The sequence below is a fragment of the Lentisphaera araneosa HTCC2155 genome (genome assembly GCF_000170755.1).
Lineage (GTDB): Bacteria > Verrucomicrobiota > Lentisphaeria > Lentisphaerales > Lentisphaeraceae > Lentisphaera > Lentisphaera araneosa.
In genome coordinates, this window is sequence record NZ_ABCK01000002.1 from 173,015 (window position 1) to 230,685 (window position 57,671).

The window sequence follows — 57,671 nt, forward strand, 5'->3', positions numbered from 1 at the left end:
CGGGTTTTATATCCAAGTGTAAAACGCCCCTAGAATGGGCATAGGCAATCGCATCACATACTTTAATAAAAACGTCGAGGCGATCACTCAAATCGCTGTGTTGAAAAGATTTTCCTTCCTGAATTTCTTTGAGAATTTGTTCGAGGGAGGACCCCGAAATAAATTTCATCGTAAACCACGGGTGGCGACCCTTGAGGCCTAAATCATGCATGGGAATAATATTTGGATGCTGAAGTGTCGCAGTTAAACGCGCTTCGCGCAAAAAGGCTTCTTTTTCTAGATCACTGGCATCATTCTTTAAACTCGCCATGGCCACAATTCGACCGGTTTTTAAATCTCGGCAAGTTTTGATGGCTTTGATTCCGCCTTCATCCACATACTCGAAATCTGTGTAGCGATTTTTGATCGTTTCCAACATATCGAGCAAGGGCATTTCGTCAGAGTCTTCCACCTCATCATAAAAATCGGCAAACTTCTTATCAAATCCTTCTTCAAGTCGGCTCATATCAAATTCGGAATTAGCCGCCCAGTTCGGTATTCAGACGCGCAATCTCACGTAGAAGAACTTTTTTAACTCGGGATTTATAAACTCGAATCGCGCCGGGGCTCGCATCAAATTTCTCTGCGAGTGATTGATTACTTTCTTCGTGAATTGAGGCTTCAAATATCGCGCGGGATTTTTTGGGAAACTCATCTTTCACATTCTCCCAAGCCATATTCGAAATGTAGCTCTTCCACTCAATTTCAGCTATCTTATTGATCTCGGGTTCTGTAATTGTGTTGAGTGCATGCAAGGTCGAATCATAATCCACATTCTTCGTATCATTGCGTGTCGACTTCTTTTTAAAAAAGTTGTATACCGTACTGCGGATTACGAGGCAAAGCCAAGTTCGGAAGGTGCATTCACCCTCACGGTATTCATAATTGGGAAGAGATTTCCAAACTTTGATCAGCACATCTTGCAACAAATCTTCGGCCACATGCTGATTAACTCCGAGGCTACGGATCACCACATAAATATATCCTTCATAGTAACGGACAAATTCATCCCAAGATTTTTCATCACTGGAATCAATAAGTTTATACAGAAGAGTCTGTCGAGTATGGTACTCTTTAGCCATTCATATCCTTAGGTTATTTATGTCATAATATACTAACTATAGGATCTCTGAATTGCCATCGCAGATACAAACTATGCTAGGAAAAAATAAGGATTCCAAAAGCAGAACAAAAAATTCGATTATCCATTTAACGATATAGTTCTTTATTTTGAGGGGAATTCTAACCGTGCCGAAGGCTCGAAGCATCAGTCAGCCTATGGTTTTTAACCATAGGACCTTAATTTACGCTACATCCCGTTCTGAAGAAACGGCGCATAGGTCATGACACATCGTTAACTGGGTCGCCATAAAAAATTGAGAATTTTACTGAAGACTTGTCACAGTTTCTTCACTCATCTTGTTTAATAAAGTATTCCTACCTTCGACCTGTAATCAATCTAACTCTCTATACAGGTCGTGGGTAGAGAATGTCCTTGGAAACAGTCTTCCATTTACAATTCAATAAGCTTAAATCCTTTAAAGCTTAGGCTTTACAGGATTTTGAATATTGTAAAACGAGTTCTGTGACGAGGTGATCCATCTCTTTTAAAACAACTGTATTGAGTTCGACAACATCATCGAGTTCATGAGTTTCGAAAGCAGCAATGAACTTCATCCAGGCCTCATTCACCACCGAGATCGCTTTTTGAACTCGCAAGTTATTGTCGGGCTTAGCACCCAACATAACTTGCGTTGAATTAAAACTTTCAACACACTCCAATATATCCTGATTCACATGCCCTCTGTAGGGAATATTATATGACTTGATGAGATGTAATTTCATCAGTTCCTGTGTCAGCATACGTTGCCGTCCTGCTCGATTGATTAGAGTAAGTAAATCCATTTTATTATTCCGAGATTGATGCATTTAAATTTATGCCAATAGAACATAGAATTCAAACATGAAATTACTTTTTATGTAATTTTTATATAAATAATTACAATATGGTAAATTTATGAATTGTTTTGAGCGCAAAAAAAACTTCACACTTACTTAAAAAAGTATCAACTAAAAAGTTATAAGTAAAGAAAATGCACGACTTAAGGAAGTACGAACTTCACTAACATTCATTGTGCATCCCATTGAGTATCAGTAATATTTGAAGTACTTGCTAATGAACCGTCTGATTTGCTTATAGTTTTATAAAAACTAGTTTTTGCTACATGACCGTCAGTATATAAGTAGTTGGAACCAGTTAAACCATCATGGGGGATTAGTTCAGGGGTACTATTAATGGTGTCGGCATTTACACCACTTCCCCAGTATCTACCTACCATTTGACCTGTTCTCATTATCTCCGCTAGAGATATAGTATTACTCGGGTCACTAATTTCATTTAACTTGATCGCGTAAGGCATTCTGCCAACCCAGGTGACTCCAATAATACCTCTGCTTTTATTATCTATTCCATTATTGTCAAAAAATGCAGATGCACTATATGTCAAAGGAAGACAATCTGGATCAGTCCCAAATAATCTTTCTATGTCATCTGTAGGACATTGATATATACCTGCATCGTTATTAAAATCACTCCCATTAAGCTTACCTGCATTTTTTTGAGTAGTAGATAAATCTCGTCCATCGTAAGCACTTAAATTATCATCCCAAGATACAGGTCCATAACCCGGCCATTGATGACTGGTAGACTCAGGGAAACGCCCTTCATTATCGTCGGCATTCAGGGCAAACAAAATAGCAATTTGTTTCATATTATTTTTACAGACAGCTTGCTTCGCTTTGTCTCGCGATTGTGCTAATGAAGGTAGTAAGAAGGAACTCAGAATTCCAATTATAGCCACTACAACCAAAAGCTCTATTAAACTAAATTTTTTCATACAAACACCTTATCTTTCACTTATAAGACGATAAACAGATATAATTAGAAACCAGTCTTTTGATGATCTGAAACAAAAACCCAAAATTATTTTTTTATTATACAATATTGTATTTATTTATAAGCGCTTAACTATATTAAATTTATAATGTTTTTAGCTCAAAAACAAGACTTATGAAAAATAAAGTTAACTTTAAATTAATTTAACCCACGATCCTTCGTCTAGTTTAAATATAAGAAATTCAGCTTTCTGAGCTGCATAATTCTTTATTTTGGAAACGGCAAATTATATAATAAAATCGGAATCTTTGATGTTTCATGTTACAAACGGTCTTTCACACAGTTTAGAATCTAAATAATCAACGTCATTAAAATTAGGATCACATTATGTTTTTAAGCCCATCCCTGTCTATAAGTAAATCTTCAGCATTTTTTATACTAATTAGTATTTTAACAATTAATTTATCCGCTGTTGAAGATTGCTGTGGAGGCCAATTAAACGAAGGTGTGGTGAATACTTTAGATGAAAAAGCTTTTCTCAAAGAAGATTCCGCACCTGTTTTAGCTAGTCCGATTTCAAGCGAAAGCAAAACTCTCAAAGCCCTACTGATTGCGGGTGGTTGCTGTCACGATTATGCCACCCAGACAAAAATCCTCTCCAAAGGCATTCAAGAACGCGCGAATATCCGCGTCGATGTGGCTTGGACACGTGATCAGGATCACAACACTTCCTTACCTATTTTCAAAAACCCCGATTGGGCGAAAGGCTATGATCTCATCATTCACGACGAATGTGCGGCCGTGAACAAAGATGAAACAATCCTCAACAATATCCTTAAGGCTCACCAAACCGTCCCTGCCGTTCACCTTCATTGCGCCATTCATTCTTTTCGCGGCTCAGATAACCAATGGCACGAACACATTGGACTCTCCTCAACTAAACATGGCCCCCATGTTCCTATTGCGGTAGAAGTTCTTGAACCCAAGCACCCGATTACAAAAACTCTTGATAACTGGGTAACCGATAAAGAAGAACTCTACAATAACGCCGAAGTCTATGGCGCGACTCCCATTGCCATGGGAACTCAAAAGTACAAAAGAAACGGCAAAGACATCACCGATAAAGCGATTGTGGCTTGGGTCAACACCAAGTATGGCGCCCCATCATTCTCAACTTCCATGGGGCACTTCACTCACAATGTGGAAGCTCCTCGCTACCTTGAGCTGGTTACACGTGGTGCTCTTTGGGCCTGTGGTAAACTCAGCTCTCCCTCCTATCACCAGCCTTACACAGGAGATAATACTGTTATCGAAATGCCTTTCGATACGGTTCTGAAAACTTCAGCTACAACAAGTCAAGAGGGAAAAATGGCGGCCTTTGCCATTGATGGTGATAGTGAGACTCGCTGGTGTGCGAGCTCCGCAAAAAAGCCGACTTGGTTTCAATTAGAATTTCTGCGTATGACTTCTCTTTCGGCCATCGAGATTGAATGGGAGATTCAAAATCAATGGACGCAATACTCCATCGAAACTTCCCGCGATGGGAAAAATTGGAAACTCTTATTTGACGCTTCAAAAAATACGACTGCAGGAACCCGTAAGGATCTCGCCAAAATCCAATACATGCGTTACATGCGCATCAATATTCTCGGCCAGGAAAAAGACATGTGGCCCAGCATCCGTGAAATCCGCCTCTATGATTACACCGGCACAGAACTCACCCTAAAAAACAAGTAAACTCTAATGAAATTTCTAACTTATTCCCTACTCATATTTCTTTCTACTGAGCTATTCGCTCAGAGCTCAGGCTTAGCTCAAGTTAAGGAAACTGATCAGCGCCCCATCAAAGCCTTGCTAATTGCGGGTGGCTGCTGCCACGATTATGAAGCTCAGCATAAAATTTTATCCGAAGGCATTCAATCGCGTGCCAATATTCGCGTCGATGCCTATGTCAGCTTGAGCAAATCCCCCAATCCACCTTTGCCCCTCTTTGATGACCCCAATTGGGCCGAGGGCTACGACCTCATTATTCACGACGAATGTGCCGCCACTAATAAAGACAACAAGCATGTGGATAACATTCTCAAAGCTCATGAAAGCATTCCTGCCGTTCACCTTCACTGCGCCATGCACTCATTTCGCGGAGAAAAAAACGAAGCCTGGAATAAACACATTGGTCTCAAATCTACTCGCCATGGTCCCCATCTTCCCGTTGCAGTAGAAGTCACGGATAAAAGTCACCCCATCACCAAGGGTTTTCAGAACTGGGTAACTGGCAAAGAAGAACTCTACAACAATGAGGAAATCTATACTGCAGAGCCTCTTCTACAAGGAACTCAAAAATACAATAAAAAAGGAAAAGACATTGTCGACACCGCCATAGTTGCTTGGGTCAATACCCAACATGGCGCACGTTCTTTTTCCACTTCCCTCGGTCACTACAACGAGGTTGTAGCGAGTGACAAATACCTCGAGCTCGTCACGCGTGGCTCGCTCTGGGCTTGCGATAAACTGGATCAAAAATTTTATCATCAAGCCTACACGGGCAGCAACTTAGTCACCATCCTGAATAAAGATTTTAAAGCGGACCCAAAAAAGCCCCTTAGCACTGCTCCTCCCGCCGATGCAATTTTTGTTAAATTGTCTGCTAGTTCTACTCAAACGAGCAATAAAAACTTCATGGCTAATGTGATTGATGGCAATCCGAAAACTCGTTGGTGTGCAAATTCAGGCTCAGCTCCAGCTTGGTTACAAGTAAATTTTGAAACGCCTCAATCCATTCAAGCTGCGCAAATCGAATGGGAAATGCGTGATCAATGGACACAGTATAGAATTGAAACTTCCGCAGATGGAAAAAATTGGGAAACTCTTTTTGATGCCTCAAAAAATACTCAAGGCGGTCTTCGCAAAGATCAATTTAAAGCCACCAATACCTCATATTTACGCGTCACCTTTTTACGCCAAGAACGCGGTATGTGGCCCAGCTTATGGGAACTCAACTTATTCGATCAAGCAGGCAAAAAACTCAAACTTCATGAGAGAACTCAAAAAGTAAGTGTCCCGGTTAGTTTAGATCAATTTAAAAAAAGCGGTAACTACAAGCCCCATCCTCATCGTTTGTCCCCCGTCGAAGAAAAGGAACTTCTCAAAGACATTTCAGTTCCCGAGGGTTTTGAGAAATCAATTTTTGCTCCTTGGCAAATGGCCAATTATCCCACCTATGTCGCAGCTGCCCCTAGTGGTGATCTCTATGTCTCCTCCGATGGTAATGCGTCTGGTAACCGCAATCCCGGTCGTGGACGTATCCTGCGCTTGCGAGATAATGATGCTGATGGCCGTGCCGATGAAGTCACGGAATTTGTGCGTGACATTGATTCACCTCGCGGCATTGTATGGGATCACGACCGCCTTTATGTTTTGCACCCTCCGCATATCACCGTTTTCCACGATCAGGATGGCGATGGCATGGCCGATTCCTCCAAACGCCTCATTTCCAATATTGCTTTTGGCTTTAAAGATCGTTCTGCTGACCACACCACCAATGGTTTGGAAATGGGGATTGATGGCTGGATCTATATTGCCGTGGGTGACTTCGGCTTTATGAAGGCTACAGGTACAGATGGACGCGAGATGCAATTGCGCGGTGGGGGCGTCGTACGCTTTCGCCCTGATGGTACCGGTATGGAACTCTTTTCCGGCGGAACCCGAAATATTTACGGTATCGCTATCACACCCAAGCTCGATATGATCTCCAGGGATAATACCAATGATGGTGGTGGATGGGATGTTCGCATGCATCAGCACAGCGGTTTAGAGGATCACGGTTACCCGCGCCTCTACATGAATTTCCAAGATGAAATCATTCAGCCCTTAGCCGATTATGGCGGTGGTTCTGGTGTGGGAGCTTTTTATCTCGGCGAGCCTGGAATTCCCTCCGAGTGGAATCAACGCCCCTACACCTGCGACTGGGGAAGACAGGGCTCTTACCGTCACATATTAACTCAGCAAGGAAGTCTTCTTAAGGAAGAAAAAAAGCCAGATATCTTCATTAAAATGACGCGTCCAACTGATGCTGATGTGGATGGTCTAAGCAACATCTATCAAGCTTCATGGAAGGGACCCGCTAATTATTTTTGGAAGGGAGTTGATCAAGGCTATATTGCAAAAGTACGCCCTAAGAATTTCCAAGCCGAGGCACTGCCACCATTTGAAAAACTCAGTGAAGATCAACTGATTGCGCTCATCGCAAACTCAAGGAGTCACGTTCGTCGCCTCAATGCTCAGCGCATGATTCTACGCAAGCCTTTTAAAAAGGAAACTCAAGAGAAGCTTTTGCGGGAAACGCAAAATCAACAGCTCAACTTAGATAATAGAATCGCCCTACTCTATACTTTTTCTCAGCGCGGTGTCGATAGCACGTTCAGTGAAGCCGTCATCAAGGCTCTCACGCAAGCTTTTGACAATGAGCAAGAACTCATGCCCTTCGTCGTACGCGCTCTGGGTGACATGGCGATTGACAAAAGAACCACTCAACAAGCGAGTCCCGTACCTTCTGAATTCTTAAAGGCTGCACTTAAATCAAATCAGCCGAAACTGGTCCTCGAAGCTATCATTGCTGCCACTCGTCAAGAAAAAATGGATTTGGCCTATGTCATTGCCGATCAACTTGCTAGTCAAGACAAGCTCATTTTTCACACTGCTTTCCAGGCTCTTGCCAAGCTCAATGCTTATCAAGCCGCCCTTTTTAAACTCGGGTCACCCACTACACGCCAAGGCGCCAGTTTTGCCCTCATGCGCATGCACGACCCCAAGCTCGTTCAAAAACTCATCACCCAAGTACAAAAAGAAAAAAATGGGCAAATTCAGCAAGCCATCATTGCTGTCCTTGCACGCCTTTATCATCGCGAAGCGCAGTGGCAAGGAGATAGCTGGTCGACTCGTCCCGATACCCGTGGCCCTTACTACCAGTTAGCCACTTGGGAAGCCTCTGAATCAATCCTCGAAACTCTGAACCAATTCCTTGAAGCACCTCAAACTCCTAAAGCACTCAATGCTGCTATAGTGGGAGAAATCGGTAAAAATCGCATCCAAAATGATCGTGGCCTCGTGCAAATCATTAAATTAGCCGAAAGCGATGCGAGCCTCTTGCCCACAGTTTTGAGCCAACTTGCTGATAAAGATAACATCCCACCCAATGCTGTCCCCCTCATCATCAGTGCTGCACATAACTCAAAATCCAGCGCCTCAAGTTTAGCTCAAGCCGTTCAGCTACTGATAAAAATTGATCACCCCAAAGTTTACCCCGCAATGATGGCTGCATTGAGCTCAATCCTGCGCGATAATAAAGCGGTAAAAGTCCGTAGCGAAGTACGCAAAAAACTTTTCAACTCCCCAAAACTCGAGAATTATACCGATCAATTTGTTAAAAGTTTAAGTCAGCCCACAATTCCTTTTGAAGATCAATGGGCGGCCCAAGCCTTGCTCCATTTGGCTAATGCTAAAGGTATCGGTAAGGAAGCTCAACACAAAAGCCGTCTCGCCATTGATAAAACTTGGCAAGACGACAATAAAAAAGCCAACCTCATACAAGCGGCTCACCGTTCTAGTAATCCCTACCTCAACAATCGCATTCGTCTTGTAATCAATCACCCGAATGAAGGGGTCAAAGCTTGGGCAAAAGCCGCTATGCGCAGCCTACGCATTCAAGCGCCTGGCGAAGATAAAACGCCCAAGATCGCCAGTCTCAAAGTGGAAGATGCCATGACACAAGTGATCAACTATAAAAAAGGTGATGCCGCCTTAGGTGAAGCCATTTATACTCGCGCCAGTTGCTCCGCTTGCCATACTGTATCGCCTGATGAGGCTCCCAAAGGCCCCTACCTCGGCAATATCGCCAGCATCCTCCGTCGTCAAGATTTGGTGGAATCTATCTTGCTTCCCAACAAATCCATTTCTCAAGGTTTTGCGACCCAAATGATCAGCCTAAAAAGTGGCCAGAGCATCATGGGCTTTGTTACTGACGAGAGTGGTGATAGCGTCTCCATGCGCGATATCTCGAGTGAGGAGCATAGCTTCAAGAAAAGCGAAATCTCCAGCCGTCAAAAGCTGCCCACTTCACTCATGCCACCTGCCCTCATGAATAACTTCACGGTCCATGAATTCGCTAGCTTGATTGACTACCTCAACAAACTCGCAAAAAAGGATGAGTAGCACTTTTAAAATCCAAATACTACAAGGAAACTAAACGCCTCCTAGTCCACAATTATTTATGCAAAATATACTTTAATTCTCAATAGGTCTTTGTTATGCCCTCCCTTAAAACTTTACTACTAGTTATTGTAATGTTATCCTCGGCACTTTTTGCCAGCTCACCAGATCGCTACAATGTAGTTTGGGATAGCCCCAGTAAGGATCAGCATGGTTCGATGCCACTCGGCAATGGCTCCACCGGCATCAATGCGTGGATTGAACCCAACGGCGACCTCGTCTTCTATATTTCTAGAACTGATTCTTGGGGGGATAATGGACGTCTACTAAAAGTGGGCAAAGTACGAATCAAACTAGCTCCAGCTCCAGCTAGCAATGATTTTTTACAAACACTTAGTTTAGTCGACGGGACTCTGAAGGCCCGTTATGGCGACACCGACATCCGCCTCTGGGTCGATGCGAATAATCCAGTGATTCATGCCGAATTTAATGGCCCACAGAAAACAGCAGCGACTGCGTCGATTGAGCTATGGCGTACAAAGCAGTTCTCTATACCAAGTTCTTGGGAATGTAGCGATGTTCACCTCTTTCGACCCAGACCTGGAGAAAAATGGGGCAATCTCGGCCCCACGGTAATGGAACCAGACAATCTTCTCAACAATAAAAAAGACCGTATCGGATGGTATCATCGCAATATCAAATCCGTGGGCCCCGCAATGCATGCTAAAATCCAGGGCATGGCCGATTTCAAACGTACAGATCCGCTACTGCACCGAACTTTTGGAGCTATTATCACGACGAAAAACGGCAAAAAAATTGATAACACCCATCTACTCTCGCCGCAATCGAAGAATCATCGCTTCGATATTTACGTACATACCGAACACCCCGCGACAGAACACCAATGGCTAAATGCCTTGGAACAACTTATTGCGCAGACCGAGTCAATCCCTTTCGAAAAACGTCGCTCCGCACACGCTGCATGGTGGAAGGCTTTTTGGCAACGAAGTTGGATTCACGCCACTCAAAGCTCAAAAAATGAGATTAGCAAAAGCCTTATCCCCGCAAACAAACTCAATTTCAGCTTCGGAATCGATTCGAATGGCAATAGCCGCTTTGCAGGCAAGATGGGACGCACTTCCTTGCTGAATGTGGCATTGGATGAAAACGCGATTCGCCAGCTCGCTCAAGATCAAGAGAGCCTAAGCGGTTTTAATCCGAAAGAACTTCTTTTTTCTGCGACGCCGAACTTGCATACGGAGCTACCCAACTCGGATCAATGGACCAATTCTCCTGCACTAACAGCAGAGGCCTGGATTCTCCCAGATACCCATGCGGGCAGCGTTCGTATTTTAAATAAAACTTTGGTGGGTAGTAATGAGGGCTTTCTTCTCGATACATACCCAGGAAATAGCTTGCGCCTCATCGTAGGCGAAAAGGTCTTAATGGTAAAGGACTGCCTCGTCCCCGAAGAATGGAACCACCTTGCAGTTGTCATAGATTCCCAGGCGGGAACTATTGCCCTCTATCACAATGGGGAAAAAATCGCTGAAGAAAAACCTGAGCGCTCGCTGACAGATGCCTATATCGTGAGTCGTGCCTATGCATTGCAGCGCTACATCAACGCCTGTGCTGGACGTGGCGCCTATCCGATTAAATTTAATGGCTCGATCTTTACCGTAGAGGGCTTTGCAGACGGAAAAAGTCGCGGGCCAGATTACCGTCGCTGGGGTTCTGGCTACTGGTGGCAAAACACCCGCCTCCCCTATATCAGCATGCTAACTTCCGGTGATGTGGAAATGACCAAGCCCCTCTACAAAATGTACTGTCAGGATTTATTTGAATACCACAAGCAGCGCACACGACGCCATACGGGCCACGGTGGCATCTATGTCCCCGAATGTATGTATTTTTGGGGAGAAATGTTTGCAGAGACCTATGGAAAAAAACCTTTTGAAGAACGAAAAGACAAACTCCAAGATAATCGCTATCACAAGTGGGAGTGGGTCTCTGGACTCGAAATGACTTTTATGATGCTCGATCGCTACGAGCACACCCTCGACGAAAAATTCCTCAAAGAAACCACCCTCCCCTTTGCCACAGAAGTTCTTAAATTCTTTGTCGAACATTACCAAACCGATAAAAATGGCAAGCTGGTAATGAACCCAGCTCAGGCCTTGGAAACTTGGTGGGAATGTACCAACCCCATGGATCCCGTATCGGGCATGCGCGCGGTCACCAATCGTTTACTTGACTTACCTGAACACCTGAGTAGCCCTAAATTACGCCAATACTGGGCGCAAGTACAGGCAAAAGTCCCACCGCTTCCGACCCGTGAATATCAAGGTGAGACGATTTTTGCGCCAGCTGAAAAATTTGCTGTCTGTAAAAATGGTGAAGTTCCTGAACTTTACTGTGTTTTTCCCTTCCGCTTGGCCTCTTTCGAGAAAGCAAATGCGGAAATGGCAAGGCGCACTCTGCACCACCGCAAAGCACGCGGCAACAGCGGCTGGCGTCAGGATGAAATTTTCATGGCCTACCTAGGGCTTGCCGACGAGGCTCAAAAAAACTTGGTAGGACGAGCAAAAAACAAGCATAAAGGCTCGCGTTTTCCGGCCTTCTGGGGCCCCAATATGGATTGGATTCCCGATCAAGACCATGGTGGTATTTTGACCAAAGCTTTCCAGTCAATGATCCTACAGAGCGATGGCAAAAAAATCTTTCTGCAACCCGCTTGGCCCAAAGATTGGAACGCCACCTTTAAACTGCACGCACCTTATAAAACCGTCATTGAGGGACAGGTCGTAAATGGTAAAATCACAAAGCTAAAAGTTACGCCAAAATCACGCACCAAGGACGTGGTCATGGCATCAGATTTCAAACAGCCATAATAAATCATCACTAAAAACGGATACAAAGAAGATGCAATCGACAATGAGAACAAGAATTATAATCGCCATAGTCTGCCTATTGAATGGCATTGTTCACGCAGCTCCACCGACCTATCCCGAATCGGTGCCCACACCAACGCAGATAAATGTTGCCTACGGAACACACGAACGGCAGGTACTCGATTTCTGGATGGCCCCCTCAGCATCGGCCACTCAACCCGCGCCCTTAGTCTTCTATATTCACGGGGGCTCTTGGCAGATGGGTAGTAAGGAGATCATTCGAGGATGTGTAGATGTCAAGGCCTTGCTAGAGGCAGGCATTTCAGTGGTCGGAATTAACTACCGTTATGTCAGTCAGGCAAAGGCAGCGGGAATTACACCACCGGTCAAAGCACCTTTAAACGATGCCGCTCGCGCTCTACAATTTGTACGTAGCAAGGCTTTGCAATGGAATATCGATAGCACTCGCATCGCAGCAACGGGTGCCTCGGCAGGCGGATGCTCATCGCTTTGGTTGGCGTATCACGACGATATGGCCGATCCCTCTAATATTGATCCTATTGCGCGTCAATCGACCCGCCTTTTTTGTGCAGCTGTGCGAGTTCCGCAAACCTCACTTGATCCCCAACAAATGAAAGATTGGCTCACCCGCATTGGCTACGGCGGCCATGCCTTCAACGTGAGCAATAATGAGTTTTTGAGCTCGCGCCATAAACTTCTTCCTTGGATCAAAGCATATTCCCCCTATGCTCATGTGAGTGCAGACGATCCACCAGTCGCCATCTATTACGATAAGAACCTTAAAGATGACCTCGGCGCCCACAGCCCTCAATTTGCCTTCCACCTCCAGAAACGATGCCAAGAATTGGACCTATTTTGCGAGGTTCGCTATGCTGAATTCAATGGCTATCGACAATATGAGGCAACGCGTTATTTGATCAAAACCTTAAAGGGCCCTGCGCTTAAAAACGCTCCCAAAAAATATGATGTTAGCGCTAAAAATCACCGCCTGCCCGCCTTTAAAAAAGGCAGCCGAGTGCTCTTCATCGGCGACTCCATCACAGATATGAACCGGGGCCGTAATGAGCGTGATCGCAATCACTATCTAGGCCATAGTTTTGTATTTCTGATCGCTGGAAAATTGGGTGTGGACCTCCCCAAGGCACAATTAGATTTTTATAACCGAGGTATCAGTGGCAATACGATTGCACAGCTCAAAGCCCGTTGGCAAAAAGATGTCATCGCTATGCGTCCGGATCTTTTGACCATTCTGATCGGAACTAATGATGTGGGTAAAAAAGTTAAACCCCATGATTTTGAAAATGACTACCGTACGATTTTAAGTGCCAGTCGCAAAATGAACCCAAAGCTCAAAATCGTCCTCTTGGACCCATTTGTTTTACAATCAGGCAGTTTAAAAAACGAAAGATCTTGGAATTCACGGCGCTCCGCGACCGACCAATTGCGCCCCATTGTCGCCAAACTAGCCAAGGACTTCGACGCCGTTCACATCAAGACCCAAGACCTTTTCGATACAGCGGCTCAATCATCATCTCCAGACTACTGGTTGTGGGATGGCATCCACCCCTTACCGCAAGGGCATGAACTCATCACTCGCCACTGGCTAAGAGCGGTAAGTGCGCGCTGGCCACAGGAGACTCTGGCTACTCAAACTCACCAGCCTACTCAAGCCATCTTGACTTGCCCCAGCGGTCATTTACCTTGGAAAAACCTCTCTGAGGCACATATCGATAAGTCCGTAGATGGCGATCTAAAAACAAAATGGTGTTACGTTCATCATAGACGTCCCATGCAGTGGCAAGTGCAACTAGCCGCGCCTCGGGTGGTCAGTGGCTACTCCTTCACCTCCGCAAATGACGTACCGAAGCGCGATCCTAAAGAATGGAAATGGCAAGGCTCCAGCGACGGTGTAAACTGGACGCTGCTGGATCACCGCAAAAATCAGCTCCCCTTCCCAACCCGGCTCTCAAAGAGAAGCTACACCTTTGAGAATACCAAAGCCTATACCTTTTATCGCCTCACCCTGCTTGCTAATCAAGGCGATGGGCACTATCAGTTCGCAGAAATAGAGCTGGAGGGAATAAATAATATCACAAAACCATGAGTCCCTAAAAGGGCATTGATCTTCCAGTCAGAAGAGGTCCCCATGGCTCCTATTATACGATTCTTCCTAAGCCAAGCTCTATATGCTCCCGCGAAGTTCTAAGCTGCCCAAATTTACACGATTAAGCACTTAAGAGTGTCACGAAATGGCCAGCGTCTTGGATTACCTCACTCACCTCGCGAAAACAGAATAATAGCGCAAAGTTACCTAATCATCTAAAACAAAATAATTTCATTCTCTATAATACTTAGAGGACGCCCCTTCGACCAAAAGGGGTGACGTTTTAGCACTAAATTTATCAGGCTCTGATCTAGACTACGACAATCACCAAAGAGTTCTATGGCTTGATTTATCAGCTTAAGTTCACCAGCATAATTAACGAGCTCTATCCCAAACGGTTTCGTAAACATCGTTGGTGGCAGCTAGAGAACCATCATTTTTTATAAGTGATTGAATGAAATTCATTTTTTCAATGTGACCATCAACCATCAGAAAGTTATACTTTAAGTTTGAGTGCTGATCACCGTTAAATTCAAAATGTCGTGCCTGAACGCCGCCGTCACCCCAAGCACCTCCCATGGCAATGCGGCTACCATTATTGGAATAGCTTGTAGGGTGTAAGTTTTCAGTATAAGCAGCCACTTGCGATGTATTGTTAATTTCGTTAATCTTTATGGTAAGCATTGCCCATGTACCGTGGAAATCCTGACCAAAGATGCCATTTCCTTGCCCATTATGGCCAGCTTGTGTTGGTCCATAGGTTCTTACAATCTTATTGCCATTCGTACGGTCATCTAGTGGGCATCTATACAAGGCCCCGTGATCGGCTCCGCCAGGTAAATTTCCTATGACATATCCGCCCCAGTGAGGTTTTGTTGCGATATCTGCATCAGTGATATTACGACCGTCGTAAGAACCCAAGATATCATCCCAACTAGCAAGCGTAGGAATTTGAGGGGCCATATCGATTGATTTTGGGAAAGCCCCATCGTGATCATCCATAGACTGAACGGTGGCGATTCCAATTTGCTTGAGGTTACTTGTACACACAGCAATTTGTGCCTTTTCACGAGCCTTGCCTAAAGCGGGCAGAAGCAGTGAGACGAGTATGCCAATGATTGCCACGACGACGAGTAATTCTATGAGAGTGAATATGTGCTTTTTCATGATGCATCCTTGTCTAATTTTTTTCTACATCTAAGTATTCGTGTAGGGCCCTTTTATCTTGTGATGAAAATGTACAGTTTTTTTTGATAAAATATATTTTTGACGGAATCATTATACAATTTGATTATTTAATACAAAATATTACAAATAAAGGAGATAGGTATTTGTTTTCGTAGTATTTTTTGACTTGTCTGGGATTTTTCAAAAAGGCGCTCTTTACTTATGTTTTTGCGAAGCTAGTCCGTCCGCCGGAGGGTGCTGCCACACAGGCAATCAAAAAATTGGGGCTCCGCCCAAGACCCCGCTCAAGGATACTTGTACCCTTAAGAATCCCTACGCTTGAAGCTACGCGCCCAAGCTTACCGGAAACAGGCAGGCATACGCTTATTGAGTGTGGATTTTATCTTAAAAACCCTTAAGTTCTCACTCCTTAAGGGCTCCTCGACCGCCGGAGGGTGCTGCCACACAGGCAATTAAAACATTGGGGCTCCCCCCAGCCTAGATCAGTAAATAACAATATAAAAAAATCAGCTAACTCAAATGACTTTATCAAAATTTTCACTTAAAAAAACATTCCTGTCTCTTTGTTTCCTACTCGTCACGACAACTTATTCCGAGCCCATTCGCGTCGCCTGTGTTGGCGATAGTATCACTTTTGGTTATGGCATTAAAGACCGCGATAAAATGAGCTATCCCGCTCAACTTGGCAAACGACTTGGAAACCAGTATGAGGTACGCAACTTTGGCGTCAATGGCCACACTCTGCTGAACAAGGGTAACGCACCTTATATTAAATCAAATGCCTACCGAGATGCCCTCGCTTTCGAACCGCAAATTGTCATCATCAAATTGGGCACCAATGATTCCAAGCCGATGAATTGGCAATACAAAAGTGAATTCGTCACGGATTACCTCGCCCTCATACAAAGTTTTCAAAAGCTAAAGAGTCAGCCTCAGGTCTTTATTTGTAAGCCCGTCCCTGTTTTCCCTGAGCGCTGGGGTATTACCGACACAGTTGTAAAAGAAACACTTCCTCTCATTGAGCAAGTCTCCCAAAAGAGTAAGGCTCCAATCATTGATCTCTATACTGCTTTGACTGATAAGGCTGAGCTATTCCCCGATAAAGTTCACCCCAACGAAGCCGGCGCCACCATCATGGCTGAAACAATTGCCACAGCGATTAGCGCAAGCTCCACAAACCATACAATTCTTCAAAAGAAAGCTCACCTGCTCTTCATTGGTGATTCGATTACCGATATGGGCCGCTCACGTCGCCCCGATGGTTGGGATAAAAACCACCTTCTTGGCCATAGTTATGTCTTTAACATTGCAGGAAAGCTCAACTATGAGCAGCCAGAGCTTAATCTCAAGTTCAGCAACCGCGGCATTAGTGGCAACACCGTTAGCGACCTTCGCAAACGCTGGCAAAAAGATGCTCTCGAACTCAAGCCCGATGTCTTGACCATTCTCATTGGGGCCAATGACCTACTCAAAAAACAGACTGTGGCAAAGTATGAAGAAGATTATCGTTTCATCCTAGCGCAAAGTCGCCAAGCCAATCCCAAGCTCAAAATTGTCCTTTTTGATCCCTTCGTACTTCCGGCAAGGGGCTACAAAGACCCTCAAACTTACAAAGTAGCTCGTGCCAAAATCGATCAATTCGGCGCCATTGTTGCGAAGCTCGCAAATGAATTCGATGCGACTCACATCAAAACTCAGCAAGCCTTCGACGCTAAACTCAAGGACGCGCCCGCTGAATACTGGATCTGGGACGGCATTCATCCCCTACCCCAAGGTCACGAAGTCATGGCTCGCCTTTGGCTAGAAGCCATCAATAAGTAAACCCACCACAAGAAGCTTTTTACCATTACCCTCAGGCATGGTGCGCCCCATACGAGAAGGACTCTGTCCCTCTCGAGCTCCCCTGCAAGATACTGCCGTATGGGCAGATGCTTTTTATCCGTCTGTCTGGTAAGATCCTTAACCAGGCGATCAGGAGATTTGCCCCGCTTCATGGGAAATCGTGATTATTTTTACAATTGAACTAGAATAAAGCTAGTGAGATAAAAACGACTAGCTAATATTAGCTTTTATAATGTCGTCGGAGATGGCTAATGTGATTAACTCCGGGATTTATCCCAGAGGCCTGATCCCAAACGATTTATTGTCCAGTTTCAAATGCCCAAGAATAAAAATAAGTGGGGTCATTGGGATCTACAATCTGTTGCTGTAGTGTGACATTTGCTCGGACATGGCCATCCACAAACATCACGTTTCTATCCGTACCATTATGTAAATTAGCCTTGTCCATTGTTCTGAAGTATTGGTCACTTCTCGTTTGATGAGATGTTGAATCTATAAACATGACAGCTCCCATTGGGTCTGAGACATTGCCACGCTGCACAGGATGATAACGGTCATTAGGATTATCAGGATTTACACGTCTAGGATCCCCCGCATAAAGACTGTAGCCATAGCGCGTCCATTCCCAACCCCTTACCGCACTCAAATCGGCCTTTGGACATCTGAAAGCATTGCTACTTGTATCTTTTAAATCTAGAGAAATATCTGGGCCATGTACATCTCCTGGGTACCCCAAGTATGTCGAAAGTGGTCCCGGCCAGGCACCAATATCAGGATCGTCCGTACCACCCACACGTACCATAAGATCATCGTTATCAAGGCCCCACATGGTTTCGGCAATATGCAATTGTCTCAGTCTATTTTGACAATCCACAGAAATAGCTTTTTCTCTAGCCTTTGATAAATTTGGCATAAGTAATGAAGCCAAAATCCCGATAATGGCTACCACCACTAAAATCTCTATCAACGTAAACTTCTTCATTTCAGATTTCCTTAAAATACATAATTTTATAATGGTAAACCCGCTTTTTTCGCTAGTGCTTATAGTTTTTGAAAAAAAATAGCAAAATGACAAAAAACTTCTTCTTGCAGAATGAGGTTTTTTCTTATTTAAAAAATCACATCATAAAAAATGTAATGATTTTAATTTTTCATTGTTAATTAATCCAATACTAGTACGTACCATAGAAAACTACATTTATCATACAACTCTTAAACAAGGCTATCATTATGAATAATTGGAGATCTCCTCTAGCTATTTTCATCGTCCTCCTTTTCTTCAGTTTCCTAAGTTCTGCCAAAGAAACTCAACTCTTCCCTGGAAAAGTCTCCGATTGGCATGGCTACACCATGTATAGCACCCCTGATACAAAAGTTGTTGTTCCTAAAAAAATTGCCGATGGTAAACCTTGGGTCTGGCGGGCGCGTTTTTGGGGTCACGAACCCCAATTTGATCTGGCGATGCTCGCAAAAGGCTACCACGTGGTTTACTGCAATGTGGGCAATATGTTTGGCAGCCCCAAGGCCGTAAAAAAATGGGACGATTTTTACAATTACTTGCGCTTTGAGCACCTTTTCGAAGATCGCGTTATCTTGGAAGGCATGTCCCGTGGTGGACTCATCATCTATAATTGGGCAGCCAAAAATCCTGAGAAAGTCGCGGCCATTTACGGTGATGCTCCCGTCATGGACTTAAAGAGCTGGCCCGGCGGCAAAGGCTCAGGCCCGGGCGCTGCTGCTGCTTGGAAGACTTGCCTCAAAGCCTATGGCTTTACAGAAGCGCAGGCACTCGCTTATAAGAAAAATCCCTTAGACAATCTCAAAGCTTTGGCCAAGGCAAAGATTCCCATTATCCACGTGGTGGGTGATATGGATAAAGTTGTCCCCGTCTCAGAAAACACCGCCATTGCCCAAGAGCGCTACAAAAAAATGGGCGGGACTTTCGAAGTCATTCATAAAAAAGATGTGGGTCATCACCCCCACTCACTCAAAGACCCCACTCCCATTGTTGATTTCATGATGAAACATACGCGCAAGAAAGTCGAAGTCTCTGCTCACGATATCGTCGGCGAGAAAAACTTCATCACCCGCAGTGATTTCAAAAATAGTCGCATTCAATTTGAGCGTAATAAAAAGGGTCATGTGGCTTTTCTTGGTGGCTCCATTACCGAAATGAATGGCTACCGTCCGATCATGATGGAGTACCTCCAAGAACGCTTCCCGCAAAGCGAATTTAAATTCACTGCTGCCGGCATTAGCTCAACTTGCTCAGATACGGGCGCCTTTCGTCTTCAGCGCGATATCCTTAGCCAAGGCCCCTTAGATATGCTCTTTGTGGAATTTGCGGTCAATGATGATCAAGATGGTATCTACAACTACAATGACGCAATTCGCGGCATGGAAGGCATTATTGCCCAAGCACGGCGCCACAATCCCAATGTCGATATAATCATGACTTTTTTCGTCAATCAAAATATTTTGCAGAAAGCGCAAAAAGGGGAAATGAATCCCTCCACTTCTGCTCATAGCAAAGTCGCTGAGTTTCATCAAGTCTCGGTCAATAATTTAGCTCAAGAACTCGCCGATCTGATCAATGAAGAAAAGGTGACTTGGCAGCGCTTCGGTGGTGTTCACCCCAAAAAATACGGCAATCAAATGGCCGCCAGTATGATTCAAAAAGCTTTAGAAAAGCAGTGGTCTCAGCCCCTTGCACAAGACGCAAAAATCACCCCACATGCCAAAAAAGAATTACTCGATCCCAAATCCTATGCCAAGGGACGTTTTCTTCCCTACGAAGATGTCCAAGTCGATGGTAACTGGCAAAAGGGTCCGCCCAATTGGAAGCAAGAAAACAAAGGCAATGTACGCACACGCTTCCAAAATAGCCCCATGATCTACACTAAGAAAGCCGGTGCCAAACTCAGCATCAAATTCACGGGAACGGCGATTGGCGCCTACATGCTTTCCGGCCCCGATGCCGGCATCATCAAATGTACTATTGATGGTAAAGAAACGAAAATCATCGACACCCTGCACAAGCATAGTGGCTTCAATTATCCCATGACTTTGATGTTCTTTAATGAACTCAAAGGTGGTGAACACACCCTCGAATTAGAGACTCTCGAAAACAAAGCAGGTCGCATCAAACCCGGTGGCTCAGCTTTCCGCGCCCTACATTTCACAGCAAATTAAGAAATGACTTCATAAGGCTTTAATTATCCGCCCGTATGGCAATACCTTCGAAGCGCCAAACTACTGCTTGACTAATTGCGGATAACAATAAGGTGCTGAATTAACTGATGAAAGCCGAGCGGGAGCTCAGCGGTCCAAATTGAGGATGACTTTATGCCGAGCGGGAGCTCGGCGGTCCAAGTTGAGGACGAATTTATGCCGAGCGGGAGCACGGCGGTCCAAGTTGAGGACGAGTCAGTTTAGTGAAACACTAATATCTGCACAACTTTAGGAAATTTATAATTTATCCGCCCGTATGGCAATACCTCCCCGCTGGAGCGAGGCGATAAGCTCTTGAATAAAATTTATGAAGCGCAAACTATAAAAGCTGTAGCATGACAAATTTTCTTGAGTTAATCATAATGAAATCGTACAACACCCTTACTATGGATCATTTATGAATAAACTCTCTTTTACTGCTCTACTACTCTGCCTACTCTCGTCTTCTCTTTTTGCGGAAAGCGCAAAGACGTGGACACCGGATCAAATTGGTTTAGGTGAATTTAGCCTTAAGCCCGACAAATCATTTTCCTATAAGCTGGTGGATCTACTCGGTCAGCCTTATGAATTGAAAATCCACGCCTTTTTTCCCAAAGATCATAAATTCACCAACAACACCCCCGCCGCACTCTTTTTTCATGGTGTAGCCATGCCATTCGGAGATTTTACCTGGGAATAATTGTGTTTCGTCAGCAGAACTTAGGAAACTGAAGAAAAGGAGGACGATAAAAATAGCTAGAGGAGATCTCCAATTATTCATAATGAGATGCCTTGTTTAAGAGTTGTATGATCAAAGTAGTTTTCTATGGTACGCACCAATATTGAAATAATTAACAACGAAAAGTTAAAATCGTTGTCTTTTTTCGATAAGAAAAAGCTACATTTTGCAGACATATGAGTGGAGAGGCTGAAGATGAGAATCCCTTGTTAAACTGAGAATAAGTGTTCCAATCTAAAATGGTGTCATGGTATAGGGTAAAAAAATTTTCACTTTTTTTTAGAAATCTATAAGCACTAGCGAAAAAAGTGGGTTTAAGAAAATAAAGTTTACCTAACTTGGAGAGCTCTGCAATGAAGAAGTTTACCTTAATCGAGATTTTAGTGGTGGTTGCCATAATCGGCATCTTGGCATCCTTACTTTTACCCTCACTTGGAAAGGCCCGTGAAAAATCTAGGCGTTCAGTATGTTTATCAAACCAAAAGCAGCTCTATCTGGGACTAGCAACTTTTAGCGATGATAATGACGGTGCTTTACCTAGCGGAACAAATGCACATGGTGTTTTTGCTATAAAGGTGGGGAACAGTTGGTATAGACATGGACAACTCTATCGCGATAATTACAATAGGGCCATCGAAACATATTATTGCCCTAGTAATACTCACTCTATAATGGGCCTCGATAAAACAAATTCTAATGGCAGTAGCGGCGGCTTCCGAACTGACGGAACATTGCTAACTAATATAACTTCTTCCTTTCAGTACAGAAATACCTTCGGGAATGGCATGAATGAGAGCCCTTCCTTTAATGCGCATTCTCCAACACTTGGCCTCATGTCAGATCACATCTCATGGCATAGTGGAAAAAACTTCTCAGAATTTCTTCATAAAGATGGCCTAAACATCATCTATCTCGATGGGTCAGGCACTTGGAATAAAGATTCAAGATTTTTATCGTTAAATATCGCAAACAATGATCACACAATAAGAGAAACACAATTTTGGCGAGAAATAGATAGGTAAAGCTAAGCGAATTCAAAATTCAATTACTCGATCTCAAATCCTTTGCCAATAGTGGCTTCAATTACCCCATGACCCTAATGTTCTTTAATGAACTCGAAGAAGGCGAACACACCCTCGAATTAGAGACACTCGAAAACAAGTCAGGCCGCATTAAACCCGGTGGCTCAGCTTTCCGCGCCCTTCACTTCACCGCAAATTAAGCCCTTAGTCTTTATTAAACTCATCCGCCCGTATGGCAATACCTTCGGAGCGCCAAGCTCCTGCTTGGCTAATTGCTGAGAAAAATATGGTACTTAGTCAATAGAATGCCGAGCGGGAGCTCAGCGGTCCAAGTTGAGGACGAATTTATGCCGAGCGGGAGCTCAGCGGTCCGAGTTGAGGCCGAGCTGGAGCTTGGCGGTCCAAGTTGAGGACGACTTCAATAAGCAATAAAATTTTGTTTTCGTTAAGACATCGTTTAGCTTGAGGGAAAGGAGCATGACGATGGATGAAAATGATAGTGCGTGGAGCAATCGAGGTTACCTACCTCATTATGACGAGAGAGGAATGTGTCAATCTTTAACTTTCCGATTGATCGATAGCATCCCACAAAAAGTGATTCGGCAATTTAAGGATGAGTTAAAAAATGTTGATCCGGAATTTATTAATCGTGAAATGCGAAAAAAAATGGAAGATATCTTATCTAGAGGTATGGGCTGTTGTGCATTCAAATACGATGAGCTAGCAGAATATATGCAGAATGCCTTGATTCACTTTGATTCTCAAAGGTATGAATTACTCGCTTGGTGTATCATGCCTAATCATGTACATGTGTTAATAAGAACAGAAGATAAATTATCAAAAATCGTTCAGTCATGGAAATCATATGTCGGTAAATATGCTCTGCAGCATAAGACTAAATTTGGGATTGCACAAGAACAAAAAGAATTTTGGCTGAGGGAGTATTGGGATAGATATATTCGCGATGAAAAACATTTAATAAAAACTATAGACTATATCCATCAGAATCCAGTAAAGGGCGGTTTATGCCAGCATGCCGAAGAGTGGCGATGGTCTAGTGCATATAAATGATGATTAAACGAGACTGCTAAGCTCCTGCTTGGCCAATTGCCGATAAATAAAGCGCTGAATTAACTGTAAAAAGCCGAGAAAAACATTCGGAGCGCCAAGCTCCTGCTTGGCTAATTGCCGATAAAAATAAGATACTTAGTCAATAGAAGGCCGAGCTGGAGCTCAGCGGTCCAAGTTGAGGACGCTTCAGTGAAATTCATGATTATCAAACAATTATCACCTTGCATGCTAAAGACTTAAAGGCTTACTTAGTTGACTCATGAAGGAACTCTATATGAAATATTGTTTATTATTTTTACTCTTTTTTTCTACAGGCCTACCAGCTCTTGAACTCATTGATCAACTCGATCAATCTCATCGTGAGAGCTTGGCTAAGTTATCCAAACAATTGCAAGAGAAAAAAGTAGCCAACAAAAAGAAACTTGAAGACCTGAAGCTTAAACTTAAAAAGAGTTTTATGACCAATGGTGACTTAGAAAATACACTCTATATGGATGCGATCCTTAAGGGAGATTCTCCCAAAGAAAAGGCTCCTGCGGAATACACAAAGCTTTTAGAATCGTACAAAATAAGTGTAAGCAATACTGAAAAAGCCTACAAAAAAGCCCAGAAATCACAGTATTTGAAAACAAAAAAAAGCGGCCAAGAAATCATTGCCGCTTATCTTAAAAAGCATGATTTAGAAGCTGCCAAGAAGACAAAAGCTTACCTTGATCGCCTAGAAGAATATCCAAGTCCTCCCAAGAATAAAACAGTCATTGTTGAGCAAAGTCCCAAAAACAACTCTTCACCGAATAACCCACCAAATGATCTCGAAAAATGGATTGTCGGATCTTGGAAAAGTCAGTTCAGCAGAATCCACACCTTTTACCCCAACCATACTGGTATAGAATATTTCCCAAACACCGATCGCTCACAAACTTTTGAATGGAGTCTGGTAGATCAAGGAATTCAAACGAAGACAGGAATAATATTTTCGAAAATTGATCAAGACCATTTACAAGCAACTGGATTCAAATGGGCGAAAAAGCCCGTTAAGTATACGAGAATCAAGAACGCTAAACCAATCATCATTCATTGATTAACACTTCTATTCATAATTTATCCGCCCGTATGGCAATACCTCCCCGCTGGAGTGAGGCGAAAAACCTTCGGAGCGCCAAGCTCCTGCTTGGCTAATTGCGGATAAATAAGGTACTTAGTCAATAGAAGGCCGAGCTGGAGCTCAGCGGTCCTAGTTTAGGCCGAGCAGAAGCTCAGCGGTCCGAGCTTAGGGTTAAGGACGCCATTATTTATACAAAAATTGTAGCAATGAGGCAATTCATCTTGTTATATATGAAGATTCTTTTTAACTTCTTTAATCCCTCATCATCCTAGGAAATAAAATGTGCTTATCGCCCTACTTTTTTGCCTTCACTCTATCGCTTTGTTTTGCGACTTTCGCAAAAGACACCTTCACCCCCTATACAGCTGATAATGTTCCTACCAATGTCATTGATTTATGGAAGGATTATGATGCTCGTGCGGAGGCCTTGGAAACCAAAATCATCAAAGAATGGAAAAAAGATGGCGTAGTGTCGCGCTACATCACTTTTAAAGTCGGGACTTTCAAGGGCCAAGATGCGCGCATCGCCGCCTATTACTGCTTCCCCGAAAATGGCAAAAAAAATCCGGCATTTGTTTGGAGCCATGGCGGGGGGCAACGCGCTGATCGCAAACGGGGTGAATACTTTGCCAAGCGCGGTTTCGCCACTGTAGATATCAATTGGTTGGGGCGCCCCATGGAAGAAGGGATTGAGGAAAACACTGACTGGGGCAAAGTCGACCCCACACAAGGGCCAGGCTTTTATAAAAAAGCCTTACGCAAGCATTGGAAACGCGGACTTGAGGCCGATGAATTTACAATTGATCCCGTAGATAGCCCTCGCAATAACAATTGGTTTCTCTTAGTTGTCGCCGCACGACGCGCCATCACTTTCCTCGAAAATCAGCCCGCAGTCAATGCCGATAAAATTGGCTTCTCAGGTTTCTCTATGGGTGGCACCATCACCTCCATGACTGCAATGGATCCGCGCCTCAAGGCCGTAGCTCCCTTCGTTGGTGGCACTGGCTTTCTTCACGAAGATTTTCCTGGACTCGAAAGAACTGGCCTCAAAGCACATTACGCAAAACCCGGCCACCTTGAGATGTATGTCAATACGGTGGATCCCTCAGCTTATTGGCCTCATGTAAAAGTTCCCGTTTTGTTCATCAATTCCACTAATGACTTCCATGCGGTCTTTGATCGCGTTTATCAAACCATGGACTTGCTCCCACACAAGAATTGGCGTGTGAGCATGAATATGCATAAAAACCATGGCCCAGGTGGTGAACAATGGATCATGCTCAACAAATGGTTTAATTTGTATCTGAAAGGCAATAATGAGCGCATGCCCGCTACGCCACCTTCGACTTTTAATTTAAAAGCCAATGAAGCGCATTTTTCCGTAAGCCCCGAAAATAACAATAAGGACTTAGTCGAGGTCGAAATCTATTACTCGCATAATCCCAATTCCATCACCCGTTTTTGGAAGCGCGCCAAAGCGACAAGTGATGGAAAAACTTGGCAGGCAAAAATTGCCCATAAGAAAAATGTGCCGCTCTATACCTTTGCCCTCTGTCGTTACAAACTTTCCAAAGAAGAGGAAACTTTGAGCGGAAATACTTCGAGCTACAGCCTGTTCTCGCAAGAGTATTCCTATGTACCCGATAATTTCAAAATCGAAAACTTAAAAGAACTCGCCAAGGATCAAGTCCTTTTCGAAGACTTTAGTCAGGGCCTGCAGGACTGGAAATGGCGTCACGGCAGTATCAATACCTATAAATTCCAAGATCCCAGCTTTGTCTACGACAATAAGAAACTCAACATCACAATTAATCCTAAACAGGATGCCTATTACCTACAACTCTCTGTTGATAGTCGATTTCTAGGAGGCGGACGCGATATCGGCCGTTTTCATTGCACCATTCCCATTACCGCTGGTGAACAAAAAGACATCGTCATCAAGACCACTGATTTCAAGAGTCACGACAAAAAACCCAAAGCTGTGCAATGGTCCCGCATCAGCAAATTTAGCCTCGCCCTCATTAATCAAAAAACGAAACAAAGAGTTAACCTCAGCACCAAAGAAGGGCTGAGCATGATCAAGTCGATCAAGCTAATTGACTAAGGAATTAGCATTCGTCCTCATGTATACTGAGAGTTTTAAGCCTAAATGGCGCTAATAGTTCAGTTCTTCAATTTTATTCTTGAACTGTAACAACTCAGCTTTTTTCTTGTTTACACTTAGTAGAATTCATTAATATAGGATCCGCCATGAGCTCCCCAAAACTAGCCCCTTTTCTCCTTTTCTTTTTCTTCATACAAAACATCGCTTTCTCCCAAGAGCTCCCTTGGGATATGGATAAAATATCACAAGCTCCTCAATGGGTCGAAACTGACTTAGTGCCTGCGCAAGGCATGAAGTCTTTATTGTACAAATCCCTTGCTTATCAAGGCAAAGAAGTCGATGTCTTTGCTTACTACGCAAGTCCTGAAGGAACACCTCCAGAAGGTGGTTGGCCCGCAGTTGTCTGTGTTCACGGTGGAGGTGGTACGGCTTTCCCTACTTGGGTAAAAAAATGGACAGATCATGGCTACGCCGCTATTTCCATGGATCTCGAAGGTCATATCCCGCTCAATCGACCCGATAAAAAAGGGCGCCAATCGACTCCAAACCCCGGTCCCTCACGCGTCGGTGTCTTTCACGATTTTGATAAGCCAATTGAAGAGCAATGGTACTACCATGCCATGGCACAAATCATGATCGCTCACTCACTTATTCGTTCTTTTCCCGAAGTCAATGCAGAGAAAACAGGATTTACAGGCATTAGCTGGGGGGGCAACCTCACCTCCTCAGTTATGGGTGTTGATACGCGCTTTAAATTTGCTATCCCAGGCTATGGTTGCGGCTACCTTCCCGCATCTTCGGGTCACCAAGGTCGCGCGATTGCAGACGGCCAACACAGCGAAGTGGTCCATAAATACTATGATGGCTCTGCCTACTTCAAAAACGTTGACTACCCCACTCTTTGGGTCAATGGCACCAATGACTTTCACTTCGACATGCCCGCTTTCCAGAAATCGGCTAATGCCGTTAAAGGGCAACTGCGTTTCGAACTCGAAATGGGCCATGGTCATGGCCCCGTTTGGAACTTAGAGGAATGTTACGCTTTTGCAGATTCCGTTGTAAAAGGCAAGCCAGGACTGATCACTTTCGAAGCCCCTCAAGCCCAAGGGAATCAAGCCTCAGTAGAATTTGCGGCCCCCGCAAAAATTGCCTCCGCACAACTGCTCTACACCCTAGAGTCCAAGCCCGTATGGCCCGACAAGAAATGGTTTGCGACTTCCGCAAAAATTGACGGGGATCAAATTAAAGCGAACCTCCCCGCTGGAACTAAAGCTTTTCTCTTTACGGCAAAAGACTCGCGTGGCTTCATGTCTAGCAGCCGTTTTATCCAACATGAAGTGGCAGGAGCCGTAAAGAAGAGTAGCGGAGACGAACTCGACTTCGCCCAACTTTATTTATCTGCGATCTCCCCTGCCGAAGGCAAAAAAGTTTTATTAGCGGATGACTTTGAAAGCGAAATCTCGAACTCAACTGAGAAAGCCTTTTCCATCACAGACCCAAAGGGAGTTGCCGGTATTCAGGAGTGGTATGACCAAAAAGCTTCTGGAGGGAAATCCCTTAAAATCAAAAATTCACCCTCGGTTGCGCATGCTTTTATGCCTTCACTCAATCAGTGGTTCCGTGGCCCCGCAGCTGTTAAAAATGGCACAGTGACTTTTCAATGTGACTTACTCATGCCCAGTAAAAATGGCAACACCATCTCCATCCAAGCTCGTGATTATAGCACGAAGCCTTCGAAGAACCTTCTCAAGCTAGAGCTTGATCAAACATTCATTACTCTAGGTAAAAAGAAACTGAGCATCAAAGCTGATCAATGGTTTCACATGGAACTTAATCTTCCGGTCAATCAAACTCAGGCTTCCATCCAAGTCAAAATATCTCAAGAGGGTGAAACTGTTCAAAGTCTCGAAATGGACTCCAGTCAAACCAAGGCTCTGAGCTGGATTGGACTCATGCTCACAGGTAAAAAACATGGTGAAGTCTTTATCGATAATTTGGTCATCACTCATACAAAAAAGTAAAATAAGGAATACCACATGAAAAAAACTTTTTGCGCTCTACTCCTTTTAAGCACGGCTTCTTTATTGGCCGAAAACACCTTTGAAAAACTCTATATAAAAGCGAGTACTCCCAGTGATTCAACGCGCATTATTTTAGCCGATAATTTTGAAAGTGGTATCAGGGCAGAAGTACAAAAACTCCTTCACTGCGAGGACCCGCAAGGCAAGGCGGGACTTTCGCTGACAAGCTCAACAAAAGCTTCCGGCTCCAATGCCCTAAAAATCCAAAACTCAACAACAGTCAAGCATAGCTTCATGCCTGCTTTGAGTCAGTGGTTCAAAGGTTCTGAAACGATAAAATCAGGGACTATTGCGGTCAATTTCGATTTCAAAATCCCTAAGGCGAAAGGAGTCGCTATTAGCATCGAATGTCGTGACTACTCAGTCAAGCCTCATCTAAGTAATTTCAGTGCTGTCCTTACCCCTATAGGCTTTCGCCTCGGTGAAATCAGTAAAGCTTACCCAACTGAGCAGTGGTTGCACTGCGAACTCACTATTCCCGTTCAGCATTCAGGAAAAAGTGTGACCATGTCCATTACTGAAGCCAATGGTACGGTTCATAAAACCGAGCTAGCTGCAGACTCAATCAAAGCGGTCAGTTGGATTGGCTTGATGATGGCTCAAAAAAACAAGAGCTACGTCTATTTAGATAACCTTGTGATAAGTCACAATTCAGATAAATCCTCCATTTAACCAGCTCATTATATACAAATCTTACAACTATGTAAACAAGCTCTTATGACTGATTTCCTTGCTTTGACTATGGATGATTACATAAGTGAATTTTTTTGAAAAATATTTAGAGATTAGCTGTAAAATATTGTTGTTAATTGAAGATAGATCTAAAAACCATCACTACTTTTCTTACAAAAAATTATAAAAACGCATCATTAAAATGCTTATTTTATCATGTTTTATAACTGGAAATCGCGGACAACAATATTAATTTTTAGTTAACCTACAAATTCAACTACAAGTCTATATGTCAGAAAACGATACAGTTAACATACCGAAGAAGTCTCTTAAGCCCAAGTTAGATAAACTTAATATTGAGCTTAAGAAGAGTAGTGAAGGCATGCCATTAGATAAGACGAAATTCTCGTATCAGGAAACTTACGATAACCTCAGACGTATTGATTACATGGAGAAATCAAAGTTTGAAATAAGTATCACCTGCGCAAACTGTGGAATTACTTCAGAGTATCATTCCAATGAACTTTTTGAAAAAGTTGAATGTCCCGCCTGCAAAGTGAAATTTCGTATTCCAGTTGAAACTGAATTATTTATTTATGATAAACAGGTTTATGAAAGCCTCTTTATTCACACTTTCAGGGCATATAACAAAGAGAATGAGTTCTATGGCGACGTGGTCGTTTATGAAAAACTAAAATCTGATGCTAGCCTAGCAGAACTCCAAGCAATTGCAGATGAATTTAAAAAATTCGAACATGCCAATTACCTTCCTCCTCGCCACGTCGATGTTGACGAGAGTACATATTACTTTAGTCGAGATAACGCCCCCTACCGCATGAACTTTTATCTCGCTAGCTTCGGCGAACTTCCCAAAGAGAGAGCCACTCACGTTTTAACTCATGTCTGCCATCTAGCGGCCAATATGGCGGAACACAGTATTTTCGGCTCATTTATGCCTTCAGATATCATGCTCGATAAGGATGGTAGAACTCTTGTCTGTGATTATGGCCTGCGCGAAAAAATTCATGTCTTAAACCCGCGTTACAACTACATCCCTATTTCTTTTTTAGCTCCCGAAGCCATTTTCGCTAAGGTTCATACCGAAGCTTCTGCGGTTTACTCTCTGGGTATTTTAGCCGCTACTTTTATTTTAGGTGAGAATCCCTTCTCAGAGAAAGATCCCCACCAAATTCATTTAGAACGTCAAAACTTCTTAAAGAACTTTGAGCAATATAAATTGCCTAGCTTCCTCAAAAAGATGCTCGCTTACAAGTCAAAAGACCGTCCCTCCTTCAATAAGTGTTCAGAACTTTTCATGCGTATGCAACTGATGGGCTAAACTCGACTTAGGCAAATTTCCTGTTTATTTCTGCTTTTTCTTAATTTTTTGTATCAATTCCCTGTAAGATCCTGTTGGTTTTTATACTTATATTTCTAAATCAACTAGGACATACACATGAAACTTTTTTTCCTCTTTGCAGGTCTCAGCCTTTCCCTGCTCGCTGTCAATGGTGACAAAAGCGATCTCACAACCGCCAATAACTGGCAAGAGCCTGCTGCTGGAACATGGAAACTCGAACTCGGTGAAACTGATGCCGAACTACGCTATACCGATTTAGCCGCTGAAAAACCTCGTTTGGAAGCCCTCAAAAAACTTGGGCCTGCAAAATTTCCTTTTACGAAGTCCGCTATCAGCACCATTAAAACAGCGGATGGTAAATTGATGGTTCGCATCCCCTGTGATGCTGATGAAAAAATTTATGGTTTCGGGCTACAGATGAAAAACATAAAGTCATCTAAAAAAGTGCTTGAGCTCAAAGTTGACCATTGGAAACTCGGTGGTGGTAAAACTCATGCTCCCGTACCCTTTTACATTTCGAGCAAGGGCTATGGCGTCTTCTTCAATACCGCGCGCTACCTAAAAGTCTACAACCAACTGGGAAATCGCAAAGATGCTCTCGATAATCCACCCGAAGTCGATCGCAATCCGCCTCCAAGTCAAAAAGGTTCTCAGCCGGGTCCGTGGCAGGCTCTTCCTGCCGCAAGTGCGGTTGAAGCCGTAGTTGACGCTCAAGGTTTAGAAGTGCTTATTTTTTCTGGCGATACCATGCTCGAGGTGGTACAGCGCTATAACCTTTACTGCGGCGGTGGAACTCTGCCTCCTCTCTGGGGCTTAGGTTTCTGGCATCGTGTTCCCGCTGCTTTTAATGAAGAAGAATGCCGCAAAGAAGTTGCGGACTTCGCAAAACATGACATTCCCCTCGATGTTCTCGGGCTTGAACCTGGGTGGATGACCAAATCTTATCCCTGTACATTTGAGTGGCAAACGGAACGTTTTCCCGACCCTAAAAAATTCACTCAAGATATGCTGAGCCAAGGTGTCCGCCTCAACCTCTGGGAAAACCCCTACATGTCAAAAGATGCTAAAATCTATAAGGACATGTACCCCCATGCCGGTTCCCACCTCGTGTGGCTCGGCATTGTTCCCGACTACAACGTTCAAGAAGCCCGAGATTTAATTACCGAGCAACACTACCGCGATCATGTGAGCATTGGCGTCAGCGGCTATAAAGTCGATGAAGTCGATGGCTATGATCACTGGCTCTGGCCCGATCACGCCACCTTTCCCTCAGGAACATCAGCCGAATCCATGCGTCAAACTTATGGTATGCTCATGCAAAAAATGTTTTACACGGACCTCTTCAAAAAACATAACACTCGTACTTACGGTCTCGTGCGCTCTAGCAATGGTGCGGCCTCCGCACTGCCTTATGTACTTTATTCAGATTCTTACTCGCATTCGGAGTATATCACAGGAATTTCTGCCGCAAGTTTAGGTGGCATTCTTTGGTCTCCTGAGGCACGTGGTGCCAGAAATGGCCGCGAATGGCTCAACCGTATTCAAACCGTGTGCTTTTCTCCAATGGCCATGCTCAATGCTTGGGCCACAGGTGCGAAACCCTGGACTTTCAAAGATGTTACTGATCCCGTTCGCGAAGTCATTAATTTGCGCATGCGCTTACTCCCCTACCTCTACACTTCCTTTGCCGACTATCACCTCAAGGGTATTCCTCCCTTCCGCGCCATGATCCTCGAACAAGGCTTTGACGAAGGTCAGAGTAAAGTGATTGCGGGTAAGCTCGATAGTGAAACCAACCCCTATGCGATGGGTCAGATCATCGAAAAAACTGATCAATACATGTTTGGCCCTTCAATCATGGTCGCGCCTTTCTATGAAGAGCAGCACTCAGTTCGCAGCGTGCGACTACCTGCCGGCAATTGGTACTGTTTTTATACAGGCAAATTCATGGGCAATAACAAAACCATTAAAGTCACTGCAAAAGAACTCAAAGATCGCATACCTCTCTTTGTGAAAGAAGGTTCACTCATTCCCATGCTCACCAAGAGTGTTAATAATAGTCGTGATGCAGTGGGCAAAGATTTAGAACTCCGCCTCTATGGTAAAAAAACCGCCACTTACTCGCTCTACGAAGATGATACCAAGACCTTTGATTACCTCAAGGGGCAATATCGTCATCGTACAATCACTTGCACCCCCGATGGAAAAATCTCGGAACAAGCCGGCAAAGGACCTGCCCTCTTTGGGAAAGTGACTCAAGTCAAAATCATGACAAAATAAGCTCCACTTACAGTTCATTTTTCATGTTTACCCAGTTAACAACTGTATAGACATCTACAGCATAGATAAATTATGGTGAAACCATTAAACTTTAAATAGCTTAGATCAAAGCGCCTGGTCAAGGGTCTTGCCAGACAGGCGGACAAAAAGTATTAGCCCATACGGCAGTATCTTGCAGGGAGAGTTCGAGAGGGACATCGTCCTTCTCGTGTGCGAAGCACCATGCCTTAAGGTATGGAACTGAGAAGGCTATTTAAGTAGTGTACCTAAAGGCACATAATTTTTACCCTCGTACTCAAGCCCACATTACTTGTGGGGCTATTTAAAGTGATATCGCTCTGCGATCTAAGTTTTCATCTTTAACGACTTAATCGTATAAATTTTTCGCCGAGCAACAGTTTTGATGCTCGGTTTTTTTTGTCTACAAAAAATAAATAACATTTTTTTTAACATTTTTGTTTCGCTCCTTAAAGTCTTATGGTTTAATAAATAAAAATCTTAAACCCTGGACGAAAAATGGATCCGTTATCATCTCAATATTCACGCAAAAAGTTCTCTCTCATTGAGTTACTCGTCGTTATCGCCATTATCGGAATCTTAGCATCGCTTGTACTTCCAGCATTAGGTAAAGCTCGTAAAAGAAGTCAAGTGGCCGTCTGTTCGAATAATTTAAAACAAATCAATACTTCCGCTTTTCTATATCAAGATGATAGTGATGGCTTTTACCCGCCAGGTTGGTACGCCGATGGTGTAAGTTGGGATGATTGACTAGGAGACTATGATGGTAGAAATATGACCGATGCTCAAAAAACAGCAGGTGGCATATATGGTCCAAAGTCGAGTGATTTTACTCAAGGCGAAGAATATGCCCCACACTACAGGTGCCCTTTGGATAATCGTTCTCCAATGGAAAATAGAGTTCTAAGGTCATATTCTCACACTCAGGCATGGTATGGCTCCACTTTTGATGCTGTCTACGATTTGGGAGGAGGCATAACTGGATATGACTACGCTAAATCAGTACCATTCTCCCGCTCCATAAGTAATATCAATCAAGCGTCACAAACTATTGCCTACACAGGACTCGCTGATCAAGACCAAACAGCTAGTAACGACAACAATCACTTGAGGTCTGGTCTGGGCATCTCTTGGCCTTGGACTGGCATACGTGCAGACCACCAGGACAATGCTGGTGTTTCACACCATGGTGATAATAAATATAATTATGCCATGGTAGATGGGAGTATTCAAAAATTCACCTTACTTCAATCTCTCGTAAAGACTAATGGGACGATCGCCACGACTTCTAATGTATTAGGCAGTAAATGGGATGCGACTAAGTAAAAGCACGAAATTTAACATTTTTTGTAACAACACTGTTAATATCTTGTTATATAGTACATATATAATCTATAGAAAAAAACTCTCATTCTAGGTTCCTTTATGCTCAAAAAACTCCTCGCTTTCAGCTTACTCTCCGCTGCTCTATCTGCTCAAGAATCCCCTGACTTATATGCACAAGTCAAACCCCTCTCTCCAGAAGAAACACTTAAAACCATTCAAGTTCCCAAGGGTTACAAACTTCAGGTCGTGGCTTCTGAGCCAATGATTACTGAACCCGTAGATTGTGTTTGGGATGCTAATGGCGACATGTATGTGATTGAGATGAAAACTTACATGCAGGATGCCGATGCTACAGGCCAGTTTGAGAAAACCAGCCGTGTGATGAAACTCACTGATACTAATGGTGATGGCGTGATGGATAAATCATCGGTCTTTATTGATGGCCTTATGCTACCCCGTATGATTCTTCCCCTCGACGACCGCATTCTCGTCTGTGAAACCAATGTCGTCGACATATATTCTTACCGTGATACCAATGGCGACGGCAAAGCCGACGAGAAAAAGATTTGGTATAAAGGTGGTAAACGAGGTGGTAACCTTGAACACCAACCCAGTGGCTTAATTTGGAATGTGGACAACTGGATTTACATGACTAAATATGGTGAGCGCTTTAAAATGGTCGACGGTAAAGTTGAAAAATCAGCTTACGGCTACCTCAATGGGCAATGGGGCTTGCACCACGATGACGATGGTAATTTTGCAGTAGGCTTCTCTGGTGCTGAAAAAAGTTTTGAATACTTTCAATACCCTGTGGTCTATGGCGCGGCTAAATTCCCCGATGAACTCGAGAAAGACTTTAATACAGTTTGGCCCATCGATAATATTCCCGATACCCAAGGGGGCGCTCGCAGATTTCGCGAAGACAACACTCTCAACCACATGACCGCAGCTTGTGGACACACAGTTTATCGCGGTGAGTTGATGCCAGAGTTTTATGGTAATTACCTGGTTACAGAGCCCGTAGGCCGCCTCATTCGCATGGCGAAAGTCGATACTTCCCTCGGTTTCAAACAGATGCGCAACGTCTACCCCAATTCCGAATTCATTCGCTCAACAGATCCCAACTTCCGTCCCGTCAACCTCAAAACGGGTCCCGAAGGTGCACTCTATATTGTGGATATGTATCGTGGTATTATCCAAGAAGGAAACTGGACCAAAAAAGGCTCGTATCTTCGTAAGGTCATTGATCAGTACGGCATGGCGAAAACGATTCAACATGGACGTATCTATCGCCTCGTCCCAGAAAATTACTCAGCAAAAAGTACTCGCCCAGAAATGCTCTCCAAGAGCTCTGCAGAAATTATTCCCTTACTCGGTCACAAAAATGGTTGGGTCAGAAGTACCGCAAGGAAACAACTTATTCTTCGCAATGATAAAAGCATCGTAGCAAAACTCAAAGCCGCTTTACAAGCTTCGCAAAACACGCAAGAAAAGATCGAATTACTTTGGACTCTCGAGGGTCTTCAGGCACTGGATCCCGCATACGTGAACTCTCTCTTAAAGTCATCTGACGGTCGTTTTGCGGCTCACGCATTACGCGCATCAGATCCTTGGTTACAGGCCGCAAATCCACAAATCATTGCCGCTTATAAAGACATTTTACAAAACTCTCAATCAAGTCCAGTCCTCAATCAAGCTTTCCTTAGTATCAAAAAGTATGGCCAACATCATTTAAGTGCTGATTTCACCAAATTTACTCTGGCTCAAAAAGACCATCCAGAAATCAAACATCACATCGCTCAATGGGATAGAGAGAAGGAACATTACCGCAAACATCGCGAAAAAATGATGGCACTCAAAGGCAAGGGACCCGTTTTCGAAAAAATGATGAAGACAGGTGAAAAACACTACAAGTCACTTTGTTTTGCTTGTCACGGCGCTAACGGCGAAGGTACGCCCATGGCTGGAACTCAAACCACTTTGGCTCCACCACTCAAGGGCTCTGCGAGGGTTCTCGGCAAAAAAGATACCCTCATTAAAATTGCCCTCCACGGTTTAGCTGGTCCTGTAGATGGTAAAACTTACCCAGGCGCCATGGAATCGCTAGCTAGTCATAATGACAAATATCTCTCTGATGTCCTCACCTATCTCAGGAACTCATGGGGCAATAAAGCTGCACCGATTACTGACAAGGATATTAAATCTATTCGCAAGAAAAATAGAGCCCGTAAAACTCCTTGGACACTCGAAGAATTAGCAAAAAAATAAACCCTTTTTGAGTCCTCCTTACGTATCAGCGAGGACTCAATATTAACAAAGTTTTAAATTGCTTATTCTAAATATTTTATAACGCAATTAGTTCTGTTTTTGTAACAGGTTTTATATCTTGAAGTTTACCATCCCAACCTAAAAAACTGGGATCGTGTATGAAACGAAAAAACTTTTCACTAATGGAACTCATGGTAGTTCTAGCCATAATTGGCATCTTGCTTTCTTTTTTATTCCCCACACTTAAGCGAGCGCGTTTCCAAGCAAAATCCGCTTCCTGTGTCAATAACTTAAAACAAGCTGGCGCTGCTATATATTTGTATGCAGGCGATAATGAAAACTACCTATTTACTAATAATTTCATCAATACATTAGCTACTAAACAAGTATGGATGTACTCAGACGATGGAGATGATACCAATGATTTATTTGGTGAATTTCATGGTGGTGAAGCAGGCTACCTAGAAATTTATTTAGGTGATGACGAAAGTGCTTACAATTGCCCCGCTTCGACTCACGCATCAGATGATTTTGGTTCAACGACTGATCCATGGGGACCGACGACTCGACAAGGGGTCTATACAGCTTTCCCCGCCTATGGAGCAAGTCGACGCAAGTTAACCAATAACTTTAGTGTTCATCCTTTTCTTGATGAACTCGCCGACATTGATGGCTATAGTCGCAAACCAATTTTGTTTGACCCGATAATTGATAAAAGCCCTTGGCTGGCTAATCCTTGGGTCTCATGGGATACAAGCACTTCTAAAATTCACGATATGGAAAGAAACAAAATCCCTGTATTGATGGATGACCTCAGTATTGCGAGAGGTGACATGACTCCATGGCCTGAAAATAGTTTAAATCCCCATGATGGTTCCATGTATATGTTTATCAAAACTCTTTACTAAATTCATTTTTATAGGTAAATCGGCTCCGTACCATTTTTCTTAGTCGCAATGGTACGGAGCTTTTTTTATTTTAAACTTATCTCCTAGCTCTCACGAGCCAGGCTGAACTATACCGTACCTTCGGTACTCACGTGGAATGCCGAAGGCATGGTATACCTTAGCCCAATGGCGTCAGCCTTGGGGGATGAAATACACGATGAAAATTGAATACCAAGGGCATGACATAGATCTCATAAGGGTAGGGAAGACTCCTTGCGGAGTCTCCCCTCCTTCCGAACCGTACGTGCGGTTCTCCCGCATACGGCTCTCCAGTCAGTGCTTACTCCGAAGAGACTGAAATTCCAGTTTCCAGGCTTCCTCCAGTGAAAAGAAGCCTAGATCTGTAAAGTAGGCTTTATTGTATTTACGAGTATCAATCATGCGATGAGAACCTTTCTTGCGATTATATTTGGCTATAATACTGCGCAGTCTTCTGCGTGTAAATTCATCTATACCTCGCATTGCATACACAGTGGAGTGCTTGAAGTATTGATACCATCCGAGAAGATTTGGCCGAAGGTAAGCAATTATGTCCTCTATTGAGTCCTTATTGCTTCTCCTCGTTTTCTTGCGTATGGCATCTTTGCATTTCTTCAGGCTCTGCTTCCTTGGCCAACGTTTAATGCGATGTGTATTTCGCGTTCTCTCGAAATGGTATCCGAGAAACTCGAAGTACTCGCACTTCTCTGTCATGTCGGCAATTCGCGTTTTTTCTGGATGAAGTTTCAGCCCATTGGCTTTCATCCACCTTCGCGTTTTGCGCAATGCCCTTTTGGCTGATTCTTTACTTTTACACATGATCAGGAAATCGTCTGCATAGCGCACTATCTCGAATCCAGCCTCGGTCATCTTGTGATCAAAGAGATCAAGATAGATATTTGCTAACAGAGGACTGATAATTCCTCCCTGCGGTGTACCTTCTTCAGGTTCCCAATGTTTGAGACCATCAAAGATATTGGCTTTGAGGAATTGTTCGATCAGATCAAGAATTTTACCATCAATGATCTTTTCCTTGACTCGACTCATGAGTTTCTCATGTGGTATAGTATCGAAGTAGCTTTGGATGTCGGCATCCATAACATAGAGATAGCCCTGCTTTAACAATTCATTCACTCGTCTAAGTGCATCCTTGCAACCCAGCTTTGGACGAAATCCAAAACTGTAGGGCGAGAAGTCGATATCGAATATCGGCTCTATCACATGTTTCAGAGCTGTTTGAACTACTCGATCACGCACTGTGGGTATTCCCAAAGGTCTGGTCTTTCGACCATCACCTTTTGGGATTTCCACTCGGCGCACTGCACTGGGATCATACCTTCCATCTTGCAGTTCTTCGAGAAGCTTAGCATTATTATACTCCAGCTCTGATTCGTAGCGCTCGATTGATACCATGTCCACTCCATGTTTGCCCTTATTTGAACACACTTTCTCCCAAGCCTCCATAATATTATTCTTACGCATCAGCTTATCTGATAAGCTGTACCACTTGCCTCTTTCAACTCCTCTATGAAGAGTTTTCAGCATCTGATCCGTCCAGACAGAAGGTGACGCCCACGCTTGTATTTCAACAAAGCGTTCATCTCGTCGTAATATTTGTTTAGCCATTTCTGACATTCTTATATTCCTTCTATTCTTTTCTTCTCAGTTTCACCTTCCTGCCCCCCTTTGCTCCAGTGACTTTCACCACCTTCATCGCTACTATGAGGGCTCTGACTCCTGCGTGGCGGATTAATCCGTACTGCCCACACAGGTCTCCCTACTTGATCCACAACACCTTCACACCATTCCGTCACCAAACACCTGTCAGCGTCTATACACCGCTTTTCTTTCCGCCTTTCTTCAGCGTGTATAACTTGAGCAGTTGGCTTACTTCGCCCTCAGGCTACGCAGCTCTTCCTCCCGCTCTCTGGTCTTCGCCATGATATAGCAGGCTCGACACCCTGACCGGCCGAAACGCGTTCGTCATCCTACGGACTGATATTTCGTCTAGGCCCTACTACCCACCCCGTTTCACAACGACGCAGTTGACTTCGACTACAGGGCTGACGGTCAACCCTGACGAGGTCTTTCACCTCGCTGATGTTGTGTACGCATAGGCGTACTATATCGTACCTTTGGTACTCAGGTTTTTTGATCGACCTTATCTCCTAGCTCTCACGAGCCAGGCTGAACTATACCGTACCTTCGGTACTCACATGGAATGCCGAAGGCATGGTATACCTTAGCCCAATGGCGTCAGCCTTGGGGGATGGAATACACGATGAAAATTGAATGCCAAGGGCATGGCATAAAGCCTTATACCGTACCCTGGGTACTCCGGCACTCTATTTTTTCGATCAAAAAATCTCATTTTTGAATCGAGTTTTGGAAATCACACTTGTCATCGATAAATCTATGGATAATTTGATGGCCGGTGGAGGGATTGTTCGTAACTTTTAATACTCATACTTAAGATTATGAGTTCAGATTTCTTATAAGCGATCACGAAAAACGCCTAAGTTATTGAATCAAAAACAAAGGAATAATACAATGAAAAAAATAATGACAATCTTATTCATGCTTATGTCTCTAAACCTTGTAGCAGAAGGGCTAGAAGCACAAAAATACCACTCTCGTGGTGAGGTTACAGTGACAGCAGCCTGCCCAGCATTCCCCGTCCTGGAAATGATCCAGGCCTTTTTGGATAATGATCTGGAAAAGGCGAAGTCCTATGGAACTGAGAATTATACAAAGTATGTCAAATATTCTACTTCAGGTTGGGATGCAGCAGTTAAAGAATTTAAAGATGATTGGGATAAAAAGGAACCTATCCGATTTAGGTTTGATCCCGATGAAAAAAAGGCAGGAGATTCTATTGTTGAAGTATTATATCACAAGGGAGATAGAACTTTTAGAAATAAATACCGTATCAGACAAATAGATGGTGTGTATAAAATCGTTCCTTTTCAGTGATTTTATTTAAACTCAGGAAATAAAAATGAAAAAATTTATACTTATTTTGCTTTTTGCTTTTGCCTCAGTGCAAGCGGATTACCCCGTTGATGAGGGCTATAGCTACAGTGATTTGGGTGAGATCTCTCCCGATTCCTATGTCTACCCAGGTTATATGCTGATCCAAGCTTTTAAAGATAACAAGCCTTGGGAAGCCCTGAAGTACTGCACCGAGGAAGCTTTAGTTGACGCGGATTTGAGCGGCAAAACATTTTATTATATTTTAAAATACAATAGCGTGGCTTTTAAAAATCTTGAAAACACAGAGGTTACTATTCGTTCTAGAGCTGAGGGGGTAGTATCAGTAAGTTATTTCGGAGATGATTCAATAGCGCATGAAAAAGCAGTTTCTGCCCGTTTTCGAGTTACAGTTGAAAAAGTCGATGGCAAATACATGATCACGGAGATTCGTTAATGAGATACCTTATTCTCGTACTTATTTTATGCTTGGTTTCCTGTGACTCAGAGCAAAAACCCGTGGCACCAAAAGTTGATCAAGAAGCTTCTTCAAAAGAAACTGCCCTTCCAGAAGAAAAGGTTTTACCAAAAGTGGATGTAAAAGTCGCTTGGCTCAGGGAGTTCCCTAGTGGGGATCGCTATATCCCTCGCCATGATTATACGGAACTTCCCGCTGCCTTGGGGCATAAAGTTTTAGCTGTTTTACAATCCGCTCCCAAGCATGAACCAGATTTGGACATGTATGATTATGCTTCACCTGCTTTAAAAGTGGAGTCCAAAGTTTATTACCTCGCAGCACATCGCATTGTGAACCTCGAAACGAAAGAGACTTATTATTCCGAAGGCCTTTATAAAGAACTCTATGCCGAGTGGTTGCAGTACATAGTAGAAGTCGAGGCAGAAGAAAATGAATAAGTTAATGTACTTCTTAATGTTTTGTGCCTTCAATCTTTTTGCGAGCGATGCCAGTCAACTCGTGGGCAAATGGAACTTTGACTTAGAAGCCACGCAAAAGACTAAAGAATACAAAGCCCTAAAAGAAGCGCCCGACCATTTGGGCTTTTTCAAGGGCGTCAGCACAGAATTCACTGCCGAAGGAAAATTGATTCAGTCGAAGAATGGCAAAGTGATGATGAGTATGGCTTATAAAGTCGTAGCTCAAAAAGGCTCGGAACTTCACGTAGAAATTATCAAGCCAAAAAATGGAAAAGTGGTGGATCAACAAGTTTGCGAAATTAATGATGCTGGCTTGCTCGTGCTTCACTTGGCAAAAAAGGACTTTACAAAAATCATGGCACCGGGCGATGTACCCCTAGTCATGAGCAAAGATAAAAAATCAAAATAAACCTTAGATCGTTTCCTTTATAAGCAATCTAACAATTTTAAAATAAAGCAGGCAAAATGCCTGCGCTTCAAGTAAAAAATTAAAAGTAAACCACTCCGGAGATGGGGAGGGGACACAGGAAAAAAAGAAATGAAAATCATAAAAACTGCGGCTTGCCTAATAGTCTTTGCCTTATCCGCAAAGAGTGAGCCCCAGGTGAACGCCCCCCACGATTCAAAACAGCTACAGCCTATTAAAGCTCAAGCAGAACTTTATGCCTTGGCGGGAATTGACCATGTGAAGTTGATGTGGATTCCCAATCAATGGGAACTCAAGCAATTAGGCTTCAATCTCAAAAGACGCAGACTTAATGGCCAATGGAAGAAACTAAATTCTTCTCCTCTAAAGCCAGAGGTATCTGCCAATAAAAACTATGGAGACTACGGTTTAAATCAGCAGCAAATCACCAAGCTTCAAGATAAGTATAGTCATTGGATTGCGAGTGGTGATTGGTCAGCAATGAGCACAAAAGAAATGCTCGCAGAGCTTCAAGGAGAGGGGGGATTAAGATCCGCTTTTATCTATTGTAAAGAAGATTTCAATCAGGCATTGATGACAGGTTTTGGATATCTTGATAATGACTTTTCTAAAAATGATGTTTTTGAATACGGTCTATTTTCCCTAGACGAGCAAGGGAATGAAGGCTCCTTATTATCATCGCTTATTGTAAAATATCACTCTAAAAACGACCCTATTTACCAAGTCGAACTTTCCTTTAAGAACAAGGGCTACGCGCTTGAATTGGAATGGAATTTATCACTTGATAAATTTAAGCAAGGGGCTTTGCAAGGCTTTACTATTTACCGTAAAAATGAATCGGGTGAATTTGTAGATATAAGCGATGGCGTATTATACCCAGAAATTGTGCGCGGCAAATTAAATCAAGATAATAAAAATTGGTATTTTGAAGATGATAATTGCGACCCAAGTAAAGCGCAGCTCTATGCCATAGTACCTAGTGATTACTTCCAGTCGAGTTTTTCTAAGGATTTTATTTATAGCTATGATCCAGAAGCCAATGCAGGCTTGAGTGACAATCCTGTTATTTCAGATATAAAGAATCTGGGGCCTGGAAATATGCAAATCAATTGGAAGTTAAAAGATCCAAACGAAGCCAATCGCGTATCATATTTTAAGCTCACTATTACGGCATATGGTGTAGAGGGCGACAAGGATGGTTCTGGCTTAAAAACTGTCTTGGCCAAAAAGATTGCTCCCAAGCAAAGAAGCTTTGTGGATAAAACAGCAAAAATTGAAGGCAAAACCTATGCCTATCAATTAAGGGCAATTGATCGCAATGAAGAAGAATTGAGCACCACTAAAAACATAATTTACGAGAAAGTTCTTATTCCAAATGAAATTAAGGGCCTCGTAGCTGATGTGAGTAAAGTCGAGGGCGATATTCAGGTGCACCTTAAGTGGGATGCAAATGAGTCGGGTACAGCTTACTATCGTTTATTTCACGATTTCCGAGACTCAACAAATTCAGGGACTATGTTGGAACAAGGTGGCATTGGTAATGTATACGGAAATTCCTATGAGCTGATTTTTGGTTCGAGTTTAGGTCGAGAAGCGACAGTTGGTCTAGTGCCTGTGAGCACGACAGGTGATCGCGGTACAATGGCGACAATTAAAGTCTTTATGCCTAATTTAGCAATGGACTTTCCTGACTCTCTTGATGTAACAAAAATTGACCGGAATAATCTTAAAATTGATTGGACTTATGATGATAATGTAGAGGACTTAAATGGCTTCCGTCTGTATTTGGATGATAAAATCATACTGGATGAAAAGGTGCTAAATAAAGATTTACGTTCTTATACGGTGGCACTGCCCGATATGACAGAAGGCCAGTCATATCAATATGCTTTGAGTGCGGTGGGTACTGTGGCTGAATCTGAAAAAATGTGGGCCAATGACATTGTTGTGGAGGCAACTCCTGAAGGCTATAAACCTGAAGATTTTACCGTGATCCAAAATGGTGATCAGGTAAGCCTCACTTGGAAAGAAGTCGATTTGGCAGATAAAGGGCTTAGTGGTTTCAGAATTATGGTCGATAACTTAGTAGAGTATGAGTATAACAATATATCGAGCGGCTTAATAACTGACTTCTCTTATAATTGGACTTTGCCTAATGAAGCACGAGCTCGGTATCATTTCCAAGTTGTCCCAATTAAAACGGATCAAGACGATGGGCCTGAAGCAAGAGCTACTTTGAAGTTAAACCAATAGAATCTCGCCATGGTTTTATTTGCTACCAAGTAATAAGTTCCATTACTCATCAGTCATTCTTATTAATTGATTACGCAGAGACGCTAAGACCCAGATTTTTTTGCTGGGAGCGCAGGAATCCTTCCTACTTTAAATAAAGTTGTCAGATCGCTGCGCTTGCAGATCGTTCGCAAGCTCACTGCAGATCTGCCTTCGGCCTGCAGATAAAAGCTGGGAGCCCCGCATTCCATGCGGAAATTGAATTCGTAGTTTTATCTGTGTTAATCTGCGTTCATCTGTGGATGAATTTTGTTTCTCTGTGTCGTACCTTCGGCACTCACTTTTTTTGATCGACCTTATCTCCTAGCTCTCACGAGCCAGGCTGAACTATAACGTACCTTCGGTACTCACAAGGAATGCCGAAGGCATGGTATAACTTAGCCCAATGGCGTAAGCCTTGGGGGGTGGAATAACACAATTAAAATTGAATGCCGAAGGCATGGCATAAAGCTTTATACCTCTCCTTCAGAACCCGAAGTCCATCTAGGACTTTGTCCTTGATGAATTTTTACTGTTAAATATCCTCTCAACCCACACTATTCTTGTATCGACCTAGCCAAGCCCCTAGCTTAGAAAATGAATGTAATCTGATCATTAGACGATGGCTAGATTTAAAGAAAAATAGAAAAAATATTATAAATAATTTCATTGAATGTAACAAAGGGGAGTTTATGGTGTTTGACTAAGTAGAAAGTCAAAACTCATTCAATTTTAACAAAACAGAAGGCTTTTTATCGGTCTAAAAATAATAATGTTTTATTCATAAATGCTTAAAATATTATAAAAAACACTCAATAACTTAGATCTTAATAGGTTAATATAAATAATTTAGGATTAATACATGATGCACAATTTCAAATTAAGCTGCCTACTCTTCTTTTTAATCGCCCAAGGCATGGCGAGTCCTGCCCAAGACTTGTTTAATGGCAATAACCTAGCGGGTTGGAAAGGTGACCTTTCTTATTGGTCAGTAAAAGATGGCGTCATCTTTGGTCAATCAACTAAGGAACATCCCACTGGCGGCACTTTCCTCGTTTGGGACGGCGAAGTGGCTGACTTTGAAATTACTCTCCAAGCTCGCGTCAAAGGAAATAACTCTGGTCTCCAATACAGAAGTAAAATTGCCAACGCGCAACGCTTTACAGTCAATGGTTATCAAGCAGATATAATTGATGCGAACCACCTCTTTGGAATGATGTACCACCAAGGAGAAGGACGTGGAATTGTGGCTCAACGTTTCCAACAAGTGGCCGTCGATAAGCAGGGTAAAAAAACTATCGTTAAAGAATTTGGCGACAAGAATCAGAAGTGGGATGCTAGTCAGTGGAATGAATACCGCGTCATTGCAGTCGGTAATCGTTTGATTCACCAAGTTAATGGTGTCACCACTGTGGACGTTACAGATGATCACCCCAACGCTGCACGCAAGGGTATTCTCGCGCTTCAACTTCACGGCGGAGCTCCAATGACTGCAGAATTTAAAGATATCAAACTTCGCAAAGTCTCAGGTGCTGATGCACAGCAATTACTGAAAAAAACACTCGCTCAAAAAGACACGAAATCTTACCCCTACACTCAAATAAGTACGGCGCCTAATTTCCTTGCGAACAAGAAAGCGCAATGGATTTGGAAAAAGGGTAAATCAGATGATTCACCCCTCTACTTAACACAGACTTTTAATGTAAAAGGCAAAGTAAAATCGGCTCATATTCTTAGCAGCTGTGATAATGAAATGAAATTATGGCTCAACGGCGAATTACTTCATTCAAGTAAAGAATGGAATAATGCCTACCAATCAGAAAATCTCGCTCAAAAACTTAAAATGGGCTCTAACCTATTAGCAGTAGAAGCCAAAAATGCTGGTGGCCTCGCCGCTTTCATGGGTAAAATAATTCTCGAATTTAAAGATGGAAAGACAGAAGAAATCGTCAGTGATTTAAATTGGAAAGCTTCTGAAACCGCAGCTAAAAACTGGCAGAATGACGCCAGCGCATCGGCACAATGGTCAGACGAACTGCTCACACACGGTGACTTAGGCGTTTCTCCTTGGGGTCAGTTTGGCTTAAAAGCCGACAATTCAAAAGGCGGTAATACTGCTGCCCTAAAAGACTTTAAAATCCAAGAAATCTTTAAATTCCCCCATGAATATGGTTCGCAAGTTGCCATGGCAGTGGATGACCAAGGTCGCTTGTATGTCTCCGGTCAAAAAAACATGGGCCTCTACCGCATGACGCTCAACCCAGACACCGAACAATTTTCGATTGTAAAAATGCCTTTAGAACTGAAGGGGACACGCGGGATGGTTTGGCATAAAAACTCACTTTATTATTACTTTAAAAATGGCGGCTTAATGCGCTTGTGGGACAGCAATGGTGACGACATGCTCGATAGCAGTGAGCTTTATCAAACCGCTTTCAATGGCTCAGAGCACGGCAGCCATAGCGTCGTTGTTGCGCAAGATCAAAAAGATTTCTACCTCGTGGGAGGTAACCACACGCCAAAACCAAAAGATGAGATCGTTTCTTTTTCTCGAGTTCAATCTTGGGACGAAGACTTACTCCTCGAACGCGAATGGGACGGCAATAATCATGCTCGCGGCGTTTACGCTCCCGGCGGTCACATCACGCGCTATAATCCTGAGACTAAAAAGAACGAAATTTTTGCCATCGGTTTCCGCAACCAATTTGATATCGCCTTCAATGCTTGGGGCGACATGTTCACTTACGACGCCGATATGGAATGGGACATGGGCACACCTTGGTACCGTCCAACGCGTATTAACTTTGTTGCCAGTGGCTCCGACTACGGCTGGAGATCTGGCTCAGGTAAATGGCCTGCGTACTATGAAGATAGCTTGCCCTCAATTTTAGATATTGGTCCAGGTTCTCCAACGGGCATGGTTTCTGGTGTCGGAGCTAAGTTCCCCGCTAAATATCAAAAAGCCGTTTATGCTTTTGACTGGACTTACGGAACGGTTCACGCCCTACATCTCAAGACAGATGGCGCGGGTTATAAAGCAGAGAGAGAAAGCTTTGCTTTTGGCGAACCGATGCCTCTTACCGATGGACTCATTGGCAAAGATGGTGCCATGTACTTCCTCACAGGCGGTCGCGGTACGGACTCAAGACTCTACCGTGTGAGCTATGAGGGATCAGAATCAACGGCCCCCATTGCTAACAACCCATCAGAGATCCCTGCCATTCATCAATTGCGTCGCAAACTCGAAACTTTCCATGGCGTCGTTAAGCCCAATGCGATTGCTGAAGCCTGGCCACACCTTTCAAGTACTGATCGTTGGTTAAGACACGCCGCTCGTGTAGCCATTGAATCTCAGCCTGTAGATGACTGGAAGAACAAAGTGTTCACAAGTAACAATCCCCAAGCCACGATCACTGGCGCTGTTGCCCTTGCTCGCATGGGTTCAAAAGAAGATCAAGATCAACTCATTAAGAGCCTGCTGAAAGTTAAATTTAAGAACCTACAAGTCCAACAAAAACTTGGTTTACTGCGTGCTTACGCTCTGACTTTTATTCGCATGGGTGAGCCCAAAGAAAACTTACGCCAAGCAGTCATTAAGCAATTAGATCCGCGTTTACCTGCCAAAGAAGATGATTTAAATACTGAGTTACTTCGCGTTCTCGTTTACCTCAAGGCTCCGGGAATTATTGAAAAAGGCATGGCACTGATCGAAAGAGATGAGCCCAACAAGCTGCCTGAATGGCAAGGTGAACTCTTGAATCGAAACAAAGGTTATGCACGCGCCATTAACAAAATGATCAACGACTACCCGCCCGTACAGAAACTTGGTTATGCCTTTATCTTGCGCAATCTCAAAACCGCTTGGACTCTCGATCAACGCAGAACATACATCTCCTTCCTCAACTCAGCGGCTAAACATCCTGGTGGCAATAGCTACGCCAAATTCCTCATGAATATTCGTGGGCAAGTGCTCACTGAATTGAGCAAAGAAGATCGTCTCGCTCTCACTGATATTACCGGTGAAGACTTTAACGCGAAACCTAAGTTCAAAATCACTGCGCCCAAAGGACCTGGCAGAATGTGGACAGTCAAAGAAGCGAGTCAATTCACTCACCGCGGTGCTCGCAAAAAAGCTGATTTAAAGAATGGTCGTAACCTCTTCCACGCGGCTGCCTGCGCTTCTTGTCACCGTTTTGATGGTCTCGGCGGCGATATTGGTCCTGACTTGAGCATGGTGAGAACGAAGTTTGATGACCGTTACTTACTCGAATCAATCATTGAACCGAGCAAGAATATTTCCGATCAATACAGCTCCAAAATCATCACCTTGAAAGACAAGACTCAAATCAATGGCTTAGTGATGCCTCGTGAGCTTCATTACGATGTTTACCCCACCACAAAAACCAACAAAGAAGTGAAGCCCAAGCAGATTCCTTTTGATGACGTGGTTAAAATTGAAGACTCTCCTTACTCGCAAATGCCTCCCATGCTAATCAATAGCATGAACAAAGACGAAATTCGCGATCTCATTGCCTACCTTCTCTCCACGGGTATTAAGGAATAATTTAAAGACGAGAAGTATGAATAATTTCCTCTATTTTTTATGCTTCTTGTAACAGGGCTAAAACTTTAGGGTTTGATCCTTGTAACAAAGCAAAAACTTATGTTGTATTTTATACATAATGTTTAAAGACTAAGAACAAGGGTCACATTCATGCTCAAAACAAAAACTTTCCTACTTCCTCTCTCACTCATTGTCGCAAGTGGCTGTGCCCTTGTGGGAAATGATTCAAAGGTGGAAAAGAAAATTGCTAAAGTCAATTTCAACAAAGATATTCGCCCCATCCTCTCCGATAAATGCTTTCATTGCCACGGGCCCGATGAAGAAGAACGCAAAGGTGATTTGCGTTTGGATATTCCCGATGGACCAGAAGGTGCATTCCGCGTCTTAGATGGCATTGCTTCCATTATTCCTGGCAACCCAGAAGAAAGTGAAGTTTTTTATCGTATCAGCACGGATGATAGCGATGATATCATGCCTCCCAAAAAATCGCATAAAGCGGCTTTAACTGCTGAAGAAATCGCTCTCTTTAAACGCTGGATCGAAGAGGGTGCAACTTGGTCCAAGCACTGGGCTTTTGAACCGATCAAAACCGTGAAAGTCCCTGAAGTTGATGATCAAGATAAAGTCGAAAATCCCATCGATAATTTTATTCTTTCGCGTTTAGAGCAAGAAGGTTTAGAAGCGAGTGATGAAGCCTCGAAAGAAAAACTCATTCGCCGCCTCTCTTACGACCTCAATGGCCTTCCCCCAAGCCTCGAGGAAGTCAAAAATCTCCTCGAAGATGATTCCGATAATTCCTACGAAAAAGTTGTAGATAAATTCTTAGCCAAGCCCGCTTACGGCGAACGCATGGCATTGCCTTGGCTCGACATGGCTCGATACGGCGACTCATCCGTTTACCATGCCGATGGACCAAGAACCATGTGGCCTTGGCGCGACTGGGTGATTGATGCTTACAATAAAAACATGCCCTTCGATCAATTCTCTATCGAACAGATTGCCGGTGATCACTTGCCGAATGCGACAACGAATCAAAAAGTTGCCACAGCTTTTTTAAGAAATAACGGCACCACAGATGAAGGCGGTGCTTTCCCCGAAGAATACCGTGTGGAATACACGGTTGACCGCCTCAGCACCGTTTCTAAAATCTGGTTGGGACTCACTACGGAATGTGCGCAATGCCACGACCACAAATACGACCCCATCACTCAGAAAGAGTTCTTTGAAATGTACGCTTTCTTTAACGTGGCTGCAGATAAAGGCATGCAATCCAGAAATGGTAACGCCGCACCGACGATCCCCATTCACGATAATCCTTATCAGAAGAAAATGATTGGCGAACTTCAGGCTAAGTTATCCACGGCAGATAAAAACATTGAGAAGTTCCATAAAGATCACCAAGCCGCCTTCAATCAATGGTTGGCGCAAAACTCAAATCAACTCAAAGCTGCTCCTGCAGGCTTGAAACACTTCTTCCCTTTAAGATCCCGCGAACAAGTCGATAATTTTGCCCAGTTGGCTTTTATGGAAGCGCCAAAAAATCATAATATTCGAGTCGTTAATGGCATTGATGAGAAAATTGACGGGAAGACGAAAAAACCTATCGCGAAAACTCAAGCCACTATTTTACGTCATGCCATGTATAACAGCATTCCGAAAATCTTTGATTCCAATCAAGCCTCAACACTTTCCTTCCACTTAAAGTACGCACCGCAAAAAGAAAAACATACCATTCTCGGTCAAGCGCAGCAACACAACGCCCAAGGTTTGGAACTCTATGTAAATGACAACAAACTCGGTTTTAGTTACGTAAGAATTCCCAATAAAGAACGGCTCTTTGTAGAAGCTGAGCAGGAGTTGCTGCACAATAAATGGCAGCACATCACCGTCACTTACGATGGTAGCCAAAAAGCCAGTGGCGTAAAAATGTATCTCAATGGGCAGTTAATTAAACAAAAAACTATCCACGATAGCTTAAAGCCACAATTCACTAATAATCACCCCTTCATGATTGGTCGTCGCCACACAGGTAAGAACACTAATAATCCCATAACGCTCTTACAAATTTACGATCGCGCCCTCGCTCCAAATGAAATCGCTAACCTCGCTTCTTTGAGCTACAAAGACTTAGCTTTTGGAAAGAACGCCAATCCTAATTTCACCATGAATTTGAAGAATGCTTTTTACCAAAAAAATAAACTGAACTTCAAGCCGCTACTCACACAAAGACATGTGACGCTTAAGCCTTTGAATGATTTCAAAAACCTCAATGTCATGATCATGCAGGATCAGCCAAAAGCCCAGGCAAGAAAAACTTATATTCTCGATCGCGGCGCTTATGACCAACCGAAAAAGGATTTGGAGATCTTCCCTAATACGCCTAAAGCTCTCCCTACAATGAAGACAAACCATGGAAAAAACCGCCTCGGTTTTGCTCAGTGGATCATGGACAAAGACAATACCCTGACCGCACGTGTCACCGTCAACCGCTACTGGATGATGCTCTTTGGCAAAGGCCTCGTGAGTACCTCTTCAGATTTCGGTAACCAAGGTTCATGGCCCACTCACCCTGAGCTCCTCGATTGGCTCGCCACTGATTTCAGAGATAATGGCTGGAATGTTAAGCGTACCATCAAGCAGATTGTCATGTCGAAAACCTACCGTCAAGACTCCGCTGTTACAGAAGAACTTCTCAAGCGTGATAGACAAAATAAGCTCTATGCTCGCGGTCCACGCTTCCGTTTAGCTGGCGAACACATTCGCGACTCAGCTCTACAAGTAGGCGGTTTGCTAAGTCCGCAAATCGGTGGCGAGTCGGTCAAACCCTATCAGCCTAGTGGCCTTTGGAACGAAGTTTCGCTTCTCGGCAATGTTCGCTTTGTTCAAGACAAAGGAGAAAAGAATTATCGCAAGAGTATTTACACTTACTACAAGCGTTCCTCTCCCATCCCCAACATGTCGACTTTTGATGCTCCCTCACGTGAAAAGTGCACCATTGAACGTTCAAGAACGAATACCCCCCTGCAGGCTTTAGTCACCCTCAATGATCCGATCTTTGTTGAAGCCGCTCGCTTCTTTGCCGAAAGAATTATCAAAGAAGGCGGTAAAAACTTTGACGACAAAATTCACTACGCTTTCAAATCGTCTTTAGCCGTAGATGCCGAGCCCTACCAAGTGACTCACGTCAAAGCCTTCTATAAGAGACGCCTAGCAGAATTTCAAAAAGACCCAAAACTCGCTGATGCCCTCCTGAGCATCGGTGATAGCGAGCGAGATAAAACACTCGATCCTGCGGAACACGCAAGTTGGACTCTCATTGCTCAATTAGTATTAAATTTAGACGAAAATCTCAATAAGGAATAATCATTATGAATTTACGTATGGATAGACGTCAAGCACTCAAAAGCGGTTTAGGACTTGGGGCCATGGCCTTAGGTGGTTTGCAAAACAATCTTTTTGCGAGTGCAGACGGAGGCATCGGCCACGATTTTAGAACCAAAGTCCCCGCCAAAGCTAAGAGAGTCATTTACCTTTTCATGTCTGGTGGACCTTCACATATGGATTCATTTGACTTTCACCCTGAAATGAGAAAACTCCATGGCACTGAGCTGCCTGATTCGGTGAGAAATGGTCAACGTATCACGGGTATGACTAGCGGTCAAAAATCTTTCCCTTGTGTGGCTCCGATGCACGAATTCAAACGTCATGGCCAAATGGGAACATGGGTTTGCGAACACTTGCCTCACACGGCAAAAATGGTGGATAAACTCACCATTGTAAAATCCATGCACACCGAAGCTGTGAACCACGACCCTGCGATCACCTATATCAACACTGGGAGTCAAATTGTCGGCCACCCGAGTTTAGGTGCCTGGCTCAGTTATGGTATTGGTAGCGAAAATCATAACCTCCCCTCTTATATCACCATGATTTCTAAGGGTGTGGGCAATCCCCAAGCACTCTACTCCCGACTCTGGGGCAGCGGCATGCTCCCTTCAAAACACGCTGGTGTCAAATTCCGTAGCGGTAGCGAAGCCGTCTTGTATCTCGATAACCCAAAAGGTGTGAGCAGAAGATCTCGCCGTGACCTCTTAGATGTGCTCGGAGGATTCAACAAAAGTCATCACGAAAAGATGAGAGATCCCGAAATTGATGCGCGCATCGCCCAATACGAAATGGCTTATCGCATGCAAACAGAAGTGCCCGACACACTCGATTTAAGCAAAGAATCAAAAGCGACACTCGATCTCTATGGCCCCGATGTTATGAAGCCGGGTAGCTTTGCCAATAACTGTATCAAAGCTCGTAAACTCAGTGAAAATGGCGTGCGCTTCATTCAGCTTTTCCACCGTAACTGGGATCACCATAGCAACCTGCCAAAAAGTTTTAAAGGCCAATGTAAGCTCATTGATCAACCCTCCATGGGACTTTTAAAAGACTTGGAAAGTCGCGGTTTGCTCGAAGATACACTCGTGGTTTGGGGCGGTGAATTCGGTCGTACGATTTATTCACAAGGTCAACTGACAAAAAATAATCACGGTCGCGATCACCATGGTCGTTGCTTCACCTACTGGATGGCCGGTGGCGGAGTCAAGCAAGGCTTTGAATATGGTAAGACAGATGAATACGCTTACAATATCGTAGAGAACCCCGTTCACATCAATGACTTCAATGCCACTGTTCTTCACCTCTTAGGTATTGACCATGAGAAGTTCTCGATCAAACACCAAGGTTTAGACATGCGTTTAACTGGTGTTGAACCACGTAAAGTCATCCACGATATCATTGCATAATTAACTTTAAAAAATCAATTTAATTTACAATAATATTTTCGAGTAGCATATTTATTAGGATACTTATACGACCTACTAAATTTTGTGAGAATCCTCACACTAAAAGTGTACTTAATTTGTTACTTTTTTGTTATAATCGAAGCCCTAACCGACCTAGAAATTAAAATAAATTATTATTAATTAACAACTTAGAATAGTTGATAACATTAAGGCTCAATGATTGCTGCTTAAATTTGTTAAATCTGTTGAAATTAAGGTGATTTATAATGATTTACAAAAACATTCTACAAAAAATAACATTTATTTATGTGATTTTATTAACTTTATCCGGCTTTTCCGAAGGTACCATTTCTCCTGTGCAATCGTTAGATCGTCCAATGGACTTGGATATTGTAAGTCCCGTTTATCAATATGCTTCCGATGAACGCTCCACAGACTTTTATAACAATTACCTTCCCGAAGTTCTAGATATAGTTAATCAAAATCTTGCAGAAAACATCTCACTTACAAGTGAAACTGTGAGTAGCTTATCAGTCGACCCTAGTAAATTGACATTTACACAAGATTATGACGCGAGAGTGTATTTTGTTAAAGATGGTGCTGGTTATCATAATTCTTTAGGCTTTAATCCCGATGGCGTTGGAGTTGATGAAGGGACCCCACAACTAGTTTTTCCTGATGCAAGCTATCATCGAAAGTTGCAATATTGGAATGAAGAACAACCTCTAAGAATTGGTGATTACGTAGAATTAGGAACTATTTCGGCAGGAACAACTTTAGACTTCTTTGTGATCCCCGATGGAGCTGACGGAGGTACAAATAGAGGTTTCACTCCATTTACCACAGTGACTGAAATGAACCCCGATGGGATCCAGCATGCAATCAGCTTTGCTATCGAGGATTCACCATACATAATAATGGGCTTTGAGGATATTTATAATGGTGGTGACCAAGATTATAATGATTTATTATTTGTTGTAGATATAGGACAAAATGCAGTACAAAATGTCATTGATAACTCGGCTTTAGTACCTGAGCCTGAGGAAATTTTGATTCTTATTATTTTTTCTATGTTTCTTATTAAATATTTAAAAGTTAATCAGTTTTCACTAAACCTTAGCTAATAATGAATCCATAATTTAAATCATTAAAACTTAATAATAATTAAATATATAAAAAACTTATAATGAGACACACATGAAAGTTAATAGAATGACAGGAAGCAAATTATTAATTCTTATATTTATAAGTAGTTTGCAGTATATATACGCAGATCCATTAAAGTTATCCCTCGACTTCACCAATTATATCGATGGCACACAACCTGATCAATTAATTTCAAATACAGGTACTGCTTTCGACGGATTAAAATTAGGTATGGTGTATCTAGATGTTGTCAATACTTCACCATATAGTATTGATGCTGTATTATCAAGCACTTCAAGCTATGTAGGAAATTACAACCGAAATGGCGCAGTTGGTTCAGACATCCAAATTAACCAGGCTATCAACCAGTTGAGTACATACAACTTATCTTTCTATGAATCTGGAACTACAAATTTATTCGACTTTGAAAGTCTACCTGATGATATTAATTATAGTTTATCGCTGTATGATATTGATGGTTCAATAAGAAACGGTGTCAGAACTGAAACTATTGAATTTCTCACTGATGGTGAATTTCAATTGACTACTACTACAACTGTTGATCAAATCGGAGATACACTCTTTACTAATCAACAAGTCGGTAATGTTCCAAATCCTCTAGAAGGCGCAACTGACCTTACTGCCCAACAAGAGGATGCAAGTGTTATAGCTAATTTTACTAACCAAAACTCGATAGACTTTATAGCTACCACTGGAGGAGTAGGCGGAAATAGAAATATATTTATCGATGGTGGTGATTTTGTAGAATTTGATAATGCAACCGTAGCTCCTGGGGCTCCAACTCCTCCCTTCTTTGCTTTAGTAATTTTTATGATGATTTCTGCATTAAAATCCCGAATTTAATGTAATTAAGGCTGAAAATTAAAGGCGCCAAGGGCACATAGCATAACTCAGCCTATAATTTCAACCATAGGACCTGAGTTCTCATGCTCATTCCCTTCTGAAGGAACGGCGCATAAATCATAATGCATCCGTAACTATATATGCCTCGCCTCCCTCGTGAGCAAATCTCGCATAAAACATCTTGATCCGTCCCCTCATCCCACTCTTGTGCTCATTCTTACGCTATTTTATCGGTGATTTTGTCGCAAATCACACAAGGATCTTGTTTCATTCGTAAAAGCAAATTGTTTATTACTCAAAACAAATGGACCCTTTATGAAATCACCTCTTTTATTCTCTTTACTTATTTCCTTGTCTTTTGCGATCTTCGCAAATGAACGCCCCAAGCCCAATGTCTTACTCATTTTTACTGATGACCTCGGTTGGCAAGACGTCAAATGTTACGATATTGACGAACCTTCCGCTCACGAAACCCCCAATCTCGATCGACTCGCTAGTGAAGGGGTCATGTTCTGGCAAGCCTATTCCCCTGCGCCAACCTGTGCGCCTTCTCGCGGTGCTGTTTTAGCGGGCAAGCACCCTGTTCGTCTCAAACGTCCTCACGTCGTTGGCGGAGCACCCCCCGTCCCCAATCACGAAAGAGGCTGGTCAATGATTGCCCCTTGGTATCGCGGACGTCTCCCGATCTCCGAAACTATTCTTCCCGAAGTCCTCAAAACAAATGGCTACTACACGGGTCATGTGGGCAAATGGCATATCGCCATTGACCATCACGCCTACCCTCAGCCCATCGATCACGGCTTCGATTTCACTCGATCTTCCCGTGGAGCGACTGGTGGTGGACGCAAAGATCGCCTCAGTGATTTTGCCACCAAAGACAAAAATGATCCCTACCGCCTCGATGATAATGATTTCCCCTTCCATCAAAACAACGAAGATGCCTTAACTTTCATCAAAGAGAATAAAGACAAGCCTTTCTTCCTCTACTACGCGACTTGGCTCGTTCACACACCCATTCACACACGCAGCCGCCCGCTCTTAGAAAAATACTGCAAAAAACTTGGTATTGATTTCCCTACTGACCCCAAAGGTTGGGATACACCTGGACAAAACAACCCCTATTACGCTGCCATGGTCGAGATGCTCGATTATTACGTCGGCCAAATTTTCACTTACCTCAAAGAAACTGATGATCCCCGCTGGCCTGGTCACAAACTCATTGAAAATACCTACATCATTTTCACTTCCGATAATGGTGGTATGGAAGGTCACCCCGGTGAAGTTATCACTGACAATTACCCCCTCGACAAAGGGAAAATCAACGCCCAAGAAGGTGGCATTCGCGTTCCTCTCATCATTACTGGCCCCGGCATACCCACCAATGTAAAAACAGATGTGCTCGCCAATGGCATGGACTTCTTTCCCACGATCCTTGAATGGACGGGAACTGCGAAACCCGCAAACTTAGAATTCGATGGTTCCGATATCTCTGCGCTGCTCGCAAAAGATCCCAATGATCCTACACTCGTAAAAGATCCAAAGGGTGGCGTTCGCAACTCCATGATGCATCACTTCCCCAATAGTGCGTCCATGCACTCAACCTTACGTATTGACGGTTGGAAAATCATTCGCAATTACATGCCGAGTAAACCCAAGCTCGAACTCTATCAGCTCTATGATGATAAGGGTCAACGCGTCGACATCGAAGAAAGTAAAAACTTAGCGTCAAAATTCCCCGAAAAAGCTAAAGAAATGAATCGTTTGCTCCAAGAAAGACTCGATGAAATGGATGCCGATTATCCCCATAAAAACCCCTACTCACACCATTTCAAAGGCCAGGCAAAAACAAGCCCTCTCGTTCTTAGCAATACAAGATCCGGCTCACGAGTTACTCTTAACTACAAAAACCGTGGGAACTCAATTAAAAAAGCCTACCTCATGTACACCCTCAATGGTGCGCAAAATTCCGAAGAGTGGTACCGCATGGATGCCACAGTCAAAGGCAAATCAATCACAGCCAAGCTCCCCAAGGGCACCACCCATTACATCTTCAACCTCATCGATGATCAGGACTTTCTCGTTTCCTACCCACGCATGGGCCAGCTCGGTCAATTCAAAAAGCGTGGCCAATACTCCGAAAAAGCTCTCCCAGTGAAATAAAGATTGCTGTACTTGCAGATCGTTCGCAGGCTCACTACAAGACCGCGCTACGCTACAAGATTAATAATAAAGTGCCGAAGGTACGGCATAACTCAGCCTAGTACACCAGTGCTAGGTAAATAGATCAACATAAATCGAGTGCCGAAGGTACGGCATAACTCAGCCTAGTA

General features: G+C 43.3%; 40 protein-coding genes and 1 pseudogene (1 of these 41 cut by a window edge). 32 read left to right on the forward strand and 9 right to left on the reverse strand.

Annotated features, from left to right (window positions below; all coding sequences use genetic code 11):
• The 4 genes from LNTAR_RS24940 to LNTAR_RS24945 all read right to left on the reverse strand — a co-directional run.
• Positions 1-505, reverse strand: partial view of a serine/threonine-protein kinase gene (locus tag LNTAR_RS24940; protein ID WP_007276991.1) — the start only. Its footprint begins 1,559 nt before the window's first position; only the first 505 of its 2,064 coding nucleotides appear in the window; the start codon lies at positions 503-505; the stop codon falls past the left edge of the window.
• Between the two features lie 13 nt (positions 506-518).
• Positions 519-1,121: an RNA polymerase sigma factor gene (locus LNTAR_RS02205; RefSeq protein WP_007276992.1), complete on the reverse strand. Its 603-nt coding sequence runs from the start codon at positions 1,119-1,121 to the stop codon at positions 519-521.
• A 463-nt stretch (positions 1,122-1,584) separates the two neighbouring features.
• Positions 1,585-1,944, reverse strand: a complete 360-nt coding sequence (locus tag LNTAR_RS02210; RefSeq protein WP_157473149.1) for a hypothetical protein — start codon at positions 1,942-1,944, stop codon at positions 1,585-1,587.
• A gap of 224 nt (positions 1,945-2,168) precedes the next feature.
• On the reverse strand, positions 2,169-2,936 hold the full coding sequence (locus tag LNTAR_RS24945; protein ID WP_007276994.1) for a prepilin-type N-terminal cleavage/methylation domain-containing protein: 768 nt from the start codon (positions 2,934-2,936) through the stop codon (positions 2,169-2,171).
• 386 nt (positions 2,937-3,322) lie between these two features.
• Here LNTAR_RS24945 and LNTAR_RS24950 point away from each other — a divergent pair, with 386 nt between their 5' ends.
• The 4 genes from LNTAR_RS24950 (at position 3,323) to LNTAR_RS24955 (ending at position 14,158) form a co-directional block, all read left to right on the forward strand.
• Positions 3,323-4,672, forward strand: coding sequence for a discoidin domain-containing protein (locus LNTAR_RS24950; protein ID WP_007276995.1), 1,350 nt, complete (start codon positions 3,323-3,325; stop codon positions 4,670-4,672).
• Positions 4,673-4,678: 6 nt separating this feature from the next.
• Complete coding sequence (locus LNTAR_RS02225; protein ID WP_007276996.1) at positions 4,679-9,145, forward strand: DUF7133 domain-containing protein; 4,467 nt, start codon at positions 4,679-4,681, stop codon at positions 9,143-9,145.
• 95 nt (positions 9,146-9,240) lie between these two features.
• Positions 9,241-12,033 (forward strand): DUF5703 domain-containing protein, encoded by a 2,793-nt coding sequence (locus LNTAR_RS02230; RefSeq protein WP_007276997.1) that lies wholly within the window; start codon positions 9,241-9,243, stop codon positions 12,031-12,033.
• Between the two features lie 43 nt (positions 12,034-12,076).
• The gene (locus LNTAR_RS24955) at positions 12,077-14,158 is read left to right on the forward strand and encodes a GDSL-type esterase/lipase family protein (protein ID WP_202944927.1); all 2,082 of its coding nucleotides are present in this window, start codon (positions 12,077-12,079) and stop codon (positions 14,156-14,158) included.
• A 375-nt stretch (positions 14,159-14,533) separates the two neighbouring features.
• Here the strand turns inward: LNTAR_RS24955 and LNTAR_RS02240 are convergent, their stop codons facing one another.
• Positions 14,534-15,325 (reverse strand): type II secretion system protein, encoded by a 792-nt coding sequence (locus tag LNTAR_RS02240; protein WP_007276999.1) that lies wholly within the window; start codon positions 15,323-15,325, stop codon positions 14,534-14,536.
• 540 nt (positions 15,326-15,865) lie between these two features.
• On the opposite strand from LNTAR_RS02240, the gene LNTAR_RS24960 reads away from it, so the two are divergent.
• A complete protein-coding gene (locus LNTAR_RS24960) occupies positions 15,866-17,167 on the forward strand; it encodes a GDSL-type esterase/lipase family protein (RefSeq protein WP_007277000.1) in 1,302 nt (433 codons plus the stop codon).
• A 319-nt stretch (positions 17,168-17,486) separates the two neighbouring features.
• On the opposite strand, the gene LNTAR_RS28140 is transcribed toward LNTAR_RS24960, so the two are convergent.
• On the reverse strand, positions 17,487-18,101 hold the full coding sequence (locus LNTAR_RS28140) for a hypothetical protein (RefSeq protein WP_420798204.1): 615 nt from the start codon (positions 18,099-18,101) through the stop codon (positions 17,487-17,489).
• Between the two features lie 3 nt (positions 18,102-18,104).
• A pseudogene (locus tag LNTAR_RS28405) lies at positions 18,105-18,170 on the reverse strand (prepilin-type N-terminal cleavage/methylation domain-containing protein); the annotation flags it as partial.
• 248 nt (positions 18,171-18,418) lie between these two features.
• Between LNTAR_RS28405 and LNTAR_RS02255 the strand changes: the two are divergent.
• The 15 genes from LNTAR_RS02255 (at position 18,419) to LNTAR_RS02320 (ending at position 37,352) form a co-directional block, all read left to right on the forward strand.
• Positions 18,419-20,380, forward strand: a complete 1,962-nt coding sequence (locus tag LNTAR_RS02255; protein ID WP_007277003.1) for an SGNH/GDSL hydrolase family protein — start codon at positions 18,419-18,421, stop codon at positions 20,378-20,380.
• Positions 20,381-20,816: 436 nt separating this feature from the next.
• Positions 20,817-21,098: a hypothetical protein gene (locus LNTAR_RS02260; RefSeq protein WP_007277004.1), complete on the forward strand. Its 282-nt coding sequence runs from the start codon at positions 20,817-20,819 to the stop codon at positions 21,096-21,098.
• Between the two features lie 392 nt (positions 21,099-21,490).
• Entirely contained in the window at positions 21,491-22,159 is a 669-nt protein-coding gene (locus tag LNTAR_RS02265; RefSeq protein ID WP_007277005.1) for a type II secretion system protein, read from the forward strand.
• Between the two features lie 68 nt (positions 22,160-22,227).
• The gene (locus tag LNTAR_RS28145; RefSeq protein ID WP_274377906.1) at positions 22,228-22,359 is read left to right on the forward strand and encodes a hypothetical protein; all 132 of its coding nucleotides are present in this window, start codon (positions 22,228-22,230) and stop codon (positions 22,357-22,359) included.
• A gap of 283 nt (positions 22,360-22,642) precedes the next feature.
• Positions 22,643-23,230, forward strand: a complete 588-nt coding sequence (locus LNTAR_RS02270) for an REP-associated tyrosine transposase (protein WP_007277007.1) — start codon at positions 22,643-22,645, stop codon at positions 23,228-23,230.
• Between the two features lie 274 nt (positions 23,231-23,504).
• A complete protein-coding gene (locus LNTAR_RS02275) occupies positions 23,505-24,311 on the forward strand; it encodes a hypothetical protein (RefSeq protein ID WP_007277008.1) in 807 nt (268 codons plus the stop codon).
• A gap of 304 nt (positions 24,312-24,615) precedes the next feature.
• The gene (locus LNTAR_RS02280; RefSeq protein ID WP_007277009.1) at positions 24,616-26,439 is read left to right on the forward strand and encodes an alpha/beta hydrolase family protein; all 1,824 of its coding nucleotides are present in this window, start codon (positions 24,616-24,618) and stop codon (positions 26,437-26,439) included.
• A gap of 146 nt (positions 26,440-26,585) precedes the next feature.
• Entirely contained in the window at positions 26,586-28,460 is a 1,875-nt protein-coding gene (locus tag LNTAR_RS24965; RefSeq protein ID WP_007277010.1) for an alpha/beta hydrolase family protein, read from the forward strand.
• Between the two features lie 15 nt (positions 28,461-28,475).
• Positions 28,476-29,192, forward strand: coding sequence for a hypothetical protein (locus LNTAR_RS02290; protein ID WP_007277011.1), 717 nt, complete (start codon positions 28,476-28,478; stop codon positions 29,190-29,192).
• Between the two features lie 289 nt (positions 29,193-29,481).
• On the forward strand, positions 29,482-30,531 hold the full coding sequence (locus LNTAR_RS02295) for a protein kinase domain-containing protein (RefSeq protein ID WP_007277012.1): 1,050 nt from the start codon (positions 29,482-29,484) through the stop codon (positions 30,529-30,531).
• 117 nt (positions 30,532-30,648) lie between these two features.
• Positions 30,649-32,832 (forward strand): glycoside hydrolase family 31 protein, encoded by a 2,184-nt coding sequence (locus tag LNTAR_RS02300; protein WP_007277013.1) that lies wholly within the window; start codon positions 30,649-30,651, stop codon positions 32,830-32,832.
• A 516-nt stretch (positions 32,833-33,348) separates the two neighbouring features.
• The gene (locus LNTAR_RS02305) at positions 33,349-33,600 is read left to right on the forward strand and encodes a type II secretion system protein (RefSeq protein ID WP_007277014.1); all 252 of its coding nucleotides are present in this window, start codon (positions 33,349-33,351) and stop codon (positions 33,598-33,600) included.
• Between the two features lie 24 nt (positions 33,601-33,624).
• Positions 33,625-34,176: a hypothetical protein gene (locus tag LNTAR_RS02310; RefSeq protein WP_007277015.1), complete on the forward strand. Its 552-nt coding sequence runs from the start codon at positions 33,625-33,627 to the stop codon at positions 34,174-34,176.
• A 99-nt stretch (positions 34,177-34,275) separates the two neighbouring features.
• The gene (locus tag LNTAR_RS02315) at positions 34,276-36,444 is read left to right on the forward strand and encodes a DUF7133 domain-containing protein (RefSeq protein WP_007277016.1); all 2,169 of its coding nucleotides are present in this window, start codon (positions 34,276-34,278) and stop codon (positions 36,442-36,444) included.
• Positions 36,445-36,602: 158 nt separating this feature from the next.
• The gene (locus LNTAR_RS02320; RefSeq protein WP_007277018.1) at positions 36,603-37,352 is read left to right on the forward strand and encodes a type II secretion system protein; all 750 of its coding nucleotides are present in this window, start codon (positions 36,603-36,605) and stop codon (positions 37,350-37,352) included.
• 312 nt (positions 37,353-37,664) lie between these two features.
• Here the strand turns inward: LNTAR_RS02320 and ltrA are convergent, their stop codons facing one another.
• Together ltrA and LNTAR_RS27025 are read right to left on the reverse strand one after the other, a co-directional pair.
• Positions 37,665-39,005, reverse strand: a complete 1,341-nt coding sequence (ltrA, locus tag LNTAR_RS02325) for a group II intron reverse transcriptase/maturase (protein ID WP_007276687.1) — start codon at positions 39,003-39,005, stop codon at positions 37,665-37,667.
• A 2-nt stretch (positions 39,006-39,007) separates the two neighbouring features.
• Complete coding sequence (locus tag LNTAR_RS27025; protein ID WP_007276686.1) at positions 39,008-39,184, reverse strand: hypothetical protein; 177 nt, start codon at positions 39,182-39,184, stop codon at positions 39,008-39,010.
• A gap of 478 nt (positions 39,185-39,662) precedes the next feature.
• On the opposite strand from LNTAR_RS27025, the gene LNTAR_RS27030 reads away from it, so the two are divergent.
• From LNTAR_RS27030 to LNTAR_RS02380, 12 genes are all read left to right on the forward strand, one after another.
• A complete protein-coding gene (locus LNTAR_RS27030; protein ID WP_007277019.1) occupies positions 39,663-39,830 on the forward strand; it encodes a hypothetical protein in 168 nt (55 codons plus the stop codon).
• Positions 39,831-39,920: 90 nt separating this feature from the next.
• Positions 39,921-40,343, forward strand: coding sequence for a hypothetical protein (locus LNTAR_RS02330; RefSeq protein WP_007277020.1), 423 nt, complete (start codon positions 39,921-39,923; stop codon positions 40,341-40,343).
• A gap of 25 nt (positions 40,344-40,368) precedes the next feature.
• A complete protein-coding gene (locus tag LNTAR_RS02335) occupies positions 40,369-40,797 on the forward strand; it encodes a hypothetical protein (RefSeq protein WP_007277021.1) in 429 nt (142 codons plus the stop codon).
• Positions 40,797-41,255, forward strand: coding sequence for a hypothetical protein (locus LNTAR_RS02340; RefSeq protein ID WP_007277022.1), 459 nt, complete (start codon positions 40,797-40,799; stop codon positions 41,253-41,255). The genes LNTAR_RS02335 and LNTAR_RS02340 overlap by 1 nt, the downstream gene beginning before the upstream one ends.
• Entirely contained in the window at positions 41,248-41,685 is a 438-nt protein-coding gene (locus LNTAR_RS02345) for a hypothetical protein (protein ID WP_007277023.1), read from the forward strand. Before LNTAR_RS02340 ends, LNTAR_RS02345 begins: the two co-directional genes overlap by 8 nt.
• 129 nt (positions 41,686-41,814) lie before the next feature.
• Positions 41,815-43,956, forward strand: a complete 2,142-nt coding sequence (locus LNTAR_RS02350; RefSeq protein ID WP_007277024.1) for a fibronectin type III domain-containing protein — start codon at positions 41,815-41,817, stop codon at positions 43,954-43,956.
• 880 nt (positions 43,957-44,836) lie between these two features.
• Positions 44,837-48,538 carry a 3-keto-alpha-glucoside-1,2-lyase-like domain-containing protein gene (locus LNTAR_RS02355; RefSeq protein ID WP_007277025.1) on the forward strand — a complete coding sequence of 1,234 codons (3,702 nt, stop codon included), beginning with the start codon at positions 44,837-44,839 and terminating at the stop codon, positions 48,536-48,538.
• Between the two features lie 150 nt (positions 48,539-48,688).
• Positions 48,689-51,901 (forward strand): DUF1553 domain-containing protein, encoded by a 3,213-nt coding sequence (locus LNTAR_RS02360; RefSeq protein ID WP_007277026.1) that lies wholly within the window; start codon positions 48,689-48,691, stop codon positions 51,899-51,901.
• Positions 51,902-51,906: 5 nt separating this feature from the next.
• On the forward strand, positions 51,907-53,331 hold the full coding sequence (locus LNTAR_RS02365; protein WP_007277027.1) for a DUF1501 domain-containing protein: 1,425 nt from the start codon (positions 51,907-51,909) through the stop codon (positions 53,329-53,331).
• Between the two features lie 266 nt (positions 53,332-53,597).
• On the forward strand, positions 53,598-54,455 hold the full coding sequence (locus LNTAR_RS02370) for a DUF4114 domain-containing protein (protein ID WP_007277028.1): 858 nt from the start codon (positions 53,598-53,600) through the stop codon (positions 54,453-54,455).
• Positions 54,456-54,528: 73 nt separating this feature from the next.
• Positions 54,529-55,341 carry a PGAP-CTERM sorting domain-containing protein gene (locus LNTAR_RS02375; protein ID WP_007277029.1) on the forward strand — a complete coding sequence of 271 codons (813 nt, stop codon included), beginning with the start codon at positions 54,529-54,531 and terminating at the stop codon, positions 55,339-55,341.
• Between the two features lie 315 nt (positions 55,342-55,656).
• Positions 55,657-57,501 (forward strand): sulfatase, encoded by a 1,845-nt coding sequence (locus LNTAR_RS02380; RefSeq protein WP_007277030.1) that lies wholly within the window; start codon positions 55,657-55,659, stop codon positions 57,499-57,501.
• Positions 57,502-57,671: the final 170 nt, after the last annotated feature.

What these genes read in the sequence shown, in the direction of transcription:
- LNTAR_RS02360 (WP_007277026.1), top strand. Translation starts at nt 48,689, where the DNA reads ATGCTCAAAACAAAAACTTTCCTACTTCCTCTCTCACTCATTGTCGCA.
- LNTAR_RS02340 (WP_007277022.1), top strand. Translation starts at nt 40,797, where the DNA reads ATGAGATACCTTATTCTCGTACTTATTTTATGCTTGGTTTCCTGTGAC.
- LNTAR_RS02370 (WP_007277028.1), top strand. Translation starts at nt 53,598, where the DNA reads ATGATTTACAAAAACATTCTACAAAAAATAACATTTATTTATGTGATT.
- LNTAR_RS02335 (WP_007277021.1), top strand. Translation starts at nt 40,369, where the DNA reads ATGAAAAAATTTATACTTATTTTGCTTTTTGCTTTTGCCTCAGTGCAA.
- LNTAR_RS02330 (WP_007277020.1), top strand. Translation starts at nt 39,921, where the DNA reads ATGAAAAAAATAATGACAATCTTATTCATGCTTATGTCTCTAAACCTT.
- LNTAR_RS24945 (WP_007276994.1), bottom strand. Translation starts at nt 2,936, where the DNA reads ATGAAAAAATTTAGTTTAATAGAGCTTTTGGTTGTAGTGGCTATAATT.
- LNTAR_RS27030 (WP_007277019.1), top strand. Translation starts at nt 39,663, where the DNA reads ATGCCAAGGGCATGGCATAAAGCCTTATACCGTACCCTGGGTACTCCG.
- LNTAR_RS02240 (WP_007276999.1), bottom strand. Translation starts at nt 15,325, where the DNA reads ATGAAAAAGCACATATTCACTCTCATAGAATTACTCGTCGTCGTGGCA.
- LNTAR_RS02225 (WP_007276996.1), top strand. Translation starts at nt 4,679, where the DNA reads ATGAAATTTCTAACTTATTCCCTACTCATATTTCTTTCTACTGAGCTA.
- LNTAR_RS02300 (WP_007277013.1), top strand. Translation starts at nt 30,649, where the DNA reads ATGAAACTTTTTTTCCTCTTTGCAGGTCTCAGCCTTTCCCTGCTCGCT.
- LNTAR_RS24955 (WP_202944927.1), top strand. Translation starts at nt 12,077, where the DNA reads ATGAGAACAAGAATTATAATCGCCATAGTCTGCCTATTGAATGGCATT.
- LNTAR_RS02305 (WP_007277014.1), top strand. Translation starts at nt 33,349, where the DNA reads ATGGATCCGTTATCATCTCAATATTCACGCAAAAAGTTCTCTCTCATT.
- LNTAR_RS02355 (WP_007277025.1), top strand. Translation starts at nt 44,837, where the DNA reads ATGATGCACAATTTCAAATTAAGCTGCCTACTCTTCTTTTTAATCGCC.
- LNTAR_RS02365 (WP_007277027.1), top strand. Translation starts at nt 51,907, where the DNA reads ATGAATTTACGTATGGATAGACGTCAAGCACTCAAAAGCGGTTTAGGA.
- LNTAR_RS02270 (WP_007277007.1), top strand. Translation starts at nt 22,643, where the DNA reads ATGGATGAAAATGATAGTGCGTGGAGCAATCGAGGTTACCTACCTCAT.
- LNTAR_RS02255 (WP_007277003.1), top strand. Translation starts at nt 18,419, where the DNA reads ATGAATAATTGGAGATCTCCTCTAGCTATTTTCATCGTCCTCCTTTTC.
- LNTAR_RS02210 (WP_157473149.1), bottom strand. Translation starts at nt 1,944, where the DNA reads ATGGATTTACTTACTCTAATCAATCGAGCAGGACGGCAACGTATGCTG.
- LNTAR_RS02320 (WP_007277018.1), top strand. Translation starts at nt 36,603, where the DNA reads ATGAAACGAAAAAACTTTTCACTAATGGAACTCATGGTAGTTCTAGCC.
- LNTAR_RS02380 (WP_007277030.1), top strand. Translation starts at nt 55,657, where the DNA reads ATGAAATCACCTCTTTTATTCTCTTTACTTATTTCCTTGTCTTTTGCG.
- LNTAR_RS02265 (WP_007277005.1), top strand. Translation starts at nt 21,491, where the DNA reads ATGAAGAAGTTTACCTTAATCGAGATTTTAGTGGTGGTTGCCATAATC.
- LNTAR_RS28140 (WP_420798204.1), bottom strand. Translation starts at nt 18,101, where the DNA reads ATGCCAAATTTATCAAAGGCTAGAGAAAAAGCTATTTCTGTGGATTGT.
- LNTAR_RS28145 (WP_274377906.1), top strand. Translation starts at nt 22,228, where the DNA reads ATGACCCTAATGTTCTTTAATGAACTCGAAGAAGGCGAACACACCCTC.
- LNTAR_RS02310 (WP_007277015.1), top strand. Translation starts at nt 33,625, where the DNA reads ATGACCGATGCTCAAAAAACAGCAGGTGGCATATATGGTCCAAAGTCG.
- LNTAR_RS02315 (WP_007277016.1), top strand. Translation starts at nt 34,276, where the DNA reads ATGCTCAAAAAACTCCTCGCTTTCAGCTTACTCTCCGCTGCTCTATCT.
- LNTAR_RS02295 (WP_007277012.1), top strand. Translation starts at nt 29,482, where the DNA reads ATGTCAGAAAACGATACAGTTAACATACCGAAGAAGTCTCTTAAGCCC.
- ltrA (WP_007276687.1), bottom strand. Translation starts at nt 39,005, where the DNA reads ATGTCAGAAATGGCTAAACAAATATTACGACGAGATGAACGCTTTGTT.
- LNTAR_RS02375 (WP_007277029.1), top strand. Translation starts at nt 54,529, where the DNA reads ATGAAAGTTAATAGAATGACAGGAAGCAAATTATTAATTCTTATATTT.
- LNTAR_RS24960 (WP_007277000.1), top strand. Translation starts at nt 15,866, where the DNA reads ATGACTTTATCAAAATTTTCACTTAAAAAAACATTCCTGTCTCTTTGT.
- LNTAR_RS02345 (WP_007277023.1), top strand. Translation starts at nt 41,248, where the DNA reads ATGAATAAGTTAATGTACTTCTTAATGTTTTGTGCCTTCAATCTTTTT.
- LNTAR_RS24965 (WP_007277010.1), top strand. Translation starts at nt 26,586, where the DNA reads ATGAGCTCCCCAAAACTAGCCCCTTTTCTCCTTTTCTTTTTCTTCATA.
- LNTAR_RS02350 (WP_007277024.1), top strand. Translation starts at nt 41,815, where the DNA reads ATGAAAATCATAAAAACTGCGGCTTGCCTAATAGTCTTTGCCTTATCC.
- LNTAR_RS02230 (WP_007276997.1), top strand. Translation starts at nt 9,241, where the DNA reads ATGCCCTCCCTTAAAACTTTACTACTAGTTATTGTAATGTTATCCTCG.
- LNTAR_RS02205 (WP_007276992.1), bottom strand. Translation starts at nt 1,121, where the DNA reads ATGGCTAAAGAGTACCATACTCGACAGACTCTTCTGTATAAACTTATT.
- LNTAR_RS24950 (WP_007276995.1), top strand. Translation starts at nt 3,323, where the DNA reads ATGTTTTTAAGCCCATCCCTGTCTATAAGTAAATCTTCAGCATTTTTT.
- LNTAR_RS02290 (WP_007277011.1), top strand. Translation starts at nt 28,476, where the DNA reads ATGAAAAAAACTTTTTGCGCTCTACTCCTTTTAAGCACGGCTTCTTTA.
- LNTAR_RS02280 (WP_007277009.1), top strand. Translation starts at nt 24,616, where the DNA reads ATGTGCTTATCGCCCTACTTTTTTGCCTTCACTCTATCGCTTTGTTTT.
- LNTAR_RS02260 (WP_007277004.1), top strand. Translation starts at nt 20,817, where the DNA reads ATGAATAAACTCTCTTTTACTGCTCTACTACTCTGCCTACTCTCGTCT.
- LNTAR_RS02275 (WP_007277008.1), top strand. Translation starts at nt 23,505, where the DNA reads ATGAAATATTGTTTATTATTTTTACTCTTTTTTTCTACAGGCCTACCA.